Consider the following 54,934-nt stretch of genomic DNA (forward strand, 5'->3'; position numbering starts at 1 on the left):
CCAGGCATCCCGTACTCGGAGCGCACCTCCTCGTCATGGCCCCATCCGATCACAAGCGATCGCCCCCATCCCGGGTGGGACAGGGGCGGTCAAGGGTCCGCCGCGGGTGTCCGCCGGTACCGTTCCGGATGACGAGTCAGGAACTGGAGACGAGGATGTCCAACCCGGACGACGACCACACGGGTGCCCGCATCAAGGAGCAGCGGAAGCTCGCCCGCCTGGCACCGAGTGACCGACGCTCACGTCGACCCGCGCGGGCTCCTGACGCTGGGCTTCGTGCTGTACGCCGGCACCCGGCTGCCGGGCGTGCGGATGTGGCACGCCAACCGGCCGGGCGGCGCCGAGGTGTGGCTCCAAGACCCGGGCGGCTCCGCGGCATCGGCCGCCACCGGTGAGGCCGCGCACGAGTACGGCGCGCGGAGTCTCTGGCAGGAGGTCGAGCGGGTGCACGACGAGTACGCCGCCCTCGGCTCGCCCGAGACCCGGGACTTCGGGCTGACGGTGACGGCCCGCCGGCACCAGACGTGGCTGCACCACCCCGAGCGGATCATCGAGCCCGCGCCGGTCCGCGAGGCCGCCGGTGAGACCGCCCCGGCAGGCCATGACCGCCCCCGCCGCGGCCGGTCCCTGATGGGCCCCTCCGGTACCTCCACCGGGTGCCTGACCGGCCGGGATGCATCTGGACAGCGTTCACGCACGTCCCATCAGGCCGAGCGACAGCGACCGGTTCGGATGACACGTTCAGGGGACGAACGCCGTGAACGCCCGTAGCCGGCAACTGTCGAGCGGTACGTTCGCCGCCCCCGTACACCACCGACCCACAAGGGGGCCACCCGCATGACCAGCCCGTACGATCCCCACCCGTACATCAGCACACCCGTCGCCACCGGCGGTCGGCCCCGGATGTTCCACAGCACCGCAGCGAAGGTGCTGTGGCTCCTCGTCCCGATCGTCACCGTCAGCATCGCCGCCGCCGTCCCGTTCGTCGTGGCGGCGGTCAAGGGCGTGATCAAACCGTGGGTAGCCGTCGTGTACGTCGTCGTCGAAGTTCTGATCCTCGGCGTCGGCACCGTCGTCGTCGGTCCGGACGAGGAAAGCCCCTTCGTGGGCTTCCTCATCGTCATGCTGATCGTCACCGCCGCCACCCACACCGCGCTGCTCGACAACGAGAGGGTCACCATCGGCAAGTAGAGGCCCATGCCGTGCGCGCCGCGGCGGCCACTGGGCAGGATGGGCGCATGGTCGACGACGAGCGCACGGGATGCGCGCTGCCGCGGGGGGCGACGGGTTTCCTCCGGCCCGGGGACGGGGCCCTCCCCGACACCGATGTGCGGGGCTTCCGCACCGCGCTGTACGAGGCCGCGCGGGTCGCCGGGGGCAGAGTGGGCGAGGTGGAGGAGCGGACGTACCCGCTCACCTTCCACACCGCGTCGGTCATCGACCGGGCGGGCGAGCACGTCGTCCTGTGCCACGCCCACCTGCCCTGGGTCGCGTTCGGCCGGGACCGCCGGAACTGGTACGACGAGGAGTTCCTGGACCCGCCGCCCTGGGCCTCCGCCTTCACCCACGTGGGGTTCATCGTCCTCGACCGCGAGCGGCTCGCCACACCGCTCACCGACGCGGACACCTCGGGCTTCACGCGGGACGAGTGGCGTGCCGTCCGCCTCTACCGCGTCACCACACTGGGCGGTGTGCTCTTCAACACGTGGGCCTGAAGAACGCTGGACGGGGCCGCACCGGCCGGCGTTGTCAGTGGTGCCCCCTACCGTGGAACACGTCCTTACCCGCGCTGCTGGCTGCCGCGTGCTGCGGACCGCGATCGGCCCCGCCCGGAACAGCGCCCGGGCGGGGCCGTCGGCGAGCCGTCCCGCCCGCCAGGTCGTGTCCGCGACCTAGCCCGACGACGGGTCGATCAGCTTGTCCAGGGACCTCCTCACCGCCTCGTACGCCGCTGCCGTCATCTCGTCCGGTGCCTGCTGCTCCTGCCGGTGCGCCCAGTCCCGGGTGACCCGGATGCGGCGGAGCAGTTCGTCGGCGTCCACTACATCTGCCATGGGGGCCGGGTACCCCGATTCGGGCGTTGCGCGCATGGGTGTTCGTCACTATCCGTGGGTATCACCTCACTGGACGTACACCACGTGCACGTACGAGAGCTCCGGAAAGGGGGGCCATGGCGTGGTATCCCGCTGCGACGCGCATGGAGTTGCAGCCAGAGTCGGACGCCCAGGCGGCTATCCGGCCCACCCAGTTCATCCTGCACAGCATCGCCGCTCCCTGGACCGCACGCCCGATGTACGCATACGGAGGCGTAGGCCAGGGTTGCTCCTCACAGGGCTACCGGGAGGCGTGGCGCTCCAGGTACGCCGCTGCGGCACGCAGCAGTTCGGGGCTGTCGCGGAACTTCCCCAGTCCGTGGTTGCACGCGCTGCACACCAGACCCCGGACACATCTCCCGCAGGTCCGCGCAGCGTCCGGGCAGCAGCCATGATCGTGGTCGACGCACAGGGCGAGCCTGTTGCCGTCGGGCTGCTCGCAGATGGCACAAACGCCTTCTTGGGTCGCCAGCATCTCGGCATAGCGGCCCGGAGCCAGCCGGTACAGCGCCTTGCGCTGCGCGTCCCGTGCGCAGGTTCGGCAGCTTCCCTGCAACCCATCCTTGGTCCTGGCATTGCGGTTGAACATGTCCGGGCGAAGCCAGAGGAGGCAGGTACGACACTGCTTCTCGCCACGCGAGTTCCGGTCATGCGGCTTGGCGAGCCGCCGGTCCGGCAGCGCAGTCAGTTCGCGCCCCGCATTGCGCTGCCAATTGTGGCTCGCGCACAGGCCCTTGCTGACGTACGTCCGCGTGCAACCGGGAAATTCGCATCGCCGGGTCTCCGTCGCCGTAGTGCCGTGCATACGATGCGCGGCCCCAGGACCGGTGTCTCCCTTGCGCTGCCACCGCTGGTAGTGCATGGCGCACCACCCTCGGGAGCGTACGCGTACAGGGCGACCACACCCCTCGACCCCACAGGTGAGTTCGTTCATGCCGATGTCCCCCGAAAGGACGTTCCCGAGGCAAAGGAGGCACCCTGATGGCCTGGTGCCCGTTCGCGAGAAAAATGGAGCTACAGCCTGAGAGCGATCAGCAACCCGCCATCCGGCCCACACAGTTCATCCTGCACAGCCTTGCCGCACCATGGACCGCCCAGAGGATCTACGAGTACTGGCAGACTAGCTCACTCGAGTCGCACTTCGGCCTCGGGTACGAGGGCGACCTCGGGCAGTACGTCGGCACCGAGACCCGCGCGGACGCCAACTACCAGGCCAACCGCCGCCCGGACGGCACCGGGGCGGTGTCCATCGAGACGGCGTCCAACCTCCAGCACACCGACCCCTGGACCGACCGGCAGGTCGAGCAGCTCATCCGGCTCGGGGTGTGGCTGCACCAGCGGCACGGCATCCCGCTGCGGATCTGCCGCAGCGCCTCCGATCCGGGGTACGGCTACCACCGGCTGCACGCCGCGTGGTCGAGCGGTGGTACGGCGTGCCCCGGTGACGCGCGGGTGCGCCAGTTCAGGAACGTCGTCTTCCCGGGGATCGTCGCCCGGGCCAACGGCCAGTCACAGGAGGACCCCATGCCGACCGTCATCAACGAGACACAGGAGGGCGGCCCCGCCCTGGAGGCCGGCACGTACAAGCAGTTGGCCATGGCCAACGACGCCGCGCTGCTCCAGGGCCCGTGCGCCTACTCCGCGACCACGTACGCCACGGTCAAGGGCCAGGCGGGCACGCGCATCACCATGCGGTTCTACGACTACCACCTGGGCACCAAGCACCGCTCCTACGACCTGCCCATGGACTGCGGCACCGTCGGCGCGAACGGGGTCCTGAACGTCGCCGTGACCCGCAACGGCCTCCTGGACACCAACGAGGTGTTACGGGTGGAGATCCTGGCCGACCGGCCGGCGACGGTCACCTGGCGGGTGCTGCGCGCCCTGCGCTGGTCCTCCTGAGGACACGGGACGGCCCCCGTCCCGGGGTTCCGGGGCGGGGGCCGTCCGGTGGTACGCGCCGGACGCGGGGCCGGGTCAGACGAGCGGGCGGATCGCCGTCGGGGCGTGGCCCGGCTCGGTGGCGAGCTCCTCGAACTCGGTGACGTTGCTCATGTCGACCGTCTTGCTCATCGAGATGTTGGTGACGCGCTCCAGGATGGCCTCGACGACCACCGGGACGCTGTACTCGGCGGCGAGCTTCTTCGCCTCCTCCAGCGCGGCGCCCAGCTCGTTGGGGTCGGTGACCCGGATGGCCTTGACGCCCAGGCCCTCGGCGACCTTGACGTGGTCGACGCCGTAGACGCCCAGTTCCGGGGTGTTGATGTTCTCGAACTCCAGGTTGACCTGGAAGTTGATGTCGAGGTTGATCTGCGCCTGGCGGATCAGGCCCAGGTAGGCGTTGTTCACCAGGACGTGGACGTAGGGGACCTTGTGCTGGGCCGCGACGGCCAGTTCCTCGATCATGAACTGGAAGTCGTAGTCGCCCGAGAGCGCGACGATCGGGGTCTCGGGGTCGGCCACGGCGGCGCCGATCGCGGCCGGGATGGTCCAGCCGAGCGGGCCGGCCTGGCCGCAGTTGATCCAGTTGCGCGGCCGGTAGACGTGCAGGAACTGCGCGGCGGCGATCTGGGAGAGGCCGATGGTGGTGACGTAGCGCGTCTCGGGGCCGAAGGCCTTGTTCATCTCCTCGTACACGCGCTGCGGCTTGATCGGGATGTTGTCGAAGTGCGTGCGGCGCTGGAGGGTGGCCTTGCGCTCCTGGGCGGAGGCGGCCCAGGCGCCGAAGTCCGGCAGCTCGCCCGCGGCCTTGAGCTCCTTGGCGATCTCGATGAAGAGCTCCAGGGCGGCCCGGGCGTCGGAGGCGATGCCGTAGTCCGGGGCGAAGATCTTGCCGATCTGGGTCGGCTCGACGTCGACGTGGACGAACTTCCGGCCCTTGGTGTAGGCCTCCATGTTGTAACCGGTGTGACGGTTGGCCCAGCGGTTGCCGATGCCGAGGACGAAGTCCGACTCCAGGAAGGTCGCGTTGCCGTAGCGGTGCGCGGTCTGGACGCCGACCATGCCGGCGCTCAGCTCGTGGTCGTCGGGGATGGTGCCCCAGCCCATCAGGGTGGAGATGACGGGGACGCCGGTCAGCTCGGCGAACTCGACCAGCAGGTCGGAGGCGTCGGCGTTGATGATGCCGCCGCCGGCGACGATCAGCGGGCGCTCGGACTCCAGCAGGAACCGGAGGGCCTTCTCGGCCTGGGCGCGGGTGGCCCGCGGCTTGTGGACCGGCAGCGGCTCGTACGTCTCCGGGTCGAACTCGATCTCGGTCTGCTGGACGTCGATCGGCAGGTCGATGAGGACCGGGCCGGGACGGCCGGAGCGCATCAGGTGGAAGGCCTGCTGGAAGACGCCCGGGACCTGCGCGGCTTCCAGGACGGTGGTCGCGGCCTTGGTGACCGGCTTCGCGATCGAGGCGATGTCGACGGCCTGGAAGTCCTCCTTGTGGAGCTTCGAGACCGGGGCCTGGCCGGTGATGCACAGGATCGGGATCGAGTCCGCGATCGCCGAGTACAGACCGGTGATCATGTCGGTGCCGGCCGGGCCGGAGGTGCCGATGCAGACACCGATGTTGCCGGCTTTGGCGCGGGTGTAGCCCTCCGCCATGTGGGACGCGCCCTCGACGTGGCGGGCGAGCGTGTGGTTGATCCCGCCGCCCTCCTTGAGGGCCTTGTAGAAGGGGTTGATCGCCGCGCCCGGCACACCGAACGCGTTGGTGACGCCTTCGCGCTTGAGGATCTCAACTGCCGCTCGGGCGGCGGTCATACGAGGCATTGGGTGCTCCTGCTTCGGCCAGCGGATTCGGCTCTGTCGCGCCACCTGAGAGCTTCGATTCCGTAATGCGGAAGTTTAGTTCTGCTATACGGAAGCAATGTAGGGTGTGGCAGAGATGCAGTCAAGGGATGGCCGAAGTCCCTCCCCAAGAGGGCGCCCTTCATGGACCATGGGTCACGGAACGAAGGGGGTCATACGTGGGAGAGAACGTCCCGGTACGCTGCCCGGCCTGCCGCCGGACCCACGGCTACGTGCCACCCGTCTACCCCTGCCCGTGCGGCGCCTGTGTCGTCCCGCCGCTGCTCAGGGGCGCGCCCGCCGAGCCGATCACCCACCGCACCTGGACCGACGAGTGGGTCACCGTCCGCTGCGCCGCGTGCGGGCGCCAGGACCAGTGGCCGCAGCCCGAGCTGGGGTGCCCCTGCGGGACGGTGCTGCGCGTCCCGGTGCGGCCGGTGACCGCCGTACCGCCGCCGGTGGCCGACCCCGGCGACACGCGCCCGCCGGCCCCGCCGCCCGGACCGACCACGGCCATCACCGGGGTCTCCACGGTGCCCGCCCACATCCCGCTGCCCCGCACCGCCGCCGTACCGCGCCCGTCCTTCCGTCCGGTCACCATCCGGACGGCCCGCGACGCGGTCACCACCGCCGCGCTCTACCTCCGCTGGCTCGGCTTCCGCGACGTCGTGCAGCCCGAGGAGAACGCGGGAGCCGGGTCCGGCACGGGCGCCGGGTCCGGCTTCGGGGTGGACCTGCGCGGTCCCGGCCTGGTCGCCCAGGTCGACCCGACCACCCGGCCCACGTCCCTGCGCGCCGTCGAGTGCCTGTGGCTGACCGGGCTGGCGGCGTCGGCGACCAGCGTGTCGTTCTCCCTCGCGGGGTACGAGCAGCGGGCGGGCGCCCGCGCCGACCGGCTGCGGCTGCCGCTGTTCGTCATGGACCTCACCGGCACCCCGCAGCCCGTCAACGGAGCCGCGGACGAACTCGTCGCCCGCGGCGTCTGACCCGGCACCCCCGGCCGTCCCGGCACCCGGCCGTCCGGCCGGCGGGTGCGCCGACACGCGGGCGGCGCCCGGCCGTCCGGCGGGCGGGGCCCCGGAGGCCCGGCGGCCGGTCCCCGTAAGCGCGCGCTAGCCGCCGTACGTCCGGCGCAGTTCCACCTTGCGCACCTTGCCGCTGACCGTCATGGGGAAGGCGTCGAGGACCTCGACCCGGCGCGGGACCTTGTAATGCGCCAGGCGGTCGCGGCAGTACGCGGTGATGTCCTCCAGCGTCGGCGGGTCGGCCGGGTCGCGGGGGACCACGCAGGCGAGGATCTCCTCCCCGTACCGCTCGTCGGGAACACCGACCACCTGCACGTCGGCGATCTTGGGGTGGGTGTACAGGAACTCCTCGATCTCGCGCGGGTAGACGTTCTCCCCGCCCCTGATGATCATGTCCTTGATCCGGCCGACGATCCGGACGTACCCGTCCTCCCGCATCTCCGCCAGGTCGCCCGTGTGCATCCAGCGGCCCGCGTCGATCGCCTCGGCGGTCCGCTCCGGCTCGTCCCAGTAGCCGAGCATCACGCCGTAGCCGCGGGTGCACAGCTCGCCCGCCTCGCCGCGCGGCAGGGTGGTGCCGGTCACCGGGTCGACGATCTTCACCTCGACGTGCGGCAGCACCCGCCCCACCGTGCCGGTGCGGCGCTCCAGGTCGTCGTCGCGCCGCGTCTGGGTGGAGACCGGCGAGGTCTCGGTCATGCCGTAGCAGATGGACACCTCCGCCATGTGCATCTCGGCCACGACCCTCTTCATCACCTCCACCGGGCACGGCGATCCGGCCATGATCCCGGTGCGCAGCGAGGACAGGTCGTACGTGGCGAAGTCCGGCAGGTCCAGTTCGGCGATGAACATCGTCGGCACGCCGTACAGCGAGGTGCACCGCTCCCGCTGGACGGCGCGCAGGGTGGCGGCCGGCTCGAAGGAGGGGGCGGGGATCACCATGCACGCCCCGTGGGTGGTGGCGGCCAGATTGCCCATGACCATGCCGAAGCAGTGGTAGAAGGGCACGGGCAGACAGATCCGGTCCCGCTCGGTGTAGCCGAGCGTCTCCCCCACGAAGTAGCCGTTGTTGAGGATGTTGTGGTGGGTGAGGGTGGCGCCCTTGGGGAAGCCGGTGGTGCCGGAGGTGTACTGGATGTTGATGGGGTCGTCGCACGACAGCGCCGCCTCCCGGGCGGCGAGTTCGGCGTCCGGGACGCTGCCGGCCAGCAGCTCATCCCACGAGGCGTCGCCGATGTGGTGAACGGCCCGCAGCCGCGGGCAGTCGCCGCGCACCCGGTCCACCAGGGCCCGGTAGTCGCTGGTCTTGTGGGAGACGGACGCGATGAGCAGGGAGACGCCCGCCTGGTTCAGGACGTACGCCAGCTCGTGCGCCCGGTACGCCGGGTTGATGTTCACCAGCACCGCGCCGATCCGGGCGGTGGCGTACTGGGTGAGCACCCACTCCGGACAGTTCACCGCCCAGATGCCCACCCGGTCGCCCTTGCCGACCCCGGCCGCGAGCAGCGCCCGCGCCAGCCGGTCGACGTCGGCGCCGAACTCGGCGTACGTCCAGCGCCGGCCCGAGACGGCGTCCACCAGCGCCTCGCGGCCCGGGTGACGCGCCACCGTCCGCGCCAGGCCGGCGCCGATGGTGTCACCGAGCAGAGCGGTGGTGCTCACGCCGTGCGCGTACGACAGGTCCGGGCTCATCCCAGGTCCCCCTCGGTGTACTCGGCCGACGACCCGGCCGCCGTGCGCTCACGCAGTTCGATCCGGCGGATCTTGCCGGACACCGTCTTGGGCAGGTCGGCGAACTCGATGCGGCGGATCCGCTTGTACGGCGCCAGCACGGCGCGCGAGTGGGCGAACAGCGCCTTCGCCGTCTCCGGGCCCGGCTCCCAGCCCTCGGCCAGGACGACGTACGCCTTGGGCACCGCGAGCCGCACCGGGTCGGGCGCCGGGACGACCGCCGCCTCGGCCACCGCTTCGTGCTCCAGCAGCGCGCTCTCCAGCTCGAACGGCGAGATCTTGTAGTCGGACGCCTTGAAGACGTCGTCGCCGCGGCCGACGTACGTGACGTACCCGTCGGGGTCGCGCGCGCCGATGTCCCCGGTGCGGTAGTAGCCGCCCGCCATCGCCTCGGCCGTACGCTCCGGGTCGCCGTGGTAGCCGGTCATCACGCCCACCGGGCCGGTCGACAGGTCGACGGCGATCTCGCCCTCGTCCGCGCCCGGCTTGCCCGTCACCGGGTCGAGCAGTTCGATGCGGAAGCCGGGGCTCGGCCGCCCCATGGAGCCCGCCTTCAGCAACTGGCCCGGGCTGTTGGAGACCTGGACGGCCGTCTCCGTCTGACCGAAACCGTCCCGGACGGTCACGCCCCACTCGCGCCGGACCGTCTCGATCACCTCGGGGTTCAGCGGCTCACCGGCGGCGACGACCTCCCTGGGCGGGGTGCGCAGGGCGGACAGGTCCGCCTGGATGAGCATCCGCCACACGGTGGGCGGGGCGCAGAAGCTGGTGACCCCGTGCCGGTCCATCTCCGTCATCAGGCGGGCGGCGTCGAACCGCGTGTAGTTGTGGATGAAGACGGTCGCCTCCGCGTTCCAGGGCGCGAAGAGGTTGGACCAGGCGTGCTTGGCCCAGCCGGGCGAGGAGATGTTGAGGTGGACGTCGCCCGGCCGCAGCCCGATCCAGTACATCGTCGACAGATGACCGATGGGGTACGAGGTGTGGGTGTGCTCGACGAGCTTGGGGCGGGCGGTGGTGCCGGAGGTGAAGTACAGCATCAGTGGGTCGTCCGCCCGGGTCTCCCCGTCGGGCGTGAAGCCGGCCGGGGCGTCGCGGGCGTCCTCGTACCGCAGCCAGCCGTCCGCCGCCGCGCCGCCGACCGCGATGCGGGTGTACTCCCCCGGTACGTCGTCGAACTTGGCCGTGTCCTCCGCCCGTACCAGCACATGCCGGACCCGCCCGCGCTCGACCCGGTCCCGCAGGTCGGCGGCGCCGAGCAGCGGGGTGGCGGGGATGACGACGGCGCGCAGCTTCATCGCCGCCAGGGCCGTCTCCCACAGCTCGGCCTGGTTGCCCAGCATGACCAGCAGCCGGTCGCCGGCCCCGACGCCCCGGGCGCGCAGCCAGTTGGCGGCCCGGTCGGAGCGGTCGGACATCTCCGCGAAGGACAGCCGGGTCCCGGTGCCGTCCTCCTCGACGATGTGCAGCGCGGTGGCGTCGTTGCCCGCCGCGATGACGTCGAACCAGTCGAGCGCCCAGTTGAACCGGTCGGGCCTGGGCCAGGTGAAGCCCTCGTACGCCGCCTCGTAGTCCTCCCGGTGCCGGAGCAGGAAGTCCCGGGCCGACCGGAATTCCTCCGTCGCGCCGCTTGCCGCCATGTGTCCTCCTCGTTGCCGCGCGTCGCCGCGCATTGCGGGACCCGTCGCCGACATCGTGTAATCGGTGACCCAGGTCTCACTACCCCCGGACGGGGGTGAAGGAGCGGCGTGTGTCCGAGCGGGTCGAGGAAGCGGTCGACGTACGCGGGGCGTTGCTGCGGCTGCGCCGTACCACCGGGGTGCACACCGCGTTCGGCGGGCTGCTGCTGGACGGGCGGCGGCTGCGGATCGCCGAGCAGACGGGCGCGGTGACCGGTGCCCTGCCGGGCCTGGTGATCGGCGCGGGCAGCGGGCTGGGCGGCAAGGCCATCGCGCTGGCCCGCCCTTGCGCGGTGACGGACTACCCGGTGGCGCGCCACATCAGCCATGAGTACGACGGGCCGGTGGCGGCGGAGGGGTTGCGGTCGGTGCTCGCGGTGCCGGTGGTCGTGCGCCGGCGGGTACGGGGGGTGCTGTACGGGGCGCTGCGCGAGGCGTCGCCGCTGGGCGGGCGGGTCTTCGACGCGGCGGTCGCGGCGGCGCGGGACGTGGAACAGGCGCTGGCGGTACGGGACGAGGCGCGGCGCCTCCCGGCAGCGGGCGCGGGAGGAGGGCCGGCCGGCCGCGCCCCGGCGGGGGCGGCACCGGACGGGGAGGGGCGGGGCGCGTGGGAGGCGGTGCGGGAGGCGCACGGGGAGCTGCGGGCGCTGGCGCCGCGGATCGCGGACCCGGCGCTGCGCGCGGAGCTGCTGGCGGTGTGCGGGCGCATCGCCGCCGCCCAGGCGGGGCCGGGCGCTCCGGTCGTGTCCCTGGCGCCGCGGGAGGTGGACGTGCTGGGGGCGGTGGCGTCGGGCGCGACGAACGCCGGGGCGGCGGAGCTGCTGGGGCTCCGGCCCGAGACGGTGAAGGGCTACCTGCGGTCGGCGATGCGGAAGCTGGGCGCCCACACCCGGGGGCAGGCGGTCGTCGCGGCCCGCCGGGCGGGGCTGCTGCCCTGAGGTGCGCCGGGTGCCCGGCGGGGGCGGCGGGGTGCGGCGGGGTGCCGGGTGCTCGCCGGGGCGGGCCGGGGGCGGCGGGGGCCCGGGTGCTCGGCGGGGCGGGGGCGGCGGAGAGCGGCGGGGTGCCGGGTGCTCGCCGGGGCGGGTGCTCGCCGGGGGCGGCGGGGTGCCGGTGGAGGGCCGCTCGGGGGCGGGCGGGTGCGGGGGGCCGGGCCTGTCGCGCGGGGGCCTCGCGTGCGTAGGGTGTGGGCCATGGTGTCCACCGACCGTGTGCTGGCCTTCGCGGCCATGTCCGTGCTCGTGATCGTGATTCCGGGCCCGAGCGTCCTGTTCGTGATCGGCCGCGCTCTCGCCCACGGCCGCCGTACCGCGCTGGCGACGGTCCTCGGCAACGTGCTGGGCTCCTACGTCCTGGTGGTGGCCGTGGCCCTGGGCGTGGGGGCGGCCGTGGAGCGGTCGGTGGCCGTCTTCCTGGCGGTCAAGCTGGCGGGCGCGGCGTACCTGGTCCTCCTGGGGGTGCAGGCGTTCCGGCACCGCAAGGAGATGAAGGCCGCCCTGCTGGACGCACCTCCCCCGGCCGCGGCGGCCCGCGGTGACCTGCGCACGGTGGTGGACGGTGTCGTCGTGGGCGTCACCAACCCCAAGGGCATCGTCTTCTTCGCGGCGGTGCTGCCCCAGTTCGTGGACCACGCGGCCGGCGGGGTGGCGGCGCAGATGCTGCTGCTGGGCCTGGTCCCCATCTGCATCGGCCTGATCACCGACACCCTGTGGGGCCTGGGCGCGGCCGCCGCCCGCGGCTGGTTCGCCCGCTCGGACCGCCGGCTGTCGATGGTGGGCGGCGCGGGCGGCTTCGCGATGATCGGCCTGGGCGTCACCGTGGCGGCGACGGGACGGGCCGACTAGGCGTGCCCCGGTCGGCCGTCCGGTGCTGATCTCGCGGCGATACAGGACCGTACTCGTCCTGATTCGGTCCTAGGCTCGGCACCTCGCGAAGGACCGGACGAGGGGACGAGACCGATGAGTCACACCGCACCCGAGGGCTACACCAGCGTCGCACCGTGGGTGGTCACCGACGACACCGGCGCCCTGCTCGACTTCATCACCGCCGCGTTCCACGGCGAGGAACTCGCCCGGGTGCCGGTCGAGGACGGCACCATCGGCCACGGCGAGATCCGCGTCGGCGACACGGTCGTGCTGGCCTTCGACCGACGGCCCGACTGGCCGGTGATGCCCTCCCTGCTGCGGGTCTACGTCCCGGACGCGGACGCCGCCATGGCGGCCGCGGTCAGGCACGGGGCGCAGGTGATCACCGAGGCCGCTGACAGCGCGTGGGGGGATCGCGGCGGCCGGGTGCGGGATCCGTTCGGCAACATCTGGTGGGTGATGAGCCGGGTCGAGGACGTCGCACCGGACCGGGCCTGGGAGCGCATGTCCGAGCCGAAGTACGCCGAGGCGATGCGTATGGCCCAGGAAACGCTGGATGCCGCGCTGAGCGGCCGGAAGTCAGGGGTGGCGAGTGCCCCGCGGCGTCCGGCCCACTGAGACCGGCCCGGCTTCATGGGCATGTTGCCCGCCCCTCATCCCCACCCCGCGCCAGGCCCGGCCTGGGCGGCGCGTCCTCGTACCGGCTACTAAAGAGTTCCGAACCGGACGTCGCACGGCTTGCCCGGGGCCAGCACCGTCATGGTGTGCTCGGTCTCCTCGGCCACGGCGGTGCGCTGCTCGCGGGTGAGGTTCCCGAACGGCTGCACGGTCACCGTCACCGCGTCCTTCGTTTCGTCCGGCCGCCAGATCCCGGCGAGGAAGCCGTCGACGAGGAAGGTGCGGTACGCCTGGTTGCCCTTCCAGGTGCGGTCCTTGTACTCCGCCGGGACGACCCGGGTGCGGTCGGCGTGCGAGAGCAGCAGGTTGTCGAACTCGGGCAGGAGTCGGGGCGGGGCCGGGGTGTCCGGGTCGGGGCGGGGCGCGTCGGGCAGGTCGAAGAGCTCGGTGCCGTCCTCGTCCCGGAAGGTGAGCAGCCCGGGCCGCAGCCGCTCGAATGCGTCCCGCAGCCGGGTGAGGCCGGACCAGGTCTGCATGTCCTTGACGGAGGCCGGCCCGAAGGCGGCGAGGTAGCGCAGGACGGTGTCCTCCCGGCCGGCCGGGTCGGCGGTCCGTCCCAGCCAGGCCTCGGCGGTGGTGAGGGCCACCTGCCCGCTGCGTCCCCAGAGGCCGCGCGGGGTGACCTGGACCAGCGGCAGCAGGCACCGGGCGGCGACGGTGAGGGCGAGCGGATCGGCGTCGGGCCACTCCGCCAGCAGCGCCTCGCGGATCTCCTTGGGCGTACGGGGCCGCTCCTCCACCAGGTCGCGGGCCAGTGCCGCCAGCCGCTCCAGGTCCACGCCCGCCAGGCCCTTGCGGAAGGCGGTGACCTCCCGGTCGCGCGCGGCCTGGACGAGCGGCCGCAGTGCCAGGACGTCGTCGGCGGTGTGGGTGTGGATGGTGGACCGCATGGTGACGATCCGTGCCACCGCGCGGGTCTCCATCAGCGCGGACAGTTCCTCGGGGCGGAAGTCCGCGAGGCGGGCGGCGAGCGCGACGTAGGGCGGCTTGGTGTTCTGCGCCTGGAGGCCGACGAGGTGGGCGACGGCGTGTTCCGCCGGCATCGGGGTACGACGCAGCAGGAGCTGCCGCGCCAGGGTGGCTCGGTTCAGGGCGCGGGTGGAGAGGACGGGCTTCGTGACGGAGACCATGCCCGGCACGCTACGCACCCTTGAGGACAGCGGCTGTCCTCAACACGTTCCGCCGGCCGCCATGCCGGGGCAAACCGGGACGTATATCGTTCGACCCGGGAGGTGAGCCCCGCATGACCCTGCCCTCGAAGAAGCCGAACCGGCGCCGGCGGCCCTTCGGCGCCGCACCCGCCGCCGATCCCCCGCCCGCGCTCGCGGCAACCCCGGCCCCTGCCCCGGCGTCCGACCGGGGCAGCGTGGTCCAGGCCTCCCTCTACCGCGACGGTCGCGAGGTCTCCTCCCCCGCCACCCTCGCCGAGACCTTCCGCCGGCTGCGCGACACACCGGACGGCATGGCCTGGATAGGGCTGCACCGCCCGTCCGAGGCGGAACTCCTCTCCCTCGCCGCCGAGTTCGACCTCCATGAGCTGGCCGTCGAGGACGCCATGGAGGCCCACCAGCGCCCGAAGCTGGAGCGGTACGGCGACACGCTCTTCGTCGTCCTGCGGGCCGCCCGGTACCTCGACGCCCAGGAGGAGGTCGACTTCGGGGAGCTGCACGTGTTCCTCGGCCCCGACTTCCTGATCACCGTCCGCCACGGCGCCGCCCCGGACCTCTCCGCGGTGCGCCGCCGCATGGAGGAGACCCCGGAGCTCCTGGCCCTGGGCCCCGAAGCGGTGCTGTACGCGATCCTCGACGCGGTCGTCGACGGCTACGCCCCGGTGGTGGCCGGCGTCCAGAACGACATCGACGAGATCGAGACCGAGGTCTTCCGGGGCGACCCGGAGGTCTCCCGCCGGATCTACGAACTCTCCCGCGAGATGGTCGAGTTCCAGCGCGCCACCCGCCCTCTCGTCGGCATGCTGCACAACCTGATGGCCGGCTTCGCCAAGTACGGCACGGACGAGGAACTCCAGCGCCATCTGCGGGACGTCGCCGACCACGTCACCCACACCAGCGAACGCGTCGACGGCTTCCGCCAGGCCCTCACCGAGATCCTGACGGTCAACGCGACCCTGGTCACCCAGCAGCAGAACGCGGAGATGCGCGCGCTGGCGGAGGCGGGTTTCGAGCAGAACGAGGAGATCAAGAAGATCTCCGCTTGGGCCGCCATCCTCTTCGCCCCCACCCTGGTCGGCACCATCTACGGCATGAACTTCGACCACATGCCGGAGCTGCACTGGGCGGGCGGGTATCCGTTCGCGGTGGTGCTGATGGCGGTGGTGTGCACGAGTCTGTACGTGGTCTTCAAGAAGAAGGACTGGCTGTAGGCGACGGCCGGTGACGTGGGGGCCCGGCCCCGCGGGGGGCCGGGCCGTGGGGTGGGGGTCAGCGGCCGCGGCCGCTGAGCATGTCGCGGAGGCGGTCGACCATGCCGGCGCCCGGGGCGAGGAGCTTGTTCGCGGGGGGAGTGTCCGGGGCGGACGGGTGGGGGCGGGTGGGGGCGGTCTTCTTGGCCGCGCGGACCTTGTCGCCGAGCTGCGCCAGGGCGTCGGCGGAGCAGGACTCGGCCAGCAGCGGGAACAGCCGGTTCTCCTCGTCGGCGACGTGCTCGGTGACGGACGCCTTCAGCCGGGTGATCAGGCCGTCGAAGCGACCGTCGCCGGGCTCGCAGCCCTCGAGTTCCTTGAGCATGCGCTCGACCTCGGCGTGGTCGGCGATCTCCTTGTCGGCGATGTCGTCGCCCCCGTCGACGTACCGGCGCACCGTCGGGTAGAGGTACTCCTCCTCCGCGACCGAGTGGCGGATCAGCTCCATGGTGAGCTGGTCGGCCAGGTCGCGGCGCTGCTCGTCGCCGGGCGGGAGCGCTTCGATCCGTGCGAAGAGTTCGTCGACCTCGCGGTGGTCCGTGGTCAGTTCCTGAATGACGTTTCCGCCGTGTCCCATGGTGTGTCTGCTCCTTTTCGTTGGTGGACGGGTGCCCGCCGGCCGGGTCCGCACACCGGGGACGCGGGAGCGCCCGGGGGCCTCGGGGCGGGTGCGGCGGGCGGTGACACCGCTGTACGCCCTGCACCGGCCCGCGTCCTGGTCCGAACGTGCTCGGATATGTCCCCCGCCACTCGCCCCCGGGCTCGTACCGGCCCGGCACTTCACTCCGGTGGCCGACAGCCGGTGCCGGCCGCGCGGCGGCTCAGAGGCCAGTCAGGATCTGCGGGGCGAGGTTCTTGATCACGGAGTTGGTCCAGCGCATCTGGCGCAGGGTCTCCGGATGGCAGTCGGAGGCGAGGGCGAGGAGCCGGTCGTCCCGGCCCGCCTGGGCGGCCTGCGCCAGCATCTCCCAGTGCAGGCTGTTCTCCGTGGCGGCCAGGTGCAGTTCCCTGAGGTCGCGCAGGAGGAGCAGGCCGGGTTCGGGGCGGTGGCCGGCCGCTTCGGCCGCCTTCTCCCTCAGGGTGCCCAGCGGCCCGTGGGAGTCGCCGTCGGGGGGGTGCGCCGAGGTGCAGACCGTGGGCCCGGGCGGTGTCGGCCAGCCGCTGGACGTGGGTGCGGGACCAGCGGGCGAGATCGGTGGCCACGCGGTGGACCTCGTGGTCATGTCCGGGTCGACGCCCTCCTCCAGGTAATGTCCGGGTCGACGCCCTCCTCCAGGTACGTGTCCACGCGCACCGGCCACGGCGCGTGCCGGGCGTAGGGGGTGCGTCCGCCCCAGGGCTGCGCGATCCGGTCGACCGAAGCGTCCATGCGTGCCTCCGGGGGCGATGGGGACGGTGGCGGGGGTGGGGACGGTGGGCAGGGAGGCGGGGGCGCGGGGGCTCAGCCTTCGACGCCGGTGGCGCCGTGGGCCGCGCCGACCGGCTTCGACTCCGGGGAACCACGCTGCCGGAGGTAGATGGACAGGACGGCCATGGAGGCGACCGCCAGCATCTCGGACTGCCAGTTCTGGAGGGTGCGGCTCCAGAAGTCCGCCGAGGAGAGGTAGCCGGCCCAGGTGACGGGCGCCTCGAGCCCGCGCAACCGCTGCTCGTTGTAGGCCGCGACCCCGGTGATCGACTGGGACAGCCAGGACAGCAGGAAGATGGTGCCCATCACCAGGCCCAGCGAGCGGGAGAAGAGCACCCCGCGCCAGTCGGTGTACGCGGCCCAGCGGGGCGAGTCGCCCTTGGCGTGCTCCCCCACCTTCTGGTCCTCGTCGGACTCCGGGCCCTCCTTGCCGGGCTCCTTGGACTCCGGCGAACCGCGTTGCAGCAGCCACACGGTGCCGAAGATGTAGAGGAAGAACTGGAGGTACTCCGACTGCCAGTTCTCCGTGACGTCGACGGCGAAGTCCGACGTGGTCAGGTACGTGCCGAAGCCGATCGGGGGCATCCCGTCGGCGACGAGCTGGTTGTTGAACTCCGCGTGACCGGCGATGGCCTGACCGATCAGGGAGACGAGGAAGGCGCCCAGGAAGAACAGGCCCAGGCCGTTGTGCCGGAGGAAGCGCCGCGCGCGGTGCCCGGCGGGTGCGGCGGTGCTGCCCGTCCGCTTCGCGGCGCTCACCGGTGCATCAGTCCCAGCGTCGTGAAGTACGCCAGACCGCAGCCGATGATGAGCAGGGTCACGGTGAACAGGGTCTTCATGGTGTCCTCACCCGCCCTTGATCCCGCACGCGTACGGCCGCTGGGGCCGTGGCCGGCAGCCGGCGGCCGTCACCTTCCACCCGCCGGGGAAGCGGGCGAGGAACACGGTGTCCCGTTCCAGCACCACCCGCGCCTGGTCGCCGTACACGTCCACGTCCCGTACGGCCCCGGCGGCGGGCAGGTCGTGTTCCTCGACCGCCCGGGCGACCGCCGCGTCGCAGCCGCTCTTGGCGGACTGCTCCAGTTCCTCCCTGGTGGCGGGGGCGAGGGCGGCGCACAGCCGCTCCCGCTCGCCGGCGTCCAGCGCCCGCTCGAAACGGGTGACTTCCGCGGTGACGTCGTCGCGCCTCTCGGCGGGAGTGCCGCAGGCGCTCGCCGTGGCGAGAAGGGCCGGCACGGTGACCCAGGGGACGTACCACCGTCCTCGCATCCTGCCTCCCGATGGCCTGGGCAGGGCGACCACCCGGCGATCATGTGGACCTGCGGTTACCCGCCCATGGGACATCCACGCCCGGCGGCCCGCAACCGGGGGCAGGGGCGGCCGGGGCGGCGGGTGTGCGGGCGCCCGGGGCAGCGGATGTGCGGGGCCGGGGTGGCGGATGCGCGGGGCCGGGGTGGCGGGTGTGCGGGCGGCCGGGGTGGGAAACCGCTGATCATGGGTGGTGTGACTGATCTGAAGCGAGTGGACCGCGACCTCACCCGCCGGGCGGCGGCCTGGCGGACGCCCTTCGCCCGCCGGCTCCTGCCGGCGGCGCAGTCGGCGGCCGAACGCACCAAGCTGTGGTGGGCGGTGGCCGGGGTGATGGCCGTGGCCGGGGGCGGCCGGGGCCGGGCCGCCGCCGTCGCGGGACTCGCCGGCATGGGGCTGGCGGAGCTGCTGTCCAACGCGGTGTGCAAGCAGTTGTACGAGCGCCGCCGGCCGCCCGAGGAGCTGATCCCGCACGACGACGTGCACGACCGGCCGGACAGTTCGTCGTTCCCGTCCGGGCACACGGCGGCTGCCGTCGGCTTCGCGGTCGCCGCCGCGGGGCCCTGGCCCCGGGCGGGCGCGGCGTGTGTGCTCCCGGCGGGGTGCGTGGCGGTCGGACGGGTCCACTCGGGCGCCCACTACCCGAGCGACGTCGCCGTCGGGGCCGCCATCGGCGCGGCCGCCGCGTTGCTGGTCCGCCACTCGCCGCGGATCGTGCTGCGGCGGCTGGTCGGCTGAAGCAGCGGGCACGGACCGGGACACGGGCGCCGGGACGCGGGTGTACGGCACACGATGCTTATGGCCGGCCGGCGGGGGCATGCGGAGCGGTACCCGAAGGTCGGGGCAAAGAACGGAAGGAGTTGCCGTGTCGTTCCTCTGGGCCATCATCGCGGGACTCATCATCGGTCTGCTCGCGAAGCTCGTCCTGCCCGGACGCCAGCCCATCCCCCTGTGGCTCACCGTCGTCCTGGGCATCGTCGGCGCCGTGGCGGGCAACGCGCTGGCCACCGCCTTCGGCGTCCGTGACACCGGCGGCATCGACTGGATCCGTCATGTCTTCCAGATCGGCATCGCCGCCGTGCTCATCGCCTTCGTCACCCCCGTGTGGGCACGACGGCACGCGTGAGGGCCCGTCGCCCCGACGCTCGCACTTCCGAAGCCCCGCCCGGCCACCGGCCCGGCGGGGCTTCGGTGTGTGTACGGGTTCAGCGGCCGGTGTCGGAGCGGGGTCCGTGGCCCAGGTGGCGGCGCCCGGCGGGCTGCGGTGCGGGGGCGTCCCGGCCGGTGGCGGCGGCCAGTTCGGCCGCGAGCTCGGCGACGGTGCGGCCGCGGTCGGCCCTCGGGTCCGTCGTGGTGGCGTCGGGGCGGGGTCCGGTGCCCAGCGGGCGGCGCGTCGTACTCACGGGCGTCAGTCTGTCAGGGGGTGCGCGTCCAGGACGCCCCGGTCCCGCAGCTCGTCCAGATCGGGGAGGTTGAGGCGGTGGAGGGGGCCGTTGTCGAGGTCGGCCTGGGAGGCCACGATGCGGGGCCTGTGGGCGGCGGTCGCCCCGGTCTCCCGGGCCGTCGCGCCGGGCCCTCGTCCGAGGAGGCGGCGTCTGTCAGAGGTCACGAATGATCATCGTAAGGCGGTACGGGCGCGGGATCGAGTGACTTTCGCCTCGCCGGGACGGGCGTTCCCCAGGGTGGCGTGAGGACGGGCACGGTGGGGGCATGCCCGTCCCCGGGGCGGGCCGGCGGGCCGTCAGGGCACCGGTTCGTGGAGCCCTCGCCCGGTCCGGCCGGCGGGAGCGAGGGTGCACCGGCCGTCCTCGCAGGAGCGCTCCAGGCGTCCTCGCGTCACGGTCTGGACCAGGCCGATCGTCCAGCACATCGGGCAGCCGCGCAGCGCCAGCACGCCGGCCGGCAGCAGGAGCAGGCTCCATGGCCCGACGACCGGCAGCAGGGCGAACGCGCCGATCAGGGCGCCGAACCCGGCCGCGCCGCGGGCCAGGTGCCGGGGCAGCGACGTACTGGCGAAATCGGGGGTCCCTGTACTCGTCACCGTCATCGGTTCCTTCCGTGGTCCGGGCCGGACGGGTCCGGCAGTGCGTGCTGGAGGGCCGCGCGGGCCCGGTGCAGCCGTGACTTCATGGCGGCCGTGCTGAGGCCCAGGGCGTCGGCGACCGTCCGGCCGCTGTGGCCCTGGACGTCCCGCATGATCAGCACCCGGCGCTGGTCGTCCGGCAGCGCGGCGATGGCGGCCGCCACCCGGCCGGCTTCCAGGCGCTGGAGCACCTCCTCCTCGGCCGACCGCACGGTGGCGGCCTCCGGCAGGGCGTGGTCCAGCGGCTGCGCCTGGTCCCGCAGCACCGTTCGGGCGCGCCGCAGGCACTCGTTGCGGACGATGCGGAACATCCAGGACGCCAGGGCGCCGGACGCCCGCAGCATCCCGATCTTGCGGTACAGGATGATCAGCGCCTCCTGTGCCGCGTCCTCGGCGTCCTCCGGAGTGGCGCACAGGGAGCGGGCGAAGCGCCGCACGTTCGGGTGGGCGCCGGACACCAGCGCGGTGAGCGAGGCGACGTCACCGCGCTGGGCGGCGGCGACCAGCCGTTCGCCGGGCCAGCGCGTCGTCTCAGCCACGGGTCCGCCCCCGTCTGCGCAGTACGGCCAGTGTGCACGCGCAGAGCAGGACGGCTCCGACGGCGACGGCGATTGCGGTGATCACGGCGACCTCCCTTGTCCGGCCCGGCGCGGTCGCCGGGACACGTATAAGAGGCGCGGACCTCCCGAAAGGATTCTCCCCGTACCGTCCTCATGCCGTCCCCGCCCCGCCCACGGTGTGCGGGACGTGTGTCAGTACTCCTCAACAACCATGACGCACAAGGGTCTTGAGTGTGCGCGGAGGGGGCGTGGGGTAGTGAGGGAGATCTCGACATGGTCACAAGGGAGCCGATCGACGCCGGACATCTAAGGTGTGCCTTACCTAAGTTGTAGGGTGGCGCCGTCGGAACGGCGGTGGGGGAAGGGAAGTTGGTGTCCATGGGCGACGTCCGCCTGGTGGCGAAGGACCTCGACGTGGGGCACGGCGGTCGCCCGGTGCTGAAGCAGGTCGACCTGTCGTTACGGGCGGGGGCGATCACCGTGCTGGTCGGCCCCAACGGCTGCGGCAAGTCCACCCTGTTGCGTACGGTGGCGGGGCTGCTGCCGCCGCTCGCCGGGGAGGTCCGGGTCGACGGCGCCCCGCTCGCGTCGTTCGCCCGCCGCACGTTGTCGCAGCGGCTGGCGTTCCTCCCCCAGACCTCGCAGTCGCCGGCCGGGGTGACGGTCCGTGAGCTGGTACGGCACGGCAGGTACGCCCATCGCGGCGCGCTCGCCCCGCACACGGGCGAGGACACGGAGGCGATCGACTGGGCGCTCGACGTCACCGACGCCGCCCCCCTGGTCGAGCGGCGCCTCGACGAGCTGTCGGGCGGCGAGCGCCAGCGCGCCTGGCTGGCCATGGTGCTGGCGCAGCGGGCCGGGGTGCTGCTGCTGGACGAGCCCACCACGTACCTCGACATGCGCCACCAGTTCGAAGTCCTCGACGTGGTGCGGCGGCTGGCGCGGGAGCACGACATCGCCGTGGGCGTGGTGCTGCACGACCTGATGCAGGCCGCCGCCTACGCCGACGACGTCGTGGTGGTCGCCGACGGCGGCATCGCCGCCTCGGGAGCGGCCGACGACGTGCTCACCCCGGACGTCATCGAGCAAGCCTTCGGCCTGCGCGTCAGCGTCGTCCGTGATCCGGCCACCGGCTACCTCGCCTGTTTCCCCCGGCGGTCCCAGGCCCCCGCCGCGTCCTGAACCCGGCGGTCCCGGCCCCCGCCGCGTCCCGGACCCGGCGCCGCGCCGGCGGTCCGCCCGCGCTCCGCACCACCAGCACACAAGGAGAGATGCACCATGCAGAGAATGCTGCGCGCCCTCGCGACGGGCGGTACCGCCGTGGCCCTGGCCCTCGTCACCGGATGCGGCTCCGGCACCGTCGGGGAGACCACGGGCGACGGGAAGAGCGGCGGCGGGCCCGCGAAGGGGCGTATCACCGTCGACACCGCCCAGGGCAAGGTGAGCCTGGACAAGCCCGCGACCAAGGTCGTGGCGCTGGAGTGGACGTACACCGAGGAACTGGTCGCCCTCGGCGTCACCCCGGTCGGCAACGCCGACAACAAGGGGTACGGCACCTGGATCACCGCCAAGGGGGCCGGCCTGCCCGGCGGGGTGACCGACGTGGGCGACCGCAACGAGCCCAGCCTGGAGAAGATCCGGGCCCTCCAGCCGGACCTGATCGTGATCGACAACGACCGGTCGAAGGCCAACCTCAAGCAGCTCCGGGCCATCGCGCCGGTGCTGTCGTTCACGTACACCACCAAGCCGCAACTGGAGACGATGAAGAAGAACTTCGGCGAGCTGGCGAAGGCGGTCGGCAAGGGGGACAAGGCAGCGGAGGTCACCGGCCGGATCGACACCGCGGCCGCCGACCTGAAGGGCCGGCTGGACAAGGCGGGCAAGGGCGGCCTGAAGTACGCGCTCGCACAGGGCTTCACCGCCAACGGCACCGCGTCCATCCGGATGCTCACCGACGACGCCATCGCCCCGCAGGTGCTGGGCCTCGCCGGGCTGAAGAACGGCTGGAAGGGCCAGTCCGACGCGTGGGGCATGACGACGGTCGGCGTCGAGGGCCTGACCAAGGTCGAGAAGGACGCCACCTTCCTGTACGTCGCCGCCGACAACGACAACCCGTTCACCGGCGACCTGGCGGGCAACGCCGTGTGGAAGGGCCTGGACTTCGTCGCGAAGGACCGGGCGCTGCCGCTCGACCCGGGCACCTGGCTCTTCGGGGGGCCGCTGTCCGCGATCCACATCCTCGACGAGACCGGCAAGGCCCTGAAGGTCTGATGGCCCGGGAACTGACGACGGCCGCACCCACCGCCCGTCCGCTCGGCCACCGCCCACGAGCCGTGCTCGTGGGCGGTGGCCTGTCCCTCGCCCTGTGCCTGGTCGTCGTGGTCCACCTCGGGCTGGGCGCGTCGGGCGTGGGCACCGGCGACATCCTGGACCTGCTCCTCGGCCACGGCGACGCGCGCACCGAGGACGTCCTGCTCGGCAGCCGGCTGCCGCGCACGCTCACCGGGCTGGTCGTCGGCGTCGCGCTCGGCGTGTCCGGGGTCCTCGTCCAGGGCGCGACCCGCAACCCGCTGGCGGCGCCCGACACGCTGGGCGTCAACGCCGGGGCGTACTTCGCGGTGGTGCTCGTGGCCTTCGCCGGGATCGACCTGGGGCCGCTGCCGGCCGGCGGGGCGGCGTTCCTGGGCGGGCTCGTCGCGGTCGCCGTGGTGTACCTGCTCAGCCGCAGCGGTGTGATGACGCCCGGGCGGGTGCTGCTCGCCGGTGCGACCGTGGCGCTGGCGGGGACGTCGGCGGCCGAGTTCCTCCAGATGCTCGACGTGCAGGCGACCCGCGGGCTGTTCTTCTGGGGCAACGGCACCCTGATGCAGTCCGGCCTGGAGCGGCCGCTGGTGCTGGGCGCGGTCGTCGCCGCCGGCGCGCTGCTGGCCCCGCTGCTGGCCCGGCCGCTGGACCTGCTGGCGCTGGGGGACGAGACGGCCGAGGCCATGGGTGTACGGGTGGAGAAGGTGCGCCCGGCCGCCTTCCTGGTCGCCGTGCTGCTGTCGGCCGCGGCCGTGTCGCTGGCCGGGCCGATCGGCTTCGTGGGGCTCATCGGGCCGGTGATCGTCCGTCAGCTCGGCATCCGCGCGCACGCCGCGCTCATCCCGATGGCGGCGCTGCTGGCCTCCGCGCTGGTGCTGGGCGCCGACGCGGCCGCGCAGTTGATCGTCACGCCGTCCGCCACGCAGCCCGCCGAGATCCCGGTGGGTGTGGTGACGGCGCTGATCGGCGGCCCGGTGTTCATGGCGCTGGCCCGCCGGGTGAGCACCGGTGACGCCGACACGGGCGCCGCGGTGGTCGTGTCCGGCCGGCGGCGCGCCCCCGCCTACGTGGTGGCCCTGGGCGGCGGGCTGGTGGCGCTGGCCGTCGCGATGGCCGTCTCGCTGCGCGTGGGGGACGTCGAGATCACCTGGAGCCGGCTGGGGGCGGCGCTGTTCGGTTCGGCGGAGGGGATCACCGAGGCGGTGGTGGACTACCGGCTGCCCCGCGTCCTGGTGGCCGCGCTGGCCGGGGCGTGCCTCGCGGTGGCGGGGGCGGCGGTGCAGGCGGTGGTGCGCAACCCGCTGGCCGAGCCCGGGCTCGTCGGGGTGACCGGCGGGGCGTCGCTCGGCGCGATCGCGGTCATCCTGGTGGTGCCCTCGGCGCCGCTGGTGGCCCTGCCGGCGGCCGCGGGGACGGGCGGCGTGCTGATGCTGGCGCTGGTGGTGCTGGTCGCCCGGGGCGGCACCGGGGGCGTCCGGACCGGGCTGGACCCGACCCGGGTGGTGCTGGTGGGCCTCGGGGCCGCCGCCACCTCGATGGCGCTGGTCAACATCATGGTCGTGGGCGCGCAGATGAACGTCTCGTCGGCGCTCGGCTGGCTGGCGGGCAGCACTTACGCCCGGGACTACTCCGCGCTGGGCTGGCTGGCCCTGCCCGCGGTGGTGGCGGTGCTGCTGGTGGTCGCCGCGCGGCCGGTGAACCTGCTGTCGCTCGGCGACGAACTGCCGCGCGCCCTGGGGCTGGAGCTGGGCCGGGCCCGGCTGCTCGTGCTGGGCGCGGGCGCGGTGCTGGCGGCGGGTACGGCGGCGGCGGTGGGCGCGGTGGGCTTCGTGGGCCTGGTGGCGCCGCACCTGGCGCGGCGGATCGTGGGCAACGGCACGGCGCGGATGGTACCGATGGCCGCCGTGCTGGGGGCGGTGCTGGTGGTGTCCTCGGACGCGCTGGGGCGCTGGCTGCTGGCACCGACCGAGATCCCGGTGGGCATCGTCACGGCGCTGGTCGGCGCCCCGTACCTGGTGTGGCTGCTGCGGCGGCTGTGACGGGGTGGGCCGGCCGGTGGGGCGCCCCGGAAGGCCCGGGCCGCCAAGGCTCGGGTGGGGCGCCCCGGGAGGCCCCGGCGACCGGGGACCGGGTGGGGCGCCCCACGAGGCCCCGGCGACCGGTCGGGCGGCTCAGGAGGCCCGGGCGATCCGGGACCGGGGGCGCTCCGCGCGGCCGCCCGCGGCCTCCGTCCCGGCCCTGAGCGTCCGGGCGGCCAGCACGCCGACCAGGCACACCAGCGCCGAGGCCAGGCACACGGTGCTGAACGCACCCGCGAAGGCGGTGCGCGCGACGGGCAGGAGCGCGGGGTCGAGGAGCTCGAACCTTCCGGTCTCGACGGCCTCGCGCACCGGCCCGGTGGCTCCCGGCCCCGTACCGAGGCCGTCGCTCAGCCGGGCGGAGAACAGGGCGCCGAAGACGGCGACGCCGGTGGCGGTGCCGAGCGGGTAGCAGGCGTTGGTCAGCCCGCTGGCCATACCGGCCCGGTCGGCGGGCGCGGCACCCACCGCGATGCCCATCAGGGGCGGGAAGATGACGGCCCCTCCGGTGCCCAGGAGCACCAGCGCGGCCACCGTGAGGGCGCGGTCGCCGCCCGCCCCGGCGGCGGCGAGCCCAAGCAGCCCCAGGCCCTGTGCCGCGAAGCCGCCGGCGACCAGCAGGTCAGCGGGCAGGGCCCGTTGGAGGCGGGCGACGAACAGCCCGGCCACCAGCAGGCTGCCGGTCAGCGGGAGCAGGTGCAGTCCGACCTCCAGGGGCGAGTACGCGTGGGCGCTCTGGAGCCAGAGCGTGACGAAGGCGAGGACGCCGAGGCTGGAGAGCCGGGCGAGGAAGCCCAGCAGGGCGGCGCCGGAGAAGGCCCTGATCCGCAGCAGGGTCATGTCGAGCAGGCCGTCGCCCCGGCGCTGGCTGACCACCAGGGCGGCGGCGAGAACGACCCCGAGGGCGGCCGGGAGCAGCACCCGCGGTGCCGTCCAGCCGGCCTCGGGGCCGGTGACCAGTGGGTAGTGCAGCGCGAGGAGCGCCCCCACGCCGAGGGCGGCGCCCAGCGGGTCCAGCCGGCGCCGGGTGCCCGGCGGGGCCGTCGACTCGGGCATGCGGGTGAGCGCGCCCGCCACGACCAGGATGCCGATGGGCACGTTGACCAGGAAGATCCAGCGCCAGCCGAGCAGTTGGACGAAGAGTCCGCCGACGATGGGGCCGAGCGCGCCGGCGGCGGAGGCGATGGCGGCGAAGGCGGCAATCGCGGCCTGGCGGCGGGCCCCGGCGTACGCGGCGGCCAGCAGGGCGAGGGTGGGGGCGAACACCATGGCGCCGCCCAGCCCCTGGGCTGCGCGGGCGGCGATGAGGGTGCCGGCGCCGGGCGCCAGTCCGCAGGCGGCGGACGCGAGGGTGAACAGGGCCATGCCGGCGGTGAAGACGGTGCGGCGCCCCAGGCGGTCGGAGAGCGCGCCGGCGGTGAGGAGCAGGGCGCCGAAGGCCAGGGAGTAGGCCGACACGGTCCACTGCGCCTTGCCCAGGCCCGTTTCCAGGTCCTGGGCGATGCCGGACAGCGCGACGTTCACCACCGTGACGTCCAGGGTCATCATCACGCCACCGGCGCTGACGAGGGCGAAGGTCCAGCGCGGGGTCCGAGGCCGTGGTGGCACCGCTGATCACCTCCTTGGAGAGCGGGGGCAGGGCCCTTCCCCGCCCGGGTCCAGCCGACGGTCCGTCATGGCTGACGTTGCGTCAGGCGTCAACTGGCCTGGCGTGGCTGAAAGTTGACCTTGTCCATTAGGTAAGCCTAACCTAATCTAAGCCCGCTTGGACGTCCAGGCGTTCGAGCGCACTGATCCGGACAGACATCGGAGCCGCCTGATGCCCACCCCCGCCGACCATCCCGTTCCCGCGCTGCCCGATGTGGCCCCCGCGGCCTGGCGCGAGGCCAACCGGCGCCTCCTCGCCAAAGCGATCGGTGAATGGTGCTTCGAGGACATGCTCAAGGCGGTCGGGACCGGCGACGGCGGGTACCGCGTCGACCTCGACAGCGGCACCACCTACGCGTTCGAGGCCACCCCCGGGGCCTTCGGCTGGCTGCGGGTCGACCCGGCGTCCATCACCCGCACCGCCACCAGCATGCTCGGGAACGCCATCGCCCAACCCGCCTGGGACGCCCAGCAGTTCCTCATCGAGGCCGCCTCCACCCTCGGCACCGACCCCTCGACCGTCGCCACCTACTTCACCGAGCTGTCCGCCACCCTGGCCGTCGACGCCGCCCGCATCACCCACGGCGGCGAGACCGTGGCGGAACTGCGCGCCCTGGACCACACCGAGCTGGAATGCCGGATGACCGGGCACAACCTGCTCGTCGCCAACAAGGGCCGCATCGGCTTCTCCGCCACCGACGTCCGCGCCTACGCCCCCGAGTCCGCGCGGTCGCTGGCGCTCCTGTGGGTGGCCGTGCACCGCGGCCTGGCCGAGTTCCGGGGCACCTCCGAACTGTCCGAGAGCGACGTCCTGGCCCGCGAACTGGACGAGGAGACCCGCGCCCGGTTCACGGCCGTGCTCCAGGCGGCGGGCGTCGACCCCCAGGGCTACGTCTGGATGCCCGTGCACCCCTGGCAGTGGGACCACGCCGTCCAGGTCCTGCACGCCGCCGACGTGGCGCAGCGCCGCGTCATCCCGCTGGGCGAGAGCCCGGACGCGTACCTGCCCGGCCAGTCCATCCGGACGATGGCCAACGTCACCACCCCCGAGCGGTACGACGTCAAACTCCCCCTGAAGATCCTCAACACCCTGGTCTGGCGCGGCATCCCGCCGCACTGCACCATGGGCGCGCCCGTGGTCACCCAGTGGCTGCGCGGGCTCGTGGAGCGGGACGCCTTCCTGACCGAGGAGTGCCGCACCGTCTTCCTCGGCGAGGTGGCCTCGGTGACCGTCCGGCACCCCTACCTCACCCGGCTGGAGGACACGCCCTACCAGCACCTGGAGACGCTCGGCTGCATCTGGCGCGAGTCGGTGTCATCGCGCAAGGACCCCGGCGAGCGGGTGCGCACCTTCGCGTCCCTGCTCCACGTCGACAGTGCCGGTGACGCGTTCGTCGCCGAACTCGTCCGCGCCTCCGGGCTCGACCCGCGGGAGTGGCTGCGGCGCCTCTTCGACACCCTCCTGGTGCCGGTGATGCACGTGCTGTACCGCTACGGCGTCACCTTCAACCCGCACGGGCAGAACACCCTGATCGGGTACGACGGGAACGACGTGCCGGTCCGCCTGTACCTGAAGGACTTCGTGGACGACGTGTGCGTGTCGTTCACCGACGTGCCCGAGCGCGGTCCCGAACCGGACGGCCACGACCACGTGCTTCCCCGCAAACACCCCTCGATCATCAAACAGCACGTCGTCGACCAGGTCTTCGTCGGCCACTTCCGCTACCTCGCGCCCCTGTGCGCCGACGGCCTCGGCGTGCCGGAGAAGGAGTTCTGGGGCCTGGTGCGGCGGACGATCCTCGACTTCCAGAAGCGGTTCCCCGAGCTGTCCGAGCGGTTCGCCGAGTACGACCTGCTCACCCCCGAGATCCCCCGCTACGGCCTCAACCGCGACCGGATCGTGGTCACCCGCTACACCGACCGGGCGCTGCGGCACGCGCTGTACCCGAACGGCACGCACCCCAACCCGCTGGCCGAGCACCGAGGAGACCGGGCGTGACCCCGCTGACCAGGACGCGACCCCCGCAGTCCCCCTTCGCACCGGCCCTGCTCGCCGGCTCCCACGACGGGCTCGCCGAGGTCCTCGCCACGCTCGCCGAGGCGGTCGACACCGCGTCGCACGCGCGCCGGCCGGACGGCCCCGTCCCGGCGGGCGCCCCCGCCGACGTCCTCGCCGCGGCCGCGCGGGCGCTCGGCCCCGCCGAACTGCCCGCGGAGGGGCTCGGCCCCAAGGCCGCGCTCCAGTTGCTGACCACGGTGCTGGTCGAGCACGGCATCGACCTGTCCCACCCGCGCGCCGCCGCCCATCTGCAACCGCCGGCGCTGGCGGTCGCGGTCGCCGCGGACGCCCTGGCCGGCGCCGGCAACGCCTCCCTGGACACCTACGACTCCGGCGCCTCCGCCCTGGCGGTCGAACGCTGGCTCATCGACGCCCTGATCCGGCTGGCCGGGCTCGGGGAGCGGGCCGATGGCGTCCTCACGCCCGGCGGGTCCCTGTCCAACCTGATGGGCCTGCTGCTCGCCCGGGACTCCGCCGCGCTGCGGCGCGGCGTCGACGCCCGCGCGCACGGGGTGGCCGCGCTGCCGGGCCCCGTGGTGTTCTGCTCCGAGCTCGCCCACTTCTCCACCCACCGCGCCTGCGCCGCCCTCGGGCTGGGCGAGGCCGCCGTACGCCCCGTACCGGTCGACGCGCACCGGCGGATGCGGCCCGACGCGCTCGCCGCCGCCCTGGCCGCGCTGGGCCCGGACCGGACCCCGATCGCGGTGGTCGCCACCGCCGGCACCACGGACTTCGGCTCGGTCGACCCCCTGCCGGAGATCGCCGAGATCGCCGCGGAGCACGGGCTGTGGATGCACGTCGACGCCGCGTACGGGTTCGGCGCGCTGTTCTCCGAGCGGCTGGCCGGACGCCTGGCGGGGCTGGAGCTGGCCGACTCGGTCACCCTGGACCTGCACAAGATCGGCTGGCAGCCGGCCGCCACCAGTGTGCTGCTGGTCTCCGACACGACCGCGTTCGCCTCCCTGGACCGGCAGGTCGCCTACCTCAACCCGGCCGACGACGCCGATGCCGGGTACGACGGCCTCCTCGGCCGCAGCCTCCAGACCACCCGCCGGCCCGACGCGGTGAAGGCCGCCGCCACCCTGCTGGCGTACGGCCGCACCGGCCTGGGCCGCATGGTCGACACCTGCCACGACCTGGCCCGCCACGCCGAGCGGCGCGTCCGCGCGGAGCCCCGGCTGGAACTGGTCGCCCCGGCCGAGCTGACCACGGTGGTCTTCCGCTACCGCAGCGCCGACCCGGCCGCGTCGGACCGGCTCAACGGGGCGCTGCGGCGCACCCTGCTGGAGTCCGGCACCGCCCTGGTCGGGCGCACCGAGGCGGCCACCGGCGGACCGGGCTCGCCGGCCCGGGTGTGCCTGAAGTTCACCCTGCTCAACCCCACCGCCACCACCGACGACATCGACGGGCTCGTGGACACCGTCCTCGACGCCGGCCGCACCTGTGAACGACTCTTCGAGGAGGGCGCCGCATGAGCATCACCACCACGGCGGCAACCACCACCCCGGCCGGCGCGGCCGACCCGCTGCACACGCTCGACCCCCGGGGCGCCGCCGAGCACGCCCACGTCGAGGCCCTGCTCCGGTGCTGGCTCCGCGAGACGGGGACGCCCGTGGCACCCGGCCCGCTCCGGGTGGAGCTGCCCACCGCCGGGCTCGCCCTGGTCACGGAGGTGACGCACCGCTCCCCCACCGGCTGGCACCGTTTCGCGCCGACCCGTCTGGAGGGCCCCGGCGGACCGCTCGGCCCGGTCGCCGACCCGGTGACGGCCGTCGCCCTGCTGTCCACCGAGGCCTCGGTGCGCGGCGGCGGCCGGCCCGGCGGGGTCCCGGCCGGTGAGGTCGCCGACCTGGTGGAGCGCACCGCCGAGTCCGTACGCCGGGTCGCCGCGTTCCTCACCGACCGGCGGGCCCACCCGCAGCCGCCGCCCGGGGTCGACGGCTTCCTCGACGCCGAACAGGCGCTGCTGCTCGGCCATCTGCACCACCCCGCGCCCAAGAGCCGTGACGGGATCTCCGACCACGAGGCCGCCGCCTTCTCGCCCGAGCTGCGCGGCTCCTTCCGGCTGCACTGGTTCGCCGCCGACGCCTCGGTCGTCTCCCACGACGCGGTCGAGGGGGCGCCCTCCCTGGCCGGCCGGGACACCGTCGCGCTCCTCGCCGACCTGGCCGGACGGCGCCCGGACGACGGCCGGGTCCTGGTGCCCGCCCACCCATGGCAGGCCCGGGACCTGCTCCACCGGCCCCGGATCGCGGCGCTCGTCGCCTCGGGGGCGCTGGAGCCGCTCGGCGAGCTGGGCCCGGAGTGGTGGCCGACGTCCAGCGTGCGGACGGTGTACCGGCCGGGCGCCGAGGTGATGCTGAAGCTCTCCCTCGGGCTGCGGCTGACCAACTCCCGCCGGGAATCGACGCGCACCGAGCTGCGGCGCGGCCTGGAGGTCAACCGGCTCCTCGACGCCGGATACGCCGACAGCACCTTCCTGGCGCACCCCGGGTTCGCCATCACCCGCGACCCCGCCTGGCTCGCGGTGGACGAGCCGGGCCGCCCGGAGGGCCCGGAGGTGACCGGCCTGGACGTCGCCGTGCGCGAGGTACCGGACGGCGTCGGCGGACTGCGCTGCCTGGTGGGTCTGGTCGCCCCGCGCCCCGGTCTCGGCCGCAGCCTCCTCGGCGAGCTGGTTGCGGCGCTCGGCCCCGGCGCCGCCGAGCGGTGGACGGCCGACTACGCCGACACGGTCCTGGTGCCGATGCTGCACCTGTACGCCGCGACCGGCATCGGGCTGGAGGCCCACCAGCAGAACACCCTGGTCCGGCTGGACGGGCGGGGCCGGGTCACGGGCGCCACGTTCCGCGACAACCAGGGCTATTACCTGGCGGCGTCCCGTCTGCCCGGGCTGCTGGAGCGGCTCGGCGCGGACTCCTCCACGCTGGCCGTGGTCGACGACGCGCTGGTCGACGACCGGCTCTCGTACTACCTGCTGCGCAACCAGGCGCTGTCGGTCGTCGGCTGCCTCGCCGTCGACGGCCTGGCGGACGAGCGCGACCTGCTCGCCGTACTCGCCGGCCGGCTGCGGGCGGCACTGCCCGCGCTCGCGGAAGCCGGGCCGGACGGCGACCGGCTGGCGCGCCGCTGGCTGGAGGCGGACACCCTGCCGTGCAAGGGCAACCTGCTGACCCGGCTGCACGGCATCGACGAGGTCCTCGCCCCCCTGGACGCCCAGTCCGTCTACCTGGACGCCCCCAACCCCTTCCGGGAGGCCACGGCATGACGTCCGCGCACCAGCACCCGGCCACCACCGTGCCCGGTCCCCCGCTGCCGCTGCTCAGCGCCCCGTGGTCGGCCCGTGTCGCCCGCCCGGAGGGGGCCGACCTGGCCCTGGTGCACGGGTGGATGCGGTCCCCGCACATCGACGCCTTCTGGCACCAGGCGTGGCCCCGCGAGCGCTGGTACGAGGAGATCGCCGGGCACCTCGCGGGCGACGCGATCCTGCCGCTGCTCATCGACCTGGACGGCCGGCCGCTCGCGTACGTCGAGGTGTACCGGGTGGCACGGGACCGGCTCGCCGGACACTACGCCGAACTCCCGCACGACCTGGGCGTCCACATCGCCATCGGGGACGCGGACCGCACCGGCCGGGGCCTGGGCCGGACCCTGCTGCGGGTCCTGGCCCGGGGTCTGCTGGCCGCCGACCCGGCGTGCGTCCGGGTGGTCGCCGAGCCGGACGTCACCAACGTGCCCTCGCTGCGGGCGTTCGGGGCGGCGGGCTTCCGCCCCGCCGGGGAGGTCACCTTCCCCGAGAAGACGGCCGCCCTGCTCGTCCACCCGCGCACGGAGGAGGACATGCCCCGATGACCGACACCGTCCGGACCGCCGAGCACGACGTGGTGGCCATCGGCTGCGGCCCGTTCAACCTGGGCCTGGCGGCACTGGCGTCGACCGTGGACGACGTGGACCTCGTCGTCCTGGAGGAGCGGCCCGAGCTGACCTGGCACCGGGGGATGATGTTCGGCGACGCCTCGATGCAGGTGAACTTCCTCGCCGACCTGGTCACCCTGGTCGCCCCGTGGCACCCCCTGTCGTTCCTCGCCTACCTGCACGACATGGACCGGCTCTACACGTTCACCGTGCGGGAGAACTTCTTCCCGTCGCGCCGGGAGTACGAGGACTACCTGCGCTGGGCCGCGGCCAGGCTGCCCTCGGTGCGTTTCTCCCACCGGGTCGAGGAGGTGCGCTGGGACGCGGCGGCCGAGCGCTTCACCGTGGAGGTGGTACGCGGTGACGGCACCCGGCTGCGGATGCGCGCCCGCGACCTGGTGGTGGGCATCGGCACCGCGCCGTACGTCCCGGACGCGCTGGCCGGCCTGCCCGGGCCGGTGCTGCTGCACACCTCCGACTACCTGTACCGGACCGCCGACGTGGCCGCCGCCGGGAAGGTGACGGTCGTCGGTTCCGGCCAGTCGGGCGCCGAGGTGGTGGTGGACCTGCTCGGGCGGAACGTCGAGGGCGGCCCGGCCGTGAGCTGGCTGACCCGCACCTCGTCGTTCGCCCCGCTCGACTACACCAAGATGAACCTGGAGCTGACGACCCCGGCGTACATGGAGTACTTCCACTCGCTGCCCCAGGAGGTCCGCGACCGGCTGGTGGGCGAGCAGTGGCAGTTCTACAAGGGCGTCTCCACCGACACCCTGGAGGAGATCCACGAGCTGCTCTACCGGCGCCAGTTGGAGCACGGCCTGGCGGACGTGGAGCTGCGGTTCGGGATCACCGTCGAGTCGGCGTCCATGGAGGAGGGGTCCCGGGGGGTGGTGCTGACGTGCCGTCACCGGGACACGGGCGAGCGCTTCGAGCACACCACCGACCTGGTGGTGGCGGCGACGGGCTACCGCAACCGCACCCCCGGCTTCCTGGCGCCGGTGGACGGACTTGTGCGCAGGGACAGGCGGGGCCGTCCCCGGGTGCGCCTGGACCACTCCGTGGAGCTCGACGGGGCCGTCGGCGGGCGGGTGTTCGTGGCGAACGCCGAGATCCACAGCCATGGCGTCTCGGCGCCGAACCTGGACATCGGGGCGGTGCGCAACGCGACCATCCTCAACGCGATCACCGGCCGGGAGGCCTACCGCCTGCCGAAGCGCTCCGCGTTCACCCGCTTCGACGTGCCCCGGCACGCCTCCTGACCACGGGCCCGCCACGGCGGCCCGTCCCGACGGCCCGCCGGACCGGAGGCCTGACCACCCTCCGGTCCGGCGGGCACCTTGGTAAGATCATCGCTCCACCGGCACCGGCGAGGGAGGTTGATGAATATGGCCCGCCAGACGCCTCATCAGCATGCCCGGATCCGGGTCGCCGCGCGGCGCTAGCCGACGGAAGCGCGACCCGGCCCTTCTCCCGAACGACCAGGAGTGCCGCGTGTCTTCCCTTTCCCACCCCATCGATCCGACCACCGACCGCCTCGTGCTGCGGACGTGGACCCCCGACGACCTCGCAGCCGTGGCGGCCGGGGCGCACCCGCCGCACTGGGCGGAGGACTTCCCCGCCGAGGGCGACCGCGTCATCGCGGGCTTCATCGGCGAGCACCCCGAGAGCCTGGGCGCCTACGGCCAGCGCCTGGTCGTCGAGCGGGCCGGCGGCCTGGTCGTCGGCTCCATCGGCCTGTTCTGGCCGCCCGACGACGGCGTCCTGGAGATCGGTTACGGCATCGTCCCCTCCCGGCGCGGCCGTGGGTACGCCGCCGAGGCCACCCGCGCCCTGGTGGCGCACGCGCTGACCGCGCCGGGCGTGCACACGGTGTGCGCGACGGTCGAGCGGTCCAACCCCGCGTCCGCGCGCGTGCTGGAAAAGGCCGGATTCGCCCGCTGGAGCGAGGACGCCACGACTGCCCGCTTCCGCGTGACCGTGTCCGGTACGCGCTAGGGAGTGTCCGCCACGTCTCGCCTGGCCCGCGGTGTCCGGGCGGACGCCGATACGTTCCGGACACTCCCTAGGGAGCGTCCGATGGGTCGTATGAGCTGATCAGGGACGTGCGTGGCCTACTGTTCGCTGGAACGAAGGGGGCCGCATGGCGCGCGATACAGCCCCGAGGCAGAGGCGGGGATGAAGGGGATCACGTTTCCTGCCTGGCACGGAAAGCACTACGTGACGCCGGCTGAGCTACTGGTTCGCCTCGGCGGCTTCGGCCTCCGGCAAGGCTCGGCAGGTGGGCCGGTCACGGGCGGACGAGGACAGGTGGAGAGGATCACGCACATGAGCTTGGCAAAGGACCTCAGCCGTCCGCGTCGGCCCGACGCGTCAGGCCCCGTTCGGCGCCCGCGGATCGACGGGAGCGACGGCGTCCCGCGGTCGCTCCGTCCGCCCGTGGCCCGCCGTACGCGCGCCGCCGCAGGTGGTGGCGGACGGGTACCCGCCGGGGTCCTGCGGTCGGTCGGGGTTCCGGCGACCGCGCCGAAGCCCGTCACGGCCGGCCGGGTGGTACCGCCGGTGTCCACGCCGGCGCGGCAGCCTTGAGCACGAGCACCGTGGGGTCCTCGTCGTCGTCCGGGGGTGGTGCCGACGCGTGGCGGGTCGAGGTCGATGCGGCGCCGGGCCGCCTGGTCGTGGCCGGCGTGATCGGCAAGGCCCGGGAGCACGCGCACGCCGCCGTACAAGTACTGGCGTGCGGGTCCGGCAGAGTGCTGCTGAGCGACGGGCGGGACGAACTGCCCGTACGAGCCGCCGTCATCCCCGCCGGGCACGCGCATCGCGTGCGTCCGGCACCGGGGCCGCCGCCGATGGGGGTGATGGTCTACCTCGACGCGGACACCACCGCCGGACGCGCCCTGCACTCCACCGCGGCCCGTGGCGGGGTGGCCTGCTGGGCCGCCGCGGCGTCCGTGTTCACCGAGGCCGACCCGCCGCCGTCCGCCGTGTCCGCGGCGGGCGTGCTGCGGGCGCTGGACCGGCTCGGCGCCGCCGCCCCCGGCCGGCCCCGGCACCCGGCCCTCGCGGCGGCGCTGGCGGCGCTGCCGGGCGCGGTGGCGGACGGACCGGTGCGGGTGGGCGAGGTCGCCGCCCGGGCCGGGGTGTCCGCGAGCCGGCTGGGGCACCTGTTCGCCGAGCAGTTGGGCTGGTCGTTCCCGGCGGCGGTGCGGTGGGCACGGCTGCACGCCGCGATCGTCTCGGTGCGTGGTGGGGCGAACGCCACCGAGGCCGCGCACGCCGCCGGGTTCTCGGACAGTGCTCACCTGACCCGCGTGTGCAAGGCCATGTTCGGCATCACCCCCTCCCAGGCCCTGGCCGCCGCCCACTGGGCGCCGGCGGCCGACGGCCCTGATACGCGGCGGGGCCGGTAGCGGATCCGTTCAAGCCAGCCGGCCACCGCGGCCGCGAGGCTGCCGGTATGCCTGCAACGACCGCCGCGGCGCCCGCTGTCGCCCTCGCTCGATTTCTGGTCCGGTACGCGTATGTGCCCTTCATGCTGCTCGGCGTCAACGGTGCCGCCATCTGGCTGGTGAGCGCCGGAGCCCCGAAACTGTGGCTGCTGGTGCTGTTGGCGTTCGCGGTGGGCTGCTCGTTCGCCGCCGAACGCGTGCTCCCGTACCTGCCCGCGTGGAACACCCCGCGTGGGGACGGCCGCCGTGACACCGTCCACGCGTTCGTCAACGAGGTGTTCACCCTTGCCGGACTCGCCGTCGTGCCCGCGGCCGCCGCGCTCGCGCCGGCCCCGCGAGCGTGGCCGGACAACTGGCCGCTGTGGTGCCAGGTGCTGCTCGCCGTCGCCGTCGCCGACCTCGGCATCACCCTCGTACACCGCGCCAGCCACCACGTCGGCTGGCTGTGGCGGCTGCACGCCGTCCACCACAGCGTCACGCGCTTCTACGGCTTCAACGGTCTGATGAAGCACCCCCTCCACCAGAGCCTCGAAACCCTCGGGGGCGTCACCCCGCTGCTGCTGCTCGGCATGCCCCTCGACGTCGCCTCCGTCCTGGCCTTCGCCGTCGCCGTCCAGCTACTGCTCCAGCACTCCAACGCCGATTACCGCACCGGCCCGCTCACCAAGGTCCTCGCCCTCAACCAGGGTCACCGGTTCCACCACCTGAAATGGGCCGGCATCGGAGACGTCAACTTCGGCCTGTTCACCCTCGTCTGGGACCACGCCATGCGCACCTACACCTACGACCCGGACCGGCGGTTCACCTCCGAAGACCTGGGCATGGCCGCCAAACCCGACTACCCGGCCTCCTACCTCGCCCAGCTGGCCGAACCGTTCCGGCCCGGTCCTTGATCACGGCATGTGGCCACCGCCACCCACCCCCCCATGACCGGCCGGCCCGCGTCAGGGCCCGGTCGTGACGGGATCGACGAAGGGAGCGGTCCGCACCACCGCCCGGTGCCGATTCCGCGGCGGAAGAGAGCACGGCGGCGCTGCTGCGCCCCTATTTCCCGGGTGTCGCCGCCGTGGTGACGCTGCGGGTGGACGGCCGGGTGCAACTGACGCTCCGTCGGCGACCGGCCGCGCGGCTCGGGCGGGTACCGATCGGCTGGTTCTCCCGGCGCCGGACCGGTGAGCCGGCGAAGGTGGTGGGGGATGACGTCAGCGCGGTGCACCCGTTCATCGCCCACACCCCCGGCGAGCTGGTTTCCGCCTTCGTAATTCCTCTGGCGTCGCTGGTCCACCTTCGCCGACGGCGAGCCGATCCCGGCCGGGTACGTGGTGCGGTTACGCGACCGCGGTCCGGCGGCGGCGGTCGATGTGGACCGGCGGGCCGGTGATGTCATGGTGATCGACAAGATCCCGGTCGGTCACGGCCGCCGGCCGTACACCGGTCCGCGCCGGCTGCTGGCCGCCATGTCGGACTGAGCGACCGGGCCGGCCGGGCGGACCGGGCGGCGGCGCGGGACGCCGGACGACCGCAGGAAGAGATGGGGTGAGGGCGGATGGCGACGGCCGGGGTGAGCGGCGCGATACCGCGGCAGCCGTGGCGGGCGCTTCGGTCGGGCGCACTGTGGGGCGGCTGCGCGCATCTCGCGGCCGACGGGGCGATCGCCCTGGTGGCCGCGGCCCTCCTGCTCGCGCTGGTGGCGGGAATCGTCCTGCTGCCCGTCGCGTTGTCCGGCGTACCCGTCGTGGTCGCCGCGGGCTGGGCGCTGGGCCGGCTCGCGGCTCTGGAACGCCGCCGCTTCGCCGCGACCTGCCGGGTGGAGATCCCGGCGCCGCCCCGCGTCCGGCGGGTCGGGCCGTTGCTGCCCGCGTTGCGCTCGCTGGCCCGCGACCGCTGCGCGTGGCGGGAGCTCGGGTACTTCGTGGCGCTGATCCCGGTGTCGGTGGTGACCGGGGCGGGGGTCGCGCTGGCCTGGGCCGTGCCGCTCACGCTCGTGGCGCTGCCCGGCTACTACGACCGGCTGCCGCGTGGCGGGGCGGTCCTCGGCCCGGTCGCCGTGGACAGGGTCGGCGAGTCCCTCGTGGTCTCCGTGGCCGCTGTGCTGTTCGGGGTGTTCGTGTCGCCCGTCCTGGTGCGGGCCCTGGTGGCGCTCGACGCGGCGCTCGGGCGGGCCCTGCTGGCGCCGCCCCGGGATCTCGAGCTCACCGAGCGGGTGGTGCAACTGACGTCGAGTCGCGATCTGTTGCTCGCGGCCGTCGAGGCGGAACGCAAGAGGATAGAGCGCGATCTGCACGACGGGGCGCAGCAGCGGCTGGTGGCCGTGGCGATGACGCTGGGCCGGGTGGTCTCCCGTCTGCGCAAGTCGGGTGACGAGGCGACGCGGGAGATCGTGGAGGGCGCCCGCGAGGACGCCCGTGCGGCCATCACGGAGCTGCGGGAACTGGCCCGGGGTCTGCACCCTCCCGTGCTCGGCGACCGGGGCCTGGGCGCAGCGCTCACCGCCGTCGCGGCCCGCGCACCCGTACCGGTCACCGTGGACGTGGAGGCGGAGCCGCGGCCCCCGGCCGCCGTCGAGTCCGCGGCCTACTTCGTGGTGACGGAGGCGCTGACCAACGTCGCCAAGCACGCCGGAGCTTCCCGGGCGTGGGTGGAGATCCGCCGGGACGCCGACCGGCTCCGTGTGATCATCGGTGACGACGGTGCGGGCGGGGCGGATCCGGCCCGCGGCAGTGGGCTGGCCGGGCTGGCCGGGCGGGTCGCGGGGATCGACGGCACGCTGACGGTGACCAGCCCGCCGGGCGGCCCGACTCTTATCGAAGTGGATGTGCAATGCGGGTAGTGATCGCGGAGGATTCCGCCCTGTTGCGGCACGGCATGGTGCTGCTGCTGGGAGAGGAGGGTTTCGAAGTGGCGGCGGCGGTCGGCGACGGTGAGGCCCTTCTGGCCGCCGTGGCGGAACACCGCCCGGACGTCTGCGTCGTCGACGTCAGGATGCCTCCGACCTTCGTCGACGAGGGGCTGCGCGCGGCCCTGGTGATCCGCAGCCGCTGGCCGGGGACCGGGGTCCTGGTGCTCTCCCAGTACGTGGAGGAGCGGTACGCCTTCGACCTCGTGGGCGAGAACACCGGCGGGATCGGCTACCTTCTCAAGGACCGTGTCTCCGACGTGGACGACTTCGTCCAGACGCTGGAACGGGTGCGGGCGGGCGAGACGGTGCTCGACCCGGAGGTCGTCAAGCAGTTGCTGACACGCAGCCGCCGGCAGGACCCGCTGACGGCGCTGACGGCCCGGGAGCGCGAAGTACTGGCGCTGATGGCCGAGGGCGAGTCCAACGCGACCATCGCGACGGCCCTGACGATCACGCACAGCGCGGTGGGCAAGCACATCAACAACATCTTCGCGAAGCTGGACCTGCCCAAGGAGGACGGCGGCGGGCACCGGCGCGTCCTCGCCGTCCTGCGCTACCTGGGAGCCTGAGATCCGTACGTCAGCACGTCCGGCGTCGGCACGGGAACGCGGGTGGGCAGTCGGCGGCGGCCTCGCGCTGCTGGTCGTCACCGTGGCCTGCGCCTGCCTGGGCATCGTCGCCCTGCTCGCGGCCCCCCGCGGATTCGAGCAGGAGCTTCACGCCGATGCCGTGGGCAGTTCCCTGCTGGAGGTCGAGACCGAGGGCACCGCCGTCTCGCTGCGACCGGGCACCGATTCCGCTATACGGGTCACGGCGACGGGCACGTGGTCGGGCCCCCGGCCCGAGGTATCGGTCGGCGCGGGGGACGGCCGGGTCTCCGTGCGGGCCACGTGCCGCACGGGCTGCTCCCTGCGGCTGGACATCGCGGTCCCGGCGGGGCTGGCCGCCCGGGTCGGCGCGGGCTCCGGTGCGATCTCCGCCAGTGGTCTCGCCAGCCCGCTCGATCTGCGGACGGGCAGCGGGACCATCGACGTACGCGGTGCGGCCGGTCCCGTCGGGCTGCGCACCGACTCGGGCACCGCCACCGTCACCGACAGCCGTTCCTCCCGGGTGTCCGTGGAAACCCACCGGGGCGCGGTGCGGGGGGACTTCGCCGAACCGCCCGTCACTCTCGAGGTGTTCACGGACACCGGCGCGGTCGATCTCTCCCTGCCCGCCGGCACGGAGTACGCCGTCGAGACGCACAGCGACACGGCCCCGATGATCTCCCTCCCGGTCAACCGCACGGCCCGGCACGCCGTGACCGTGCGCACCGGCAAGGGCGGAATCCGCATCCACTGAACCCCTGGGGGTGGTGCAGGCACCACCCCCACAACTGATCCGCAGTTCATTGTTCCGCGATGGGCCGGAAGGTGTACTTGCCAACATGACCGCTACACGATTCGGTGTCGAACTCCGCTCCGTCGCGAAGACCTACCGTTCCGGACCCGAGCCCGTCGTGGGACTCGACCGGGTGAGCCTCGGCTTTCCGGTCGGCACCTTCACCGCCATCATGGGGCCGTCCGGATCCGGCAAGTCGACGCTGCTGCGCTCGGCCGCGGGACTGGAGGCCATCGACAGCGGAACCGTGCTCGTCGGCGGCACCGAGCTGGGCGGTCTGGGCGACCGGGAACTGACCGTGCTGCGCCGCGAGAAGATCGGTTTCGTCTTCCAGTCGTTCAACCTCCTGCCGTCCCTGACGGCCGCTCAGAACGTCATGCTTCCCCTCAAGCTGTCGGGCCGACGGCCCAAGAAGTCCGAGGTGCTGGCGGCGCTCGATTCGGTCGGCCTGGCCGACCGGGCCCGGCACCGGCCCGGCGAGCTGTCCGGCGGCCAGCAGCAGCGCGTCGCCATCGCGCGGGCGCTGATCAGCCGCCCCGCGGTCGTCCTCGCCGACGAACCGACGGGCGCCCTGGACACCAGGAGCGGGCGCGAGGTGCTCGGTCGGCTGCGCGCCCTCGCGGACGACGGCGACCGCGCGGTGGTCATGGTGACGCACGACCCGGTCGCCGCCTCGTACGCGGACCGCGTCGTCTTCCTCACCGACGGCAGGCTCGCCGGCTCTCTCGAGGCCCCGGCGGCCGAGCAGGTGGCCGCCCGTATGACCGGTCTGGAGGCCGTCGCATGCTGAGCGTCGCCTTCGCCACCCTGCGCGTGCGCTGGGTGTCCTTCGTCGGCACCTTCGTCGCGCTCGCCTTCGGTGTCGGGCTGATGGCGACGGCGATCCCGGTGATCGCCGCGACCGGCAGCGTCGTGGACTCCGCCCGGCAGCGCTGGTCGGAGGCGCCGGTCGTCATCGTCCCGAACAGCACGATCGACGTCGTCGGCACGTCCGGTCGGACCCAGAGCACGGCACTGCCCCAGCAGCCGGGCCTGACCCCGCAACTCGTGGCGGCCGTCGCCGCGACCGGTCGGGTCATCGAGGACCACAGCTTCTACGCCCAGCTCAAGGGCGGGCCCAAGGATCAGGTGGGGCGCGGCTGGTCGGCGCATGAGGCCGGTGGTTACCGCCTGGCGGGCGGCCGGCCGCCCGCCGCGGACGACGAGCTCGTGGTGGGCGGCGGTGACACCGCGCTCATCGGCAAGCGGCTGCGCCTGACGACCGGTACCGGACCGCGCACCGCCACCGTCACCGGTGTCACCGACGAAGTCCCCTTCGAGCACGCGCTGTTCTTCTCGGACGGCACGGCGACACGACTCTCCCCCGCCGTCGACGCCCTGGCCGCCTACGGACCGGCCGAAGAGGTGCGCAAGGCCGTGGCCGCGGCCGGCGGCGCCCGCGTCTCCGTCCTGACCGGCAGCGAGCGCGCCGTCGCCGACCCCCACCACCTCGTCCTGCTGGCCCAGAAGGACAGCGTGGACACGCCGCTCGGTCTGGCGGCCGGGGTGGCCGGTTTCGTCGCCGTCTTCGTCGTCGCCGGAACCTTCGCGCTGTCGATCGCGCAGCGCCGCCGGGAACTGGCCCTGCTGCGGCTGGTCGGATCCACTCGGCGTCAGCTCCGCCGCGTGATCTGGTGCGAGGCCGTGCTCGTCGGCGTGCTCGCCTCGGCCGCGGGCGCCCTGATGGGCCTGGCCGGTGCCCCGCTGGCCCGGGACTGGCTGGTGGACCACTCCCTCGTCACCCCGGACTTCACGGTGCCGGTGCCCTGGTGGTCGCCGCTGAGCGCCGCGGGCATCGGCATGTTCACGGCGCTGGCCGGCGTCATGGTCTCCTCCGTACGGGCGGGCCGGGTCGCCCCCGGCGAGGCGCTGCGGGACGCGGCGGTCGAACGGACCTCCCGGGCCGGGAACCTGGTGCGCTGGGTTCTCGGTGGGCTGGCCCTGGCCGCGGGCGTCGCCGCCGTCTCCGGTACGGCCGCCGTGCAGCCGGAGGCCGGCTCGAACGCCGCCGCGTCGGCCTCCCTGTGCCTGCTGATCGTCGGCGCTTGCGTCACCCTCGCCGGCGTGGTCGCCGGCCCGCTGATCAAGTTTCTGACGGCGCTGCCCACCGCGGCCGCCCGGCGCCGCGACCCCGACGCCGAGGAGGCGGGCGGCGTCGTGTGGACGACCGCCCGGCAGAGCGCGCTGACCGCGTTCCGCCGCACGGCCGCCACCAGCACCCCGGTGGTGATCATCATCAGCCTCGCCGGCTGCCTGCTGGGCACGATCAACACCATCAACGCCGCTGAGGCCGGCAATGTCCGCCGGCAGCTCTCCCGTGCGGACTTCGTCGTCTCGCCGGCCGGTACGCCGGGCCTGAGCCGGGCCGTGGTCCAGCGGGTGCGGTCCGTACCCGGGGTCACGACGCTGGTCAGCACGCCCACGACGCTGCTCGTCGACCGCGGCCCCAAGCCCGCGGTCGCCCGCTCGGCGGCAGCCGTCGACGCGGCGGCGCTGGAGTCCCTGTCCGCGCTGAAGGTGTCCGAGGGCTCGCTCTCCGCCCTCGGCCCCGAATCCGTCGTGGTGAGCAGCGTCTGGCCGGGTTCACCGCACGCCGGTGACACGGTCAAGCTCCGGCTGGCGGACGGCTCCCCCAAGGAGCTGCGGGTCGCCGCCGTGCTGGCACCGGGCAACGACAGCGTTCGGGCGTACGTGGACTCCGCGTACGCGGGCTCCGGCCTGCCGGGCAGGATCACCGTACGAGTGCGGGACGGCGCGGACCGCGCGGCGGCCGCGGCCGCCCTGGAAGCGGCGGTGCACGGTCTGGGGGCCAAGGTGAGCACCCCCGACGAGGTCTCGGCCGCGGCCACCGACGCCAACGCGGAGAGCTCCCGCATCGGCATGCTGATGATCCTCGGCCTGTCGGTCCTGTACGCGCTGCTCGCGCTGGCCAACACCCTCGTGATGACGGTCAGCGACCGTCGCCGCGAGCTGGCGATGCTGCGGCTCGCCGGCGCCACCAAGGGGCAGGTACTCCGGGCGGTGACGGTGGAGACGCTGATGTGCGTCGCGGCGGGCGCCGTGATCGGCGCGGCCGCCTCGGCCATCAGCATCACCGGCTCGTGGGCGGCACTGACCCGGCTGGTCGGCGAGACCCCGGCGATGGTGCCGTGGGTCCCGCTCGGCGAACTGCTGGCCGTGAGCGCCGCCATCGCGCTGACGGCAGCCGTGCTCCCCGCGGCCCTGGCCCTCCGTGGCGGCGACGGGCGCAGTATCCTCGCCGGGATCAGCGGCGAGGCCGGTTGATCCGCCGGTCCCCGCACGGCGGGTACCCCACCCGGCCGGGCGGCGGCCTCCCTCGGGGAGGTGGCGCCCCGGCCGGGTGGGGTACCCGGCCGGTGCGGGCGGGTCCACCCGCGGGCGACGGAAGGGAGGCGGCACCATGCGCTTCCAGGACCGCAGACAGGCCGGCCGGGAACTGGCCGCCCTCCTCGTCGAGCGGCAGCGGCGGGGCCGGCTGGACGACCCCGTCGTCCTGGCGCTGCCCCGTGGCGGCGTGCCGGTCGCGGACGAGGTCGCCGGGGCGCTCGGGGCGCCCCTGGACGTGCTGGTCGTCCGCAAGATCGGCGCTCCGTACAACCCGGAGGTGGGGATCGGGGCCCTGGTCGGGGACCAGCCGCCGGTCTTCGACGAGCGGGCGCTCTCGGTGCTCGGGCTGACGCCGGAGCGGCTGGGCGTCCAGGTCCGGGCGGAGCGGGACGAGCTGCACCGCCGGGAGCGGTTGTACCGTGCCGGCCGGCCGGCCCCGGAGCTGGGCGGGCGGGCGGTGGTGATCGTCGACGACGGGCTGGCCACCGGGGTCACCGCGCGGGCCGCGCTGCGGGCGGTGCGCGCCGCCGCCCCCGGCCGGCTGCTGCTGGCGGTGCCGGTGTGTTCCCACCAGGCGGTCATGGCGCTGGAGGGTGAGGCGGACGAGATCGTGTACGCGTACCTGCCGCCCCACTTCGATGCGGTGGGCCAGTGGTACGACGACTTCGCCCAGCTCACCGATGACGAGGTCGTCCGGACGCTGGGCGCGGCGCGCGGCGGCTGAGGTCCGGCGGGCGCCCGGGCCGGCCGGGTGCCGGCGCCCGGCGGGGCGGTCGGGGCCGTCAGGCGTGGCCCTCGTCCCGGTCGTCCGGCCGGCCGGGCGGGGAGGCGATGCCCCGGCCGGGTTCGACGATGTCGCGGCGGCCGCCGGTGCGGGCCTTCTCCAGGTCGGCGATGACCGGGTGGTGCAGGTCGAAGGCGGGTGACTCGGAGCGGATGCGGGGCAGCGTGGTGAAGTTGTGGCGCGGCGGCGGGCAGGAGGTCGCCCATTCCAGGGAGCGGCCGTACCCCCAGGGGTCGTCCACCTCGACGCGCTCGCCGTACCTGGCGGTCTTCCACACGTTGTAGAGGAACGGCAGGGTGGACAGGCCGAGCAGGAAGGAGCCCAGGGACGACAGGGTGTTGAGCGCGGTGAAGCCGTCGGCGGCGAGGTAGTCGGCGTACCGGCGGGGCATGCCTTCCGCGCCGAGCCAGTGCTGGACGAGGAACGTCAGGTGGAAGCCTGTGAACAGGGTCCAGAAGTGGATTTTGCCGAGGCGTTCGTCGAGCATCCGGCCGGTCATCTTGGGCCACCAGAAGTGGAAGCCGGCGAACATCGCGAACACGATCGTCCCGAAGAGGACGTAGTGGAAGTGGGCGACCACGAAGTACGAGTCGGTGACGTGGAAGTCCATCGGCGGGGAGGCGAGGATGACCCCGGTCAGCCCGCCGAACAGGAAGGTGACGAGGAACCCGATGGCCCACAGCATCGGGGTCTCGAAGGTGAGGGAGCCCTTCCACAGCGTTCCGGCCCAGTTGAAGAACTTCACGCCGGTCGGCACGGCGATGAGGAAGCTCATGAAGGAGAAGAAGGGCAGGAGGACCGCGCCGGTGGCGAACATGTGGTGGGCCCACACCACCACCGACAGGCCGGTGATGGCGATGGTGGCGCCGACGAGGCCGATGTAGCCGAAGAGCGGCTTGCGCGAGAAGACCGGGAGGACCTCGGTGACCACGCCGAAGAACGGCAGCGCGAGGATGTACACCTCGGGGTGGCCGAAGAACCAGAAGAGGTGCTGCCACAGCAGTGCCCCGCCGTTGGCCGCGTCGAAGACGTGGGAGCCGAATTGGCGGTCGGCCTCCAGGCACAGCAGCGCGGCGGCGAGGACCGGGAACGCCAGCAGCACCAGGACCGAGGTGAGCAGCACGTTCCAGGTGAAGATCGGCATGCGGAACATCGTCATCCCGGGGGCCCGCATCCCGACGATGGTGGTGATGAAGTTGACCGCGCCGAGGATCGTCCCGAAGCCGGAGAGCGCCAGCCCCATGATCCACAAGTCCGCGCCGAGGCTCGGGGTGCGTGCGTCGCTGTTGAGCGGGGCGTAGGCCGTCCAGCCGAAGTCGGCGCTCCCCTCGGGGGTGAGCAGACTGCCGAGGACGATCAGGCCGCCGAAGAGGAACAGCCAGTACGAGAACATGTTGAGGCGCGGGAAGGCGACGTCGGGCGAGCCGATCTGCAAGGGCATGACGGCGTTGGCGAATCCGGCGAAGGTGGGGGTGGCGAACAGCAGCAGCATCACCGTGCCGTGCAGCGTGAACGCCTGGTTGTACTGCTCGGCGGAGATCAGCTGGAGGCCCGGGCGGGCGAGTTCGGCCCGCATCAGCATGGCGAGCGCGCCCGCGACGAGGAAGAACGCGAAGGACGTGACCAGGTACAGGTGCCCGATCTTCTTGTGGTCCGTCGTGGTCAGCCAGGTCACCAGGACCCGGCCGATGCCGCGTCCCGCCACCGGTACCGGGGTGACCGGCTCCGTCGTCGTCACCATACGAATCCTCGTCAACGCACACGCACGGGCAGGACGCGCGGCAAGTACCCCCTCACCGCCCTCCGGCACGCTACGCAGGTCCCCCCGGGTGCCGCCCGTTTTGCGCCCGTACGGCGCTGGTGACGTCACTCGTATTGGCCAGTACGGCCCTGTCGGCCGGTGCGGTCCGGGCCCGTGCGCGGCGGGCGGTGACCGGGCGGTGGCGCGTCGGCGATCCGCCGCCGCGGTCAGAAGACGGAGAGGCCGGTGAGCGTGGTGAAGCGGTCCAGGGCCGCCACACCCGCCACCGAGTTGCCGCGCCGGTCCAGCCCCGGGCTCCACACGCACAGGGTGCAGCGGCCGGGTACGACGGCGATGATGCCGCCGCCGACGCCGCTCTTGCCGGGCAGGCCCACGCGGTAGGCGAAGTCACCGGCCGCGTCGTACGTCCCGCAGGTCAGCATGACCGCGTTGATCTGCTTGGCCTGGCTGCGGGTGAGCAGCGTGGAGCCGTCCGCCCGGATGCCGTGCCGGGCGAGGAACCCGGCGGCCAGGGCCAGGTCGGCGCACGAGGCCTCCACCGAGCACTGGCGGAAGTACTGGTCGAGCAGCTCCGGCACCGGGTTGCCGATGTTGCCGTACGACGCCATGAAGTGCGCCAGGGCGGCGTTGCGGTCGCCGTGGGCGGTCTCGGAGGCGGCGACCTCGTCGTCGAAGTCCAGGGCCGGGTTGCCGCTCTCGGCACGGAGGAAGTCCAGCAGGCTGCCGGAGGCGTCGCCGGTCAGGGTCTGGAGGCGGTCGGTGACGACGAGGGCGCCCGCGTTGATGAACGGGTTGCGCGGGATGCCGTTCTCGTACTCGAGCTGCACCAGCGAGTTGAACGGGTTGCCGGACGGTTCGCGCCCGACGCCCTCCCACAGCGCCCCGCCGTCCATCGACAGGACCAGCGCCAGCGTGAAGACCTTGGTGATGGACTGGGCGGAGAAGGGCTCGCGCCACTCCCCCACCCCGTACACCGTGCCGTCCAGCTCCGCCACGGCCATGCCGAAGCGGTGGGGGTCGGCCTCGGCGAGCAGCGGGATGTAGTCGGCGGGGCGGCCGCGGCCGGGGGTGGCGGCGATGTCGGCGGCGATGCTGTCGAGCACGGGCCGGAAGTCCGTGACGGGCTGGGAGGAGCGTGGCACGGTCACCCACCCTACGGGTCACCGCAAGGCCGGCAGCACCCGGTCGGGCGTCAGCGGCAGCTCGCGGAAGCGGACGCCGGTGGCGTGGTGGACGGCGTTGCCGATGGCGGCCGGGGTGCCGACGATGCCGATCTCGCCGATGCCCTTGCTGCCCATCGGGTTGAGGTGGGGGTCGTCCTCGTCGATCCAGTGCGCGTCGACGTCGGGGACGTCGGCGTGGCTCGGCACGTGGTAGGAGGCGAGGTCCCGTTCGGCGAAGTCGCCGAAGGCGGCGTCCATGGTGCTGTGCTCGGTCAGGGCCATGCCCAGTCCCATGGTCATCCCGCCGATGAACTGGGAGCGGGCGGTTCGCGGGTTGAGGATCCGTCCGGCGGCGTATACGCCGAGCAGCCGTCGCACCCGCACCTCCCCCGTGCCGGTGTCGACCCGGACCTCGGCGAAGTGGGCGCCGAAGGCGTGGCGGGCGAACGGCCGGGTGCGCCCGGTCTCCTCGGTGGTGTCGGCGACGGCCGTGACGCCCTCCGCCGGCAGCGGGCCGGTGTGCCGGGCGAGCCGCTCGGCCAGCCGCGTGCAGGCCTGGTGGACGGCCCAGCCCCAGGAGGCGGTGCCGGACGACCCGCCGGCGAGCGGGGCGTGCGGCAGCCGGGTGCTGCCGATGCCGATCGTCACCGAGCCGAGGGCGACGCCCAGCACGTCGGCGGCGATCTGGGCGAGCACGGTGCGGGCGCCGGTGCCGATGTCGGTGGCGTTGACGCGGATGTCGTAGCCGCCGTCGTGGAGCGCGGTGGCGGTGGCGGTGGACGGTGAGACGAGCACCGGGTAGGTGGCGGCGGCGACCCCGGTGCCGGTGAGGTACGGCCCCTCGCGGCGGACGCCGGGGCGCGGGTCGCGGTCGGACCAGCCGAACCGGCGGGCGCCCTCGCGCAGGCAGGCGACGAGGTTGCGGCTGCTGAAGGGCAGGCCGCTGTCCGGTTCGGTGGCGGGTTCGTTGCGTACGCGCAGCTCCACCGGGTCGAGGCCGAGGGCGTCGGCGAGTTCGTCCATGGCCGACTCCAGCGCGTACATGCCGGGTGCCTCGCCGGGTGCGCGCATCCAGGAGGGGCTGGGGACGTCGAGGGGGACGACGCGGTGGTCGGTCAGGCTGTGCGGCGACGCGTACATCACCCGTGCGGGGACGCCGGCCTGCTCCACGAACTCCTTGACGCGGGAGGTGTGGGTGGTGACCTCGTGGCCGACGCCGACGAGGGTGCCGTCGTGCCCGGCGGCGAGCCGGACGCGCTGGATGGTGGGCGCGCGGTGGCCGACCACGGCGGCCAGGTGGTTGCGGGGCAGGGCGAGCTTGACCGGCCGGCCGGTGTGGCGGGCGGCCATCGCGGCGAGCACCACGTGCGGGCGCGGGGTGCCCTTGGCGCCGAACCCGCCGCCCACGTGCTCGGAGACCACCGTCACCCGGTCCTCGGGGAGGCGGAACAGGGCGGCGAGGGTGCGGCGGACGGGGCTCGCGCCCTGGCTGGAGTCGTACACCGTCAGGTGCGCCCCGTCGCCCTCGCCGTCCCAGCGGGCGAAGGCGGCGTGGGGCTCCATGGGGTGGTTGTGCAGCGGCGGGACGCGGTACGTGACGTCCACCCGGACGGGCGCGGCGGCGAAGGCCCCCTCGGCGTCCCCGCGCTCGGTGCGGGCGGGCTGGCCGCCGTTGGCCGTGTCGGGGCGGTAGGCGCGCGGGGGGTCCTCGGTGAGGGTCACGTCGTGCGGTTCGGTGGCGTACGTGACGTGGACCGCGCGGGCGGCGGCGCGGGCGTCCTCCAGCGTCTCGGCCACCGCGAGGGCGACGTACCAGCCGCGGTGCGGCACGGCGGTGTCCTGGAGGACCGCGAGCGTCGGGTCGTCGGCCTCGCCGAGCCGGGGTGCCGTGTCGGGGGTGAGGACCGCCAGGGTGCTGGGCAGGGCCAGGGCGGCCGCGGTGTCCACGGCGGTGACCCGGCCGCGGGCGACGGTCGCGGGGACGGGCCAGGCGTAGGCGCAGTCGGGCGGGGTGTGGGCGTGCTCGGTGGCGTAGTGGGCGGTGCCGGTGACCTTGTCGCGGCCCTCGAGGCGCTCGGCGCCGGTGCCGAGGGCGGGAGCGGGCGCGGCGGGCACCCGGGCGTGGCTGCGGCTGCGCGTGGAGGGCGCGGTGGGGGGCATCGCTGGTCTCCGGTTCTCCGGTTCTGCGGGGGCGGCGGGGCGGGGGGCCCGGGAGGGGCGGTCGGGGCGGAGGGGCGGGCCGGGGCGGTCGGGGCCGCCGGGGGCGTCACCCGGGGGGTGGCGGGGTTCCCGGGGCGGGGTGGGCGGCCAGTTCGGCCAGGACGCGGCAGGCCAGGTTGTGGGCGAGCGGCACCTTGAAGGCGTTGTCCCTCAGCGGCTGCGCCACCCCCAGTTCGGCCTGGACCGCGTGCGCGATGGCGTGTTCGGTGGGCCTGGCGCCGAGCAGCGCGGTCTCCGCCAGGCGCGCCCGCCACGGGCGGTGGGCGAGGCCCCCGAAGGCCAGCCCCACCCGCCGTACGGTCCCGTCCCCGGCGAGGTCGAGGACGGCGGCGACGGAGGCGAGCGCGAAGGCGTACGAGGCCCGGTCGCGGGCCTTGCGGTACGCGGACGGGAGCCCCGCCGCGGCGGCCGGGAGGACGACCGAGGTGATCAGTTCGCCGGGCCCGACCACGGTGTCCCGTTCGGGGTGGTCGCCGGGCAGCCGGTGGAACTCGGTCACCGGGACGGTCCGGGCCCCGTCCGGGCCGTGCAGTTCGACGGTGGCGTCGAGGGCGGCGAGCGCGACGGCCATGTCGGACGGGTGGGTCGCCACGCAGTGCGCCGAGTGGCCGAGCACCGCGTGGTCCCGGTGGACGCCGTCGCGGGCGCCGCAGCCGCTGCCGGGCACGCGTTTGTTGCACGGCTTGGAGGTGTCCTGGAAGTAGGGGCACCGGGTCCGCTGGAGCAGGTTGCCCCCGGTGGTGGCGACGTTCCGAAGCTGGCCGGACGCTCCGGCGAGCAGCGCCTGCGACAGGACGGGGTACCGGTCGCGTACCAGCGGGTGGGCGGCCAGGTCGCTGTTGCGCACGGTCGTGCCCACGCGCAGGGCCCCGTCGGGCAGCTCCTCGACGGTGTCGAGCGGCAGCCTGCTGACGTCGACGAGCGTGTCGGGGGTCTCGACCCCGAGCTTCATCAGGTCGACCAGGTTGGTGCCGCCGGCGAGGTAGCGGGCACCGGGCCGGGCCGCGTGGGCGGCGGCGGCCTCCTCGACGCTCCTGGCGCGTACGTAGGCGTAGGGCTTCACCGGGTCACGTCCTCGACGGCGGCGACGATGTTGGGGTAGGCACCGCAGCGGCAGAGGTTGCCGCTCATCCGTTCGCGGATCTCGTCGGGCGTCAGCTCCACGGGGCCCTGCCCGGCCGGCCGGTCCGGATCGGTGACATGGGAGGGGTGCCCGGCGGCCGCCTCGGCGAACACGCCCACGGCCGAGCAGAGCTGTCCGGGGGTGCAGTAGCCGCACTGGAAGGCGTCCCGGTCGAGGAAGGCCCGCTGGAGGGGGTGGAGCTCCCCACCGGCGGCCAGCCCCTCCACGGTGATCACCTCGGCCTCGTCCTGGGCGACCGCGAGGAGCAGGCAACTGTTGGCGCGCCGCCCGTCGACCAGCACGGTGCAGGCACCGCACTGCCCGTGGTCGCAGCCCTTCTTGGCGCCGGTGAGGCCGAGGCGCTCGCGCAGGAGGTCCAGCAGCGTCGTCCGGTGGTCGACGGTGAGGCTCCTGGGCTCGCCGTTCACCTGGAGGGTGATGGCCGACCGGGTGGCGGGGGCGGTCCCGGGGGCGGCGGCGGGCCCGGGGGCGGCGGCGCCGGTGTCCGTCCCCGCCGCCGGGGCCGCCTCCGCTCCCGCTCCCGCATCCGTCCCCGCCGGATGCCGGTCGTCCTGCGGCTGGTGCGCGGCGCCCATCAGAGGGTCTCGTCGCCCTCGTCGGGGACGGTGTGCATGGCGGCCTCCTCGGCGGACGCCGCGGCTCCGGCGATGCCGACGTCCCGGGCGACGACGTCCTTCTCCTCGTCCGGGCGGGCGCCCTCGTCGGGGGCGACGAGCCGGCCCGAGCGCTCCCGGCCGACCTGGTCGTCGATGGGTTCGCCGTCACCACCGGGGAGGTCGCCGATCCCGTTGGAGTCGTCGGGCTCCTGGAGGGCGGGGTCGGGCACCTCTTCCGACAGCCGCTGGTCGAGCGTCTCGCCCTCACGCTGCTCCCGGGCGGTGGTGCCGACGTGGTTGACGGCGAGGGGCCGTTCGGGCGGGGACCAGCCCTCGTCGTACGGGTCGGCCTCACGGTCCGACAGGGTGTCCTCGGGGTCGAGGATCCCGTCGTCCTCCCTCCCCTCGGCGTCGTCCGGCTGGTAGACGTCGTCGCCCATCGCGTTCTCGGTTCCCATGGTGCGGCTCCCGTGTACGGCTCCTGGTGCTGTATGCCTGATCGCGTATCCAGACTGGATCAGGTCACACATCCCGGCATTCCGGGCGGGGCGGGCCGGGCGCGCCGGAGGTTGCCGGGCGCGGCGCGGCGCGGGGCACGGGCGGGCGCGGCCCGGGAGCGGGAGCGGGCGCGCTACTCGGCCTGGTCCCGGCCGGTGTGGGCCAGGTCCCAGGACAGCATCCGCTCGGCCTGCCGGTGGGTGAGCTCCGCGAGCTTTCTCGCCTCGTCGAGCACGTCGCCGTGCTCCTCGACGAGACGGTCGTAGATCGGCGATGCGGCGGCGGTGTGGCGGGCTATCACGGGCGGTCGCTCCTCGGGCCTGGGGTGCCGGGGCGGTCCCGGCGCCCCGGCATCTGCCCCGGGTCGGGCGGATCATGCGGATCCGGGGGCCGGTCGGAGCGGCCGTGGCGGGATCCGCTGTAGGCGGCGGCGCGCAGGCCGTGCAGCCGGCGGGTGGGGTGCAGCCCGGGCAGGCCGTGGCGGTACGGGTCGTAGGTGGGTGTCGTCCGCTCCGGGTACGGCTCCGCGGCACGGACGGTGAGGGTGGCGAAGGCCCGCCAGGGCTCGTCCCGGGCGGCCGCCCGCAGCTCGAGGCGGACGGGGCCGTGGTCCAGGGCCCGGCGCAGCGCGGCCGGTTCCCCGCGCACCCGGTGCCCGTGGGGTACGGGGAAGGCCGCGACCACCCGCTCCCGGTCGCCCACCCGGTAGGCCAGGAGGGTGGAGTACGGGCCGCCCAGGGCGTCGCGCCGGGGGCGGGGCACATGGCGGCCCAGCCGGCCCGCGCCGCTGGTGGTCAGCAGCAGGTCCAGCGGGGCGTCGGGGCCGCCCGCCGCCTCGACGCGCAGCGCCAGGCCGAGTCCGTCGGGCCAGCCCGCCGGCAGCCCCGCCGCGCGCGACCAGCGCATGGTCACGCCGTAGCGCCCCGGCCGGTCGAGGAACGGCACGTTCCACGGGGCGGCGGCGCCGGTTCGGGGGTACGTCCAGGGTTCCCGCGCAGGTCAGGCCCTGGGGATGGAGGGCCGGTGCGGAGCGCCGCCGGGCGATGCGCCGCGCCGCGCCGAAGGCCTGCCTCTCGATCGCCACACCGGCTCCTTCCGTGTCGGGGAGGCCCGGGTACCCCGTCCGGCGAGACGCAAAGGGGACGCCCCGCGGCGGCGACGGCCCGCCGAAGAAGCCGTCCCGGGCGCCTAGCGGCCCTCCTGGGTGCGGCGGACGCACGCGGCGACGACGTCGCGGAGGCTGCCGGTGCGGCGCAGCAGCTCGCGCTGGACGCGGGCCCCGTTGCCGCCGGCGAGCAGTTCGGCGATGCCCTGGCGGGCGTGCGCGAGGTCGCCGTTGTCGTCGAGGGCCTGCTCGATGTGGCCGAGCAGGGCGTGGACGACCCGGTCGGCGGGAGCGGGGCGCATGGTGAGCGGGTGGATCAGTTCGTCGTCCAGGCCGGAGCGGGCGGCCCGCCAGGCGGCGGCGCGCAGCAGGCCGACGCCGTGGCGGCCGGGTGGTTCGCCCTCGCGCCACTCGCGGGCGGCGGTGTCCACCAGGCCGCGGGTGAGGGTGGCGAGCAGGACGGTGGTCGAGGCGTCGAGGCAGACGTCGGCGGCGCGGACCTCGACGGTCGGGTAGTGGCGGGACAGCCGGGCGTCGAAGTAGATCATGCCCTCGTCGTGCAGGATCCCGGTGGCGAGGAGGTCCCGCACCTGCTGGTGGTACCGGTGGGCGGAGCCGAAGACCTCGACGGGGCCGGCGGAGGGCCAGCGGCCCCACACCCGGCTGCGGTAGCTGCTGTAGGCGCTGTCGTAGCCCTGCCAGAAGGGCGAATTGGTGCTGAGCGCCAGCAGGACGGACAGCCAGGGCCGTATCCGGTCCAGGACGCCGACGCCCTCTTCGTCGGACTCGACCGAGACGTGGACGTGGCAGCCGCAGGTGAGCTGTTCCAGCGCGGTGAGGCCGAACTGCCGCTGGATCCAGCGGTAGCGGTCGCCCTCGGTGAGGGCGGGGCCGGCGGGCAGCGGCGAGGTGGCGAGGGCCGCGACCGCCGCGCCCGCCTCGGCCGCGTGCCGCGCCGCCTCGGCCCGCCGGCGCTCGATCTCGGCGCCCAGCTCCTTCATACCGGTCTGGGGGTACGTGGCGAACTCCAACTGCTGGCCCTGAAGTTCCTTGGTGAAGGCGTGGGCCCTGCCGCGGCTCTCCCTGGCGGCGGCGGCCAGCACGGCGGTGGACAGGGCACACGGCTCGCCGGTCCGCGGGTCCACCAGGAGGAGTTCCTCTTCCACTCCGACAGTGCGCAACGGAAACCACCTTTCCGATCGCATCCAGCGGGGACTGCGCGGGACGCACCATCATCCCTGCCGGACGGGTTCCGCGCACCGGTCCACCGCTCCTGTGCGGGGGATGTGGCGGGTTCCCGACGCCGTCGGCCTGAACCGCATCGCGTCCCGCGTCCCACCGGTCGCCGGGCGGCTCAGAACTCGTCGCCCGTGTTCGGCAGCAGGTCGGTGCGCAGGGCGGTGTCGAGCCGGGCCGCGGCGCCGGGGGTGTGCTCCGTCACCAGTCCGGCGCGCACCAGATGCCGCACTTCCGCGCCGCCCAGGTAGCAGGCGGCCAGGTCCCGGACGTCCAGGGTCAGGTCGGGGGCGTCGGTGCTCGGCCGGTACGAGCGGGCGCCCGGCCCGGCGGTGAGGCGGAACCTCCCGGCGTTGGCCGGGAGGTGCTGGTCGAGGACCTCCACGACGAGGTCGACGGGCGCGGCCCAGGACCGGCCGGTGAGCGCCGCCCGTACGTCGACCAGCCGGAGCCAGAGGCCGGGGAACCGGCCCGTGATCCGGACCTGGTCGCGGTCGGCGGCGAACAGCGGCAGCGGGTCGTCCAGGGGGCGGCCCCAGGCGCGGACGGTGCCGGTGAGGTCGATGGAGGCCACGTACCGCCAGAGGGCGGCGGCCGCGGCGGCGTCGTCGGCCTCCAGTTCGTCGACCCGGACCACGCCGGGTGTTCCGGTGCCGTCGTCGCCCGGTTTGGTGCGGTAGACGGC

General features: G+C 74.0%; 54 protein-coding genes and 2 pseudogenes (2 of these 56 running past the window's edge). 29 read left to right on the top strand and 27 right to left on the bottom strand.

Features of this window, described 5'->3' with window-relative positions:
- Positions 1–26, bottom strand: a pseudogene (locus ACZ7LK_RS18750) (flavoprotein) (its annotated part extends 97 nt beyond the left edge of the window); the annotation flags it as partial.
- Between the two features lie 202 nt (positions 27–228).
- Here ACZ7LK_RS18750 and ACZ7LK_RS18755 point away from each other — a divergent pair.
- From ACZ7LK_RS18755 to ACZ7LK_RS18765, 3 genes are all read left to right on the top strand, one after another.
- Positions 229–771: a hypothetical protein gene (locus tag ACZ7LK_RS18755; protein ID WP_471141951.1), complete on the top strand. Its 543-nt coding sequence runs from the start codon at positions 229–231 to the stop codon at positions 769–771.
- A gap of 66 nt (positions 772–837) precedes the next feature.
- Positions 838–1,191: a hypothetical protein gene (locus tag ACZ7LK_RS18760; protein WP_392274144.1), complete on the top strand. Its 354-nt coding sequence runs from the start codon at positions 838–840 to the stop codon at positions 1,189–1,191.
- Positions 1,192–1,238: 47 nt separating this feature from the next.
- A complete protein-coding gene (locus tag ACZ7LK_RS18765; RefSeq protein WP_471141955.1) occupies positions 1,239–1,715 on the top strand; it encodes a hypothetical protein in 477 nt (158 codons plus the stop codon).
- A 177-nt stretch (positions 1,716–1,892) separates the two neighbouring features.
- Here the strand turns inward: ACZ7LK_RS18765 and ACZ7LK_RS18770 are convergent, their stop codons facing one another.
- Positions 1,893–2,054 (bottom strand): hypothetical protein, encoded by a 162-nt coding sequence (locus ACZ7LK_RS18770; RefSeq protein ID WP_392274146.1) that lies wholly within the window; start codon positions 2,052–2,054, stop codon positions 1,893–1,895.
- A 280-nt stretch (positions 2,055–2,334) separates the two neighbouring features.
- Complete coding sequence (locus ACZ7LK_RS18775) at positions 2,335–2,955, bottom strand: endonuclease VII domain-containing protein (RefSeq protein ID WP_471141958.1); 621 nt, start codon at positions 2,953–2,955, stop codon at positions 2,335–2,337.
- Positions 2,956–3,101: 146 nt separating this feature from the next.
- Here ACZ7LK_RS18775 and ACZ7LK_RS18780 point away from each other — a divergent pair, with 146 nt between their 5' ends.
- Entirely contained in the window at positions 3,102–3,995 is an 894-nt protein-coding gene (locus ACZ7LK_RS18780; protein ID WP_471141961.1) for a peptidoglycan recognition protein family protein, read from the top strand.
- A 75-nt stretch (positions 3,996–4,070) separates the two neighbouring features.
- Here ACZ7LK_RS18780 and gcl read toward each other — a convergent pair whose 3' ends face one another.
- On the bottom strand, positions 4,071–5,855 hold the full coding sequence (gcl, locus tag ACZ7LK_RS18785; protein ID WP_392274149.1) for a glyoxylate carboligase: 1,785 nt from the start codon (positions 5,853–5,855) through the stop codon (positions 4,071–4,073).
- A gap of 197 nt (positions 5,856–6,052) precedes the next feature.
- Here gcl and ACZ7LK_RS18790 point away from each other — a divergent pair, with 197 nt between their 5' ends.
- Positions 6,053–6,859, top strand: coding sequence for a hypothetical protein (locus ACZ7LK_RS18790; RefSeq protein ID WP_471141965.1), 807 nt, complete (start codon positions 6,053–6,055; stop codon positions 6,857–6,859).
- A gap of 126 nt (positions 6,860–6,985) precedes the next feature.
- Here ACZ7LK_RS18790 and ACZ7LK_RS18795 read toward each other — a convergent pair whose 3' ends face one another.
- Entirely contained in the window at positions 6,986–8,590 is a 1,605-nt protein-coding gene (locus tag ACZ7LK_RS18795) for an AMP-binding protein (protein WP_471141968.1), read from the bottom strand.
- A complete protein-coding gene (locus tag ACZ7LK_RS18800) occupies positions 8,587–10,266 on the bottom strand; it encodes an AMP-binding protein (protein ID WP_469461428.1) in 1,680 nt (559 codons plus the stop codon). Before ACZ7LK_RS18800 ends, ACZ7LK_RS18795 begins: the two co-directional genes overlap by 4 nt.
- Positions 10,267–10,376: 110 nt before the next feature.
- Between ACZ7LK_RS18800 and ACZ7LK_RS18805 the strand changes: the two genes are divergently transcribed.
- The 3 genes from ACZ7LK_RS18805 (at position 10,377) to ACZ7LK_RS18815 (ending at position 12,785) form a co-directional block, all read left to right on the top strand.
- Positions 10,377–11,243, top strand: coding sequence for a helix-turn-helix transcriptional regulator (locus tag ACZ7LK_RS18805; RefSeq protein WP_392274153.1), 867 nt, complete (start codon positions 10,377–10,379; stop codon positions 11,241–11,243).
- A gap of 252 nt (positions 11,244–11,495) precedes the next feature.
- Positions 11,496–12,146: a LysE family translocator gene (locus ACZ7LK_RS18810; RefSeq protein WP_392274154.1), complete on the top strand. Its 651-nt coding sequence runs from the start codon at positions 11,496–11,498 to the stop codon at positions 12,144–12,146.
- 114 nt (positions 12,147–12,260) lie between these two features.
- Positions 12,261–12,785 carry a VOC family protein gene (locus ACZ7LK_RS18815; protein ID WP_469461423.1) on the top strand — a complete coding sequence of 175 codons (525 nt, stop codon included), beginning with the start codon at positions 12,261–12,263 and terminating at the stop codon, positions 12,783–12,785.
- An 89-nt stretch (positions 12,786–12,874) separates the two neighbouring features.
- Here the strand turns inward: ACZ7LK_RS18815 and ACZ7LK_RS18820 are convergent, their stop codons facing one another.
- Positions 12,875–13,975 (bottom strand): winged helix DNA-binding domain-containing protein, encoded by a 1,101-nt coding sequence (locus tag ACZ7LK_RS18820; protein ID WP_469461421.1) that lies wholly within the window; start codon positions 13,973–13,975, stop codon positions 12,875–12,877.
- Positions 13,976–14,088: 113 nt separating this feature from the next.
- On the opposite strand from ACZ7LK_RS18820, the gene ACZ7LK_RS18825 reads away from it, so the two are divergent.
- Entirely contained in the window at positions 14,089–15,225 is a 1,137-nt protein-coding gene (locus ACZ7LK_RS18825) for a magnesium and cobalt transport protein CorA (RefSeq protein WP_471141971.1), read from the top strand.
- A gap of 58 nt (positions 15,226–15,283) precedes the next feature.
- Here the strand turns inward: ACZ7LK_RS18825 and ACZ7LK_RS18830 are convergent, their stop codons facing one another.
- From ACZ7LK_RS18830 to ACZ7LK_RS18850, 5 genes and pseudogenes are all read right to left on the bottom strand, one after another.
- Positions 15,284–15,841, bottom strand: coding sequence for a hemerythrin domain-containing protein (locus ACZ7LK_RS18830; protein ID WP_392274166.1), 558 nt, complete (start codon positions 15,839–15,841; stop codon positions 15,284–15,286).
- 244 nt (positions 15,842–16,085) lie between these two features.
- Positions 16,086–16,521, bottom strand: a pseudogene (locus tag ACZ7LK_RS18835) (hypothetical protein); the annotation flags it as partial.
- On the bottom strand, positions 16,484–16,633 hold the full coding sequence (locus tag ACZ7LK_RS18840; RefSeq protein ID WP_471142254.1) for a hypothetical protein: 150 nt from the start codon (positions 16,631–16,633) through the stop codon (positions 16,484–16,486). The gene ACZ7LK_RS18840 and the pseudogene ACZ7LK_RS18835, both read right to left, overlap by 38 nt.
- Positions 16,634–16,705: 72 nt before the next feature.
- Positions 16,706–17,431: a DUF6766 family protein gene (locus tag ACZ7LK_RS18845; RefSeq protein ID WP_471141973.1), complete on the bottom strand. Its 726-nt coding sequence runs from the start codon at positions 17,429–17,431 to the stop codon at positions 16,706–16,708.
- An 87-nt stretch (positions 17,432–17,518) separates the two neighbouring features.
- Complete coding sequence (locus ACZ7LK_RS18850; RefSeq protein WP_392274168.1) at positions 17,519–17,941, bottom strand: hypothetical protein; 423 nt, start codon at positions 17,939–17,941, stop codon at positions 17,519–17,521.
- 225 nt (positions 17,942–18,166) lie between these two features.
- Here ACZ7LK_RS18850 and ACZ7LK_RS18855 point away from each other — a divergent pair, with 225 nt between their 5' ends.
- Both ACZ7LK_RS18855 and ACZ7LK_RS18860 read left to right on the top strand, forming a co-directional pair.
- Positions 18,167–18,718, top strand: coding sequence for a phosphatase PAP2 family protein (locus tag ACZ7LK_RS18855; RefSeq protein ID WP_392274169.1), 552 nt, complete (start codon positions 18,167–18,169; stop codon positions 18,716–18,718).
- A gap of 127 nt (positions 18,719–18,845) precedes the next feature.
- Positions 18,846–19,106, top strand: a complete 261-nt coding sequence (locus tag ACZ7LK_RS18860) for a GlsB/YeaQ/YmgE family stress response membrane protein (protein WP_392274170.1) — start codon at positions 18,846–18,848, stop codon at positions 19,104–19,106.
- A 79-nt stretch (positions 19,107–19,185) separates the two neighbouring features.
- On the opposite strand, the gene ACZ7LK_RS18865 is transcribed toward ACZ7LK_RS18860, so the two are convergent.
- From ACZ7LK_RS18865 to ACZ7LK_RS18880, 4 genes are all read right to left on the bottom strand, one after another.
- A complete protein-coding gene (locus ACZ7LK_RS18865; protein WP_469461416.1) occupies positions 19,186–19,383 on the bottom strand; it encodes a hypothetical protein in 198 nt (65 codons plus the stop codon).
- A 5-nt stretch (positions 19,384–19,388) separates the two neighbouring features.
- A complete protein-coding gene (locus ACZ7LK_RS18870; protein ID WP_392274172.1) occupies positions 19,389–19,589 on the bottom strand; it encodes a hypothetical protein in 201 nt (66 codons plus the stop codon).
- Positions 19,590–19,721: 132 nt separating this feature from the next.
- Complete coding sequence (locus tag ACZ7LK_RS18875; protein WP_469461414.1) at positions 19,722–20,027, bottom strand: hypothetical protein; 306 nt, start codon at positions 20,025–20,027, stop codon at positions 19,722–19,724.
- Positions 20,024–20,602 carry an RNA polymerase sigma factor gene (locus ACZ7LK_RS18880; RefSeq protein ID WP_392274174.1) on the bottom strand — a complete coding sequence of 193 codons (579 nt, stop codon included), beginning with the start codon at positions 20,600–20,602 and terminating at the stop codon, positions 20,024–20,026. The genes ACZ7LK_RS18875 and ACZ7LK_RS18880 overlap by 4 nt, the downstream gene beginning before the upstream one ends.
- Before the next feature lie 399 nt (positions 20,603–21,001).
- Here ACZ7LK_RS18880 and ACZ7LK_RS18885 point away from each other — a divergent pair, with 399 nt between their 5' ends.
- From ACZ7LK_RS18885 to ACZ7LK_RS18895, 3 genes are all read left to right on the top strand, one after another.
- Positions 21,002–21,805, top strand: a complete 804-nt coding sequence (locus ACZ7LK_RS18885; RefSeq protein ID WP_471141979.1) for an ABC transporter ATP-binding protein — start codon at positions 21,002–21,004, stop codon at positions 21,803–21,805.
- Positions 21,806–21,901: 96 nt separating this feature from the next.
- Positions 21,902–22,894, top strand: coding sequence for an ABC transporter substrate-binding protein (locus tag ACZ7LK_RS18890; RefSeq protein ID WP_392274176.1), 993 nt, complete (start codon positions 21,902–21,904; stop codon positions 22,892–22,894).
- Positions 22,894–24,966, top strand: a complete 2,073-nt coding sequence (locus ACZ7LK_RS18895) for an iron ABC transporter permease (protein WP_392274177.1) — start codon at positions 22,894–22,896, stop codon at positions 24,964–24,966. The genes ACZ7LK_RS18890 and ACZ7LK_RS18895 overlap by 1 nt, the downstream gene beginning before the upstream one ends.
- A 132-nt stretch (positions 24,967–25,098) precedes the next feature.
- Here the strand turns inward: ACZ7LK_RS18895 and ACZ7LK_RS18900 are convergent, their stop codons facing one another.
- Positions 25,099–26,613, bottom strand: coding sequence for an MFS transporter (locus tag ACZ7LK_RS18900; RefSeq protein WP_469461410.1), 1,515 nt, complete (start codon positions 26,611–26,613; stop codon positions 25,099–25,101).
- A gap of 211 nt (positions 26,614–26,824) precedes the next feature.
- Here ACZ7LK_RS18900 and ACZ7LK_RS18905 point away from each other — a divergent pair, with 211 nt between their 5' ends.
- The 15 genes from ACZ7LK_RS18905 (at position 26,825) to ACZ7LK_RS18975 (ending at position 44,465) form a co-directional block, all read left to right on the top strand.
- Positions 26,825–28,651, top strand: coding sequence for an IucA/IucC family protein (locus ACZ7LK_RS18905; protein WP_471141985.1), 1,827 nt, complete (start codon positions 26,825–26,827; stop codon positions 28,649–28,651).
- Positions 28,648–30,186: a pyridoxal phosphate-dependent decarboxylase family protein gene (locus tag ACZ7LK_RS18910; RefSeq protein WP_471141987.1), complete on the top strand. Its 1,539-nt coding sequence runs from the start codon at positions 28,648–28,650 to the stop codon at positions 30,184–30,186. The genes ACZ7LK_RS18905 and ACZ7LK_RS18910 overlap by 4 nt, the downstream gene beginning before the upstream one ends.
- Positions 30,183–31,979 carry an IucA/IucC family protein gene (locus ACZ7LK_RS18915; RefSeq protein WP_469461404.1) on the top strand — a complete coding sequence of 599 codons (1,797 nt, stop codon included), beginning with the start codon at positions 30,183–30,185 and terminating at the stop codon, positions 31,977–31,979. The genes ACZ7LK_RS18910 and ACZ7LK_RS18915 overlap by 4 nt, the downstream gene beginning before the upstream one ends.
- Positions 31,976–32,563, top strand: coding sequence for a GNAT family N-acetyltransferase (locus tag ACZ7LK_RS18920; protein WP_471141990.1), 588 nt, complete (start codon positions 31,976–31,978; stop codon positions 32,561–32,563). The genes ACZ7LK_RS18915 and ACZ7LK_RS18920 overlap by 4 nt, the downstream gene beginning before the upstream one ends.
- Positions 32,560–33,885, top strand: a complete 1,326-nt coding sequence (locus ACZ7LK_RS18925; RefSeq protein ID WP_471141993.1) for a lysine N(6)-hydroxylase/L-ornithine N(5)-oxygenase family protein — start codon at positions 32,560–32,562, stop codon at positions 33,883–33,885. Before ACZ7LK_RS18920 ends, ACZ7LK_RS18925 begins: the two co-directional genes overlap by 4 nt.
- A 232-nt stretch (positions 33,886–34,117) precedes the next feature.
- A complete protein-coding gene (locus ACZ7LK_RS18930; protein ID WP_392274184.1) occupies positions 34,118–34,621 on the top strand; it encodes a GNAT family N-acetyltransferase in 504 nt (167 codons plus the stop codon).
- A 587-nt stretch (positions 34,622–35,208) separates the two neighbouring features.
- On the top strand, positions 35,209–36,036 hold the full coding sequence (locus ACZ7LK_RS18935) for a helix-turn-helix transcriptional regulator (protein ID WP_392274185.1): 828 nt from the start codon (positions 35,209–35,211) through the stop codon (positions 36,034–36,036).
- A gap of 47 nt (positions 36,037–36,083) precedes the next feature.
- Positions 36,084–36,968: a sterol desaturase family protein gene (locus ACZ7LK_RS18940; RefSeq protein ID WP_392274186.1), complete on the top strand. Its 885-nt coding sequence runs from the start codon at positions 36,084–36,086 to the stop codon at positions 36,966–36,968.
- Positions 36,969–37,397: 429 nt separating this feature from the next.
- Positions 37,398–37,544 carry a hypothetical protein gene (locus ACZ7LK_RS18945; RefSeq protein WP_471141997.1) on the top strand — a complete coding sequence of 49 codons (147 nt, stop codon included), beginning with the start codon at positions 37,398–37,400 and terminating at the stop codon, positions 37,542–37,544.
- 77 nt (positions 37,545–37,621) lie between these two features.
- The gene (locus ACZ7LK_RS18950; RefSeq protein WP_471141999.1) at positions 37,622–38,905 is read left to right on the top strand and encodes a sensor histidine kinase; all 1,284 of its coding nucleotides are present in this window, start codon (positions 37,622–37,624) and stop codon (positions 38,903–38,905) included.
- Positions 38,896–39,543, top strand: coding sequence for a response regulator transcription factor (locus ACZ7LK_RS18955; protein WP_319727792.1), 648 nt, complete (start codon positions 38,896–38,898; stop codon positions 39,541–39,543). Before ACZ7LK_RS18950 ends, ACZ7LK_RS18955 begins: the two co-directional genes overlap by 10 nt.
- A gap of 82 nt (positions 39,544–39,625) precedes the next feature.
- Positions 39,626–40,315: a DUF4097 family beta strand repeat-containing protein gene (locus ACZ7LK_RS18960; protein ID WP_471142002.1), complete on the top strand. Its 690-nt coding sequence runs from the start codon at positions 39,626–39,628 to the stop codon at positions 40,313–40,315.
- An 85-nt stretch (positions 40,316–40,400) separates the two neighbouring features.
- Positions 40,401–41,144 carry an ABC transporter ATP-binding protein gene (locus ACZ7LK_RS18965; RefSeq protein ID WP_392274190.1) on the top strand — a complete coding sequence of 248 codons (744 nt, stop codon included), beginning with the start codon at positions 40,401–40,403 and terminating at the stop codon, positions 41,142–41,144.
- The gene (locus ACZ7LK_RS18970; RefSeq protein WP_471142005.1) at positions 41,138–43,678 is read left to right on the top strand and encodes an ABC transporter permease; all 2,541 of its coding nucleotides are present in this window, start codon (positions 41,138–41,140) and stop codon (positions 43,676–43,678) included. Before ACZ7LK_RS18965 ends, ACZ7LK_RS18970 begins: the two co-directional genes overlap by 7 nt.
- A gap of 136 nt (positions 43,679–43,814) precedes the next feature.
- The gene (locus tag ACZ7LK_RS18975; protein ID WP_471142007.1) at positions 43,815–44,465 is read left to right on the top strand and encodes a phosphoribosyltransferase; all 651 of its coding nucleotides are present in this window, start codon (positions 43,815–43,817) and stop codon (positions 44,463–44,465) included.
- A 58-nt stretch (positions 44,466–44,523) separates the two neighbouring features.
- On the opposite strand, the gene ctaD is transcribed toward ACZ7LK_RS18975, so the two are convergent.
- From ctaD to ACZ7LK_RS19025, 10 genes are all read right to left on the bottom strand, one after another.
- On the bottom strand, positions 44,524–46,266 hold the full coding sequence (gene ctaD / locus ACZ7LK_RS18980; RefSeq protein ID WP_392274193.1) for an aa3-type cytochrome oxidase subunit I: 1,743 nt from the start codon (positions 46,264–46,266) through the stop codon (positions 44,524–44,526).
- 227 nt (positions 46,267–46,493) lie between these two features.
- Entirely contained in the window at positions 46,494–47,429 is a 936-nt protein-coding gene (locus ACZ7LK_RS18985; RefSeq protein WP_392274194.1) for a glutaminase, read from the bottom strand.
- Positions 47,430–47,447: 18 nt separating this feature from the next.
- Positions 47,448–49,610 carry a xanthine dehydrogenase family protein molybdopterin-binding subunit gene (locus tag ACZ7LK_RS18990; RefSeq protein WP_471142010.1) on the bottom strand — a complete coding sequence of 721 codons (2,163 nt, stop codon included), beginning with the start codon at positions 49,608–49,610 and terminating at the stop codon, positions 47,448–47,450.
- Positions 49,611–49,716: 106 nt separating this feature from the next.
- A complete protein-coding gene (locus ACZ7LK_RS18995; RefSeq protein ID WP_471142013.1) occupies positions 49,717–50,733 on the bottom strand; it encodes an FAD binding domain-containing protein in 1,017 nt (338 codons plus the stop codon).
- Positions 50,730–51,389 carry a (2Fe-2S)-binding protein gene (locus tag ACZ7LK_RS19000; protein WP_392274197.1) on the bottom strand — a complete coding sequence of 220 codons (660 nt, stop codon included), beginning with the start codon at positions 51,387–51,389 and terminating at the stop codon, positions 50,730–50,732. Before ACZ7LK_RS19000 ends, ACZ7LK_RS18995 begins: the two co-directional genes overlap by 4 nt.
- Positions 51,389–51,868, bottom strand: coding sequence for a DUF5709 domain-containing protein (locus ACZ7LK_RS19005; protein WP_471142015.1), 480 nt, complete (start codon positions 51,866–51,868; stop codon positions 51,389–51,391). The genes ACZ7LK_RS19000 and ACZ7LK_RS19005 overlap by 1 nt, the downstream gene beginning before the upstream one ends.
- Before the next feature lie 173 nt (positions 51,869–52,041).
- Entirely contained in the window at positions 52,042–52,209 is a 168-nt protein-coding gene (locus ACZ7LK_RS19010) for a hypothetical protein (RefSeq protein ID WP_392274199.1), read from the bottom strand.
- Positions 52,206–52,814 carry a phosphodiesterase gene (locus ACZ7LK_RS19015; protein WP_471142017.1) on the bottom strand — a complete coding sequence of 203 codons (609 nt, stop codon included), beginning with the start codon at positions 52,812–52,814 and terminating at the stop codon, positions 52,206–52,208. The genes ACZ7LK_RS19010 and ACZ7LK_RS19015 overlap by 4 nt, the downstream gene beginning before the upstream one ends.
- 282 nt (positions 52,815–53,096) lie before the next feature.
- Entirely contained in the window at positions 53,097–54,194 is a 1,098-nt protein-coding gene (locus ACZ7LK_RS19020; RefSeq protein WP_392274201.1) for a glutamate--cysteine ligase, read from the bottom strand.
- A gap of 173 nt (positions 54,195–54,367) precedes the next feature.
- On the bottom strand, positions 54,368–54,934 hold the final stretch of the coding sequence (locus ACZ7LK_RS19025) for a GNAT family N-acetyltransferase (RefSeq protein ID WP_471142021.1). The gene runs 648 nt beyond the window's last position; 567 of the gene's 1,215 nt are visible here — the last part of the coding sequence; its start codon lies off the right edge, out of view — the gene reads right to left on this strand; the stop codon is at positions 54,368–54,370.

The organism is Streptomyces sp. NPDC039423 (genome assembly GCF_055598725.1).

What these genes read in the sequence shown, in the direction of transcription:
- ACZ7LK_RS18810 (WP_392274154.1), top strand. Translation starts at nt 11,496, where the DNA reads ATGGTGTCCACCGACCGTGTGCTGGCCTTCGCGGCCATGTCCGTGCTC.
- ACZ7LK_RS18760 (WP_392274144.1), top strand. Translation starts at nt 838, where the DNA reads ATGACCAGCCCGTACGATCCCCACCCGTACATCAGCACACCCGTCGCC.
- ACZ7LK_RS19005 (WP_471142015.1), bottom strand. Translation starts at nt 51,868, where the DNA reads ATGGGAACCGAGAACGCGATGGGCGACGACGTCTACCAGCCGGACGAC.
- ACZ7LK_RS18765 (WP_471141955.1), top strand. Translation starts at nt 1,239, where the DNA reads ATGGTCGACGACGAGCGCACGGGATGCGCGCTGCCGCGGGGGGCGACG.
- ACZ7LK_RS18855 (WP_392274169.1), top strand. Translation starts at nt 18,167, where the DNA reads ATGGGTGGTGTGACTGATCTGAAGCGAGTGGACCGCGACCTCACCCGC.
- ACZ7LK_RS18885 (WP_471141979.1), top strand. Translation starts at nt 21,002, where the DNA reads ATGGGCGACGTCCGCCTGGTGGCGAAGGACCTCGACGTGGGGCACGGC.
- ACZ7LK_RS18795 (WP_471141968.1), bottom strand. Translation starts at nt 8,590, where the DNA reads ATGAGCCCGGACCTGTCGTACGCGCACGGCGTGAGCACCACCGCTCTG.
- ACZ7LK_RS19015 (WP_471142017.1), bottom strand. Translation starts at nt 52,814, where the DNA reads ATGCGCTGGTCGCGCGCGGCGGGGCTGCCGGCGGGCTGGCCCGACGGA.
- ACZ7LK_RS18920 (WP_471141990.1), top strand. Translation starts at nt 31,976, where the DNA reads ATGACGTCCGCGCACCAGCACCCGGCCACCACCGTGCCCGGTCCCCCG.
- gcl (WP_392274149.1), bottom strand. Translation starts at nt 5,855, where the DNA reads ATGCCTCGTATGACCGCCGCCCGAGCGGCAGTTGAGATCCTCAAGCGC.
- ACZ7LK_RS18780 (WP_471141961.1), top strand. Translation starts at nt 3,102, where the DNA reads ATGGAGCTACAGCCTGAGAGCGATCAGCAACCCGCCATCCGGCCCACA.
- ACZ7LK_RS18925 (WP_471141993.1), top strand. Translation starts at nt 32,560, where the DNA reads ATGACCGACACCGTCCGGACCGCCGAGCACGACGTGGTGGCCATCGGC.
- ACZ7LK_RS18895 (WP_392274177.1), top strand. Translation starts at nt 22,894, where the DNA reads ATGGCCCGGGAACTGACGACGGCCGCACCCACCGCCCGTCCGCTCGGC.
- ACZ7LK_RS18840 (WP_471142254.1), bottom strand. Translation starts at nt 16,633, where the DNA reads ATGGACGCTTCGGTCGACCGGATCGCGCAGCCCTGGGGCGGACGCACC.
- ACZ7LK_RS18955 (WP_319727792.1), top strand. Translation starts at nt 38,896, where the DNA reads ATGCGGGTAGTGATCGCGGAGGATTCCGCCCTGTTGCGGCACGGCATG.
- ACZ7LK_RS18950 (WP_471141999.1), top strand. Translation starts at nt 37,622, where the DNA reads ATGGCGACGGCCGGGGTGAGCGGCGCGATACCGCGGCAGCCGTGGCGG.
- ACZ7LK_RS18830 (WP_392274166.1), bottom strand. Translation starts at nt 15,841, where the DNA reads ATGGGACACGGCGGAAACGTCATTCAGGAACTGACCACGGACCACCGC.
- ACZ7LK_RS18800 (WP_469461428.1), bottom strand. Translation starts at nt 10,266, where the DNA reads ATGGCGGCAAGCGGCGCGACGGAGGAATTCCGGTCGGCCCGGGACTTC.
- ACZ7LK_RS18970 (WP_471142005.1), top strand. Translation starts at nt 41,138, where the DNA reads ATGCTGAGCGTCGCCTTCGCCACCCTGCGCGTGCGCTGGGTGTCCTTC.
- ACZ7LK_RS18965 (WP_392274190.1), top strand. Translation starts at nt 40,401, where the DNA reads ATGACCGCTACACGATTCGGTGTCGAACTCCGCTCCGTCGCGAAGACC.
- ACZ7LK_RS18815 (WP_469461423.1), top strand. Translation starts at nt 12,261, where the DNA reads ATGAGTCACACCGCACCCGAGGGCTACACCAGCGTCGCACCGTGGGTG.
- ctaD (WP_392274193.1), bottom strand. Translation starts at nt 46,266, where the DNA reads ATGGTGACGACGACGGAGCCGGTCACCCCGGTACCGGTGGCGGGACGC.
- ACZ7LK_RS18850 (WP_392274168.1), bottom strand. Translation starts at nt 17,941, where the DNA reads ATGCGAGGACGGTGGTACGTCCCCTGGGTCACCGTGCCGGCCCTTCTC.
- ACZ7LK_RS18825 (WP_471141971.1), top strand. Translation starts at nt 14,089, where the DNA reads ATGACCCTGCCCTCGAAGAAGCCGAACCGGCGCCGGCGGCCCTTCGGC.
- ACZ7LK_RS18775 (WP_471141958.1), bottom strand. Translation starts at nt 2,955, where the DNA reads ATGCACTACCAGCGGTGGCAGCGCAAGGGAGACACCGGTCCTGGGGCC.
- ACZ7LK_RS18975 (WP_471142007.1), top strand. Translation starts at nt 43,815, where the DNA reads ATGCGCTTCCAGGACCGCAGACAGGCCGGCCGGGAACTGGCCGCCCTC.
- ACZ7LK_RS18820 (WP_469461421.1), bottom strand. Translation starts at nt 13,975, where the DNA reads ATGGTCTCCGTCACGAAGCCCGTCCTCTCCACCCGCGCCCTGAACCGA.
- ACZ7LK_RS18890 (WP_392274176.1), top strand. Translation starts at nt 21,902, where the DNA reads ATGCAGAGAATGCTGCGCGCCCTCGCGACGGGCGGTACCGCCGTGGCC.
- ACZ7LK_RS18915 (WP_469461404.1), top strand. Translation starts at nt 30,183, where the DNA reads ATGAGCATCACCACCACGGCGGCAACCACCACCCCGGCCGGCGCGGCC.
- ACZ7LK_RS18940 (WP_392274186.1), top strand. Translation starts at nt 36,084, where the DNA reads ATGCCTGCAACGACCGCCGCGGCGCCCGCTGTCGCCCTCGCTCGATTT.
- ACZ7LK_RS18770 (WP_392274146.1), bottom strand. Translation starts at nt 2,054, where the DNA reads ATGGCAGATGTAGTGGACGCCGACGAACTGCTCCGCCGCATCCGGGTC.
- ACZ7LK_RS19000 (WP_392274197.1), bottom strand. Translation starts at nt 51,389, where the DNA reads ATGGGCGCCGCGCACCAGCCGCAGGACGACCGGCATCCGGCGGGGACG.
- ACZ7LK_RS18875 (WP_469461414.1), bottom strand. Translation starts at nt 20,027, where the DNA reads ATGACGGTGACGAGTACAGGGACCCCCGATTTCGCCAGTACGTCGCTG.
- ACZ7LK_RS18905 (WP_471141985.1), top strand. Translation starts at nt 26,825, where the DNA reads ATGCCCACCCCCGCCGACCATCCCGTTCCCGCGCTGCCCGATGTGGCC.
- ACZ7LK_RS18990 (WP_471142010.1), bottom strand. Translation starts at nt 49,610, where the DNA reads ATGCCCCCCACCGCGCCCTCCACGCGCAGCCGCAGCCACGCCCGGGTG.